Source organism: Cupriavidus sp. DL-D2, from assembly GCF_039710735.1.
In the GTDB taxonomy this organism is placed as follows: Bacteria; Pseudomonadota; Gammaproteobacteria; order Burkholderiales; family Burkholderiaceae; genus Cupriavidus.
Window position 1 is genome coordinate 1 of record NZ_JBDKXK010000048.1, and the last position, 52,315, is coordinate 52,315.

The following is a 52,315-nucleotide window of genomic DNA, read 5'->3' on the forward strand; positions in this document are numbered from 1 at the left end:
GAGGGTCAGCAGTGCAAGTTGCGACGAGGCCGGCAAGCAGAACCTCCTGCCCTCTCCCCCAGCCCCTCTCCCTGTGGGAGAGGGGAGCAAAACACGGGCAAATCAAAACTTGTGCCGAACCCCCAACGCCACACCGATCATGTTGCTCTGCCCATTGGCGAGCGCATAGCTATTGCCGAGCGACAGGCTGTTGGCATACACCGTAGCCAATGATTCAAGCATCAGCCCCGCGTTCTTCGCATAGGCTGTGGACAGGTAGAGATCCGTGCGCTTGGACAACGTGTAGTTGGCCACGAACGCCACCTGCCACGGGTTCGCTGCGTTTGCGCCATACAGGTTCTTGAGATCGTCGTAGTTGTATTCCAGTGTGAGCCCAATGGCTGGCGTGACCTGGTAGTTGGCGCCGATCCAGTAGAAGTCATCGCGCTGGATGATGGTGCCTGCTGCGTTCTTGTTCTGCCCCCATCGATATCCACCCATCACCTTGGCGACGTTGCTGAACGCATAGCTGGCGCCGATGGCGGCTTTTCGCATCGTGCCGCTGCTGGTGCCAATGGTGGGATTCCACTGGTCGTAGCCGGCGGTCACGCCGACCGGGCCAATGGAGTAGGCCACTGCCGCACCGTATGCGGTATCGCGGCGGAAGGCGCCCGGCACTTCGCCGTTGCCGCCGATCGGCGTGGGGATGCCCACGGACGCGGGCAAGGCCAGCCCCGTACCGAACGACCAGTGCGCCAGCGCGATAAGGGGCCCGAACTGTCCCGTGTATTTGATCGTGTTGTCCTCGCGGAAGTTGGCACCCGATTGCAGTACGACGGGTTCGTACTGCGTGGCGTATGCAGTGGGCGAGAAGTTGGCCAATGCCTCGAACATCGACGTGTACTGGCGCCCCAGGCTGATCTGGCCGATGCCAGCCTTGGACAAGCCCACGAATGCCTGGCGCCCGAACAGCCTGCCGCTTTGCTGCAGCGTGCCGTTGTCCGCGCTGATACCGCTCTCCAGCACAAATACGCCCTTGACTCCGCCGCCAAGATCCTCGGTGCCGCGCAGGCCCCAGCGTGAACCGGCCAGCCCGCCGGAATTCATGCGGTAGACATTGTTCGATGGACCAGGATTGAAACCGTTAGCCGCGATGGGCACGGCGCCCACATGGTTCGCGTATTCCACGTTCATGTCGATGACGCCATACAGCGTGACATTCGATTGCGCGTAGGCGGTGCTAACACATGCCAGCGCTATCGCAAGTGCCATGCGTGCACGACGCATGGCGTTGACCTTGGTGCTCATATGTCTCCTCGATTCTCGTTATGGGAACGAGCGAAGTATCGAGGAACGACGGTGGACGGTTTGACTATCGGGGACAGCGTTTTTGCTTCACGGGACAGTGCGGGAAAACCCGTTTGGGGTTTGTGAGGGGGCGCGCCGTGCCCGTGCGACGCACTCGCCAGCTATAGCGACGCCGCAGCCGGTTCTGCCGCTGCGCGGTCGATTACTTCCATTGCGCCGCACCCGGCCGGTGCGCGTGAATCAGGAGTCAGGTGTCGAGGGCAAAGGTCGACAACATGCCGGCATAGTGCTTCGGCAGCGGTCGCGCAAAGTCGCCGCGCTTGCTTGTGGAGAGTCGCAACGATATGAGCGACTCGGCCATCTTCACGGCGCAGGCCACGCCGTCGATGACGGGCGCGCCGATGGCGTCAGAGATGGATTCGCACAGGTCGGCCATCCCGGCGCAGCCCAGCACGATGCAGTCGCTGCGGTCCTCGTCCAGTGCCTGTCGGCAGGCATCGGTGATGATGCGGCGTGCATCGGAACCGGGTTTTTCGAGATCGAGCACGGGCAGGTCGCTCGCACGCACGTTGCGGCAGAAGCGTTCCATGCCGTAGCGCTCGGCCAGGTGCCACGCGATATTGCAGGTGCGCGGGAGGGTGGTCACCACGCTGAAGCCGGTGCCGATGAAGCTTGCCGTGTGCATGGCTGCTTCCGCTATCCCAATCACGGGGCCGCGGGCCAGTTCCCGCGCCGCGTACAGTCCCGGATCGCCGAAGCACGCGATGACGTAGCCATCCACGTCTTCCCGCTCACCACTCAGGATTTCGTCGAGGATGCCGGGCACGCTGAGTGCCTCGTCATAGTGGCTCTCGATCGACGCCGGCCCCATGCGCGGGCTGACCGCGATGATGCGCGTATTGGCCTGCGCAACCGTGCGGGCGCAGTGGCCTATTTTGTCGGTCATGCTCTGCGTGGTGTTCGGATTGATGATCTTGATTTTCATGGTGCGGGTCATGGACAGGATCAGCTCGCGCGGGCGGCATCATGCGCGAGGCCAGTGCACGGAGCAGCGCAGGCGCATGGTCAAAGCAATGCCCATGCCGATCCTTGCCCAATCCTTGTAATTTTTACCGGATGGCTTGCGGGTGCTGTCAATTCGGCACATCGCCAGCACGCTCCCGATGCCTGTGCGAAAATCCACCGCATGCCTACCGGCGGAGCCCGCATGCCTTACGACTCCCAGTCCCTGGTGACCGCATCGTCCGACGATTGCGCCCGGGAACCCATCCATATCCCCGGTGGTATCCAGCCACACGGATACCTGCTGAGCGTCGACGAGGCGGGCAGGGTCGTACAGGCGAGCCGCAACGTCGCGGTGCTGGCTGGTATCGACATCGAGGCCGTAGCGGGACGTGCGCTGGCCGAAGTGGTCGGTGCAGAAGCCGCGGGTCTCGCGCTGCGTGCGCTCGACAGTCTCGAGGCCGAAGGCATTCCCCTCTACGCAGGTTCCATTGACGATCCGCGCACCGGACGCGGCGACGCATCGTCACATCCACCGCTGGCCATCGTGGTGCATAGCCACCTGGGCGTGCGCATCGTGGAATTCGAACCGGCGCGCGGCCGGGCCGAAGTGTTTGCGTCGATGTACCCGCTGGTGCGCACCTTCATCAACAGCCTGCAGCATGCGGGCGATATCGAAGGGCTGGCCGCGCTGGCCGCGCGCGAAGTGCATCGCATCACGGGTTTTGGCCGCACCATGGTGTATTCGTTCGATGACGAAGGCCATGGCCATGTCATTGCCGAGTCGATGGAACCTGGCTACGCGAGCTATCTTGGCCAGCGCTTCCCTGCGTCGGACATTCCGGTGCAGGCACGCGCGCTATACGTGCGCAACCGCATTCGCCTGATTGCCGATGCCGATTACGTGGCCGCGCCGCTGGTGCCTGCGCTGCATCCCGCCACGGGCAAGCCGACCGATCTCACCTACGCCTCGTTGCGCAGTATCTCGCCGGTGCATGTGCAGTACATGAAGAACATGGGCACGTGGGCATCGATGTCGATGTCGATCGTGGTGCGCGGGCGGCTGTGGGGTTTGATCTCCTGTCATCACGACACGGCGCGGCTGCCGTCGTTCGAGGTACGCACGGCGTGCGAACACATTGCACAGGTGCTGTCGCTGCAGGTGGAGGCCAAGGAGGATCACGCCGAGGCGGACTACCGTCTGGCGCTGCGCCGCACGCAGACGAACCTGCTGGCATCGATGGCCAACACCGAGGATTTTGTCGAGTCCATCGGCAGCGATGCCCGCAGTCTGCTTGGGCTGGTGGGCGCCACCGGTGCCGTGGCCGTGTTTGAAGGTCGTATCGTGCGCGTGGGTGACGCGCCGCCCGACGCCGCCATCGAGGCGATGGTGACGTGGCTCGACGCGCAATCCGAAGAGGTCTTCGCCACCGACAATCTCGCCCAGGCGTGGCCGGAAGCCGCGGATCACGGGCTCGGGCCGGAGGCGGCCGGCGTGCTGGTGGTGTCCCTCTCGCGGCTGTTCCGCAACTACGTGATCTGGTTCCGTGCGGAGGTGGTGCGCACGATCCGCTGGGCGGGCGATCCGCGCGCGAAGCTCTCCACGCTGTCCACCACGTTGTCACCGCGCGAGAGCTTCGAGGTCTGGACCCAGATCGTGCGCGGCCGCTCGCAGCCGTGGCGCCAGGCGGAAATCGAGGTGGCGGGAGAATTCCGCGGCGCGTTGCTCGGCATCGTGCTGCGCCGCGCGGAAGAACTCGCGCAACTCGCGCTCGAACTGGGCCGCGTCAATCGCGAACTGGAGGGGTTCTCGTACACGGTCTCTCACGATCTGCGCGCACCGCTGCGCCATATCGTCGGCTTTGCGGATCTGCTGCGCGACATGGACTACAGCCGCCTGTCCGACCGCGGCAAGCATTTCATCGAGCGGATCATTGCGCAGGCGCGTTTCGGCGGCAAGCTCGTGGATGACCTGCTCGCGTTCTCGCAGATGGGCCGCGCGGCGCTGCGTCCGCAACGCCTGGATATGAAGGCGCTGGTCGAGCGCCTGGTAAGCGAGGAATCGAAGGATATCGGCACGCGCCGTCTGGAATGCCGCGTCGGCGATCTCGGCCATGTCATGGCGGACCCCGTGCTGATGGACGTGGTGTTGCGCAACCTGATCGCGAACGCGATAAAATTCACGGGCCTGCGCGGCGTGGATGCCGACGGTGCACCGGCGCAGGTCGAGATTGGCGTGGAGCCGGGCGAAGGCGAGCATGCGGGGCACGATGTGTTCTTCGTGCGCGACAACGGCGTGGGTTTCGATATGCGATACGCCGACAAGCTGTTTGGTGTGTTCCAGCGCCTGCACCGCGTGGAGGAGTTCCCGGGCACGGGCATCGGCCTGGCCAGCGTGCGCCGCATCGTGGAACGTCACGGCGGCACCACGTGGGCGCACGCCGAAGTGGACAAGGGCGCCACGATCCGGTTCTCGCTGCCGCGCGATTTCGTGCCCGAGGGCACGACGGGCGTGAACGAGACCGCCGCAGAGGCGGCATCGCGGCTGGCAGCGGTGTCGTCGGGCCAACCCTACAAGCCAGTGTTGAAAGATCTGAAAGATTTGAAAGGTACGGAGAATGAGTGTGCTGAGACCGATCCTGCTGGTCGAGGACAATCCTGACGATATCGAGCTGACGCTGATTGCGCTGGAGCGAAGCCGCCTGGCCAATCCGGTGGTATCGGTACGCGATGGCGCCGAGGCGCTAGACTTCCTGCGTCGCCAGGGGGCCTTCGCGAATCGCACGGAAGAGAACCCGGCCGTGATCCTGCTCGACAAGAAGCTGCCAAAGGTGGATGGCCACGAGGTCTTGCGCGAGGTACGCGCCGACGAGAGCCTGCGCCGCATCCCGGTGGTGATGCTGACGTCGTCACGCGAGGAACGCGATCTGCTCAAGAGCTACGACCTCGGCGTGAATGCCTATGTCGTGAAGCCAGTGGAGTTCGACGACTTCATGGCGGCCATCAATGACCTGGGCGTGTTCTGGGCCGTGCTGAACGAACCGCCACCGTATGGGTCGGGGGCGGGCAGCGCGGAGTGATGCAGGTGCAGGTCCGGCTATCGCGCTGCGTCGGCGCGGTGGCCTGCCTGAATGGCCGGCAGGCAGACACGGAAGGTGGCCCCCTTGCCCAGTCCGTCGCTGTGCGCGGTGACGGTGCCATTGTGCAGGACCACAAGATTCTTCACCATCCATAGCCCCAGGCCAAGGCCGGGCGCGCGCTGCGAACGCTCCTGATGCGCCTGTTCGAAACGCTCGAATATCCGTTCGAGCGCCTCCGGCGAAATCCCCAGTCCGTTGTCGCGCACCACCAGTTCGGCGCACTGGCCGTTGGTGGTCACACTCAGTTCCACACTGCCGCGTTCGGCAAATTTCAGCGCATTGGTCAACAGGTTGAGCACCACCTGCTTCAGGCGGCTCTCGTCGGCGCTGACCATGCAGGGCGTAGATGCCGACACGACAAGCGTGACGTTGCGCGACTCCGCATCGAGCCGCAGGTCTTCCGCAACCGTCGCCGCCAGCGCGGCCATGTCCAGTTGACGGAGTTCGACGGAGAGCTTGCCCGTGGCGATGGCACCGCTATCGAGCAGATCGTCCACCATGCGCGCCAGTTGGCGCGTATTGCGTTCGATGACCTGCGCCGCGCGATTCACGTGAGACGGATCGGTGCCGCGTTCGAGTAGCGTGGTCCACCAGAGAATGGCGTGCAGCGGCGAGCGCAACTCATGGCTGACCGCCGCCACAAAGTGGTCCATGGCCTGAGCGCCCCGTTCGCTGACTTCGCGCGCCCGCTGCTCTTCCTCGGCAATGGCGCGGTAGTGGAGTTCGGATGCCTTGCGCGCGGTGATGTCGATCGTGAAACCGATCATCGATTGCGGCGAGCCGTCTTCCAGATAGCGCGCCGCGCCGCGCGACATCAGCCAGCGCATCGTGCCGTCGCGCCAGACCACGCGATACTCCACCTCGAAATGCGCGCGTGCGGCGATGGCGCGGTCCATGGCGGCGCGCACGTCGCGACGGTCCGCTTCATGCATCAATTCGTCGAATACACGCGCCTCGTTGATCGTTTCCTGGGGCGACAGGCCCATGTTGGCCTTGCACTGGTCGGTGCAGGCCATGTAGCCGGTGGCGATGTCGAGTTCCCACGCGCCAACCTTGGCAAAGGCGAGCAACTCTTCGAGCCGTTCGCGATGCGTTTGCAGCGCGGCGTTGGCTTCATCGACGAGCAGCTTGCGCAACCGGGCCTGCGAACGCAGCTTGGCGTGCTCGCGGCGGCTCTGCTCGGACTGCACGATCTGGTCGGTGACATCGCTGATCTTGAGCACGACCACGGGCGCGGCGGTGCCCACGCCGGCCAGCCGCGTCGCACGCGCCTGCCAGTAGCGTTCGCCGTCGCCGTTGCCGGCAGGGTGGCCGTCGTAACGGATCAGCGGCGACATGCGAGACTCGCCGACAACCAGTTGGCCAAGCGTGGCCAGCAGCCAGTCGCGGCGCGCCGCCATCTGCGATGCCGAGAGCGTCGGGTTGATGACGAAGATCGACTTGCCCATGACTTCGTGGGCCGCGCGGCCGGACATCGTCAGGTAGGTGGCATTGGCGTGGATCACCTCGTCGTGACTGTTGAGCACGAGATAGGCGTCGGGCAGGGCATCGAACAGCGCAGCGCTGTCGAAGACCTGGTCGGCTGACCTTGCTGAGGCGGCGGTGTCTGACATGCGCTCTCCCGGTCCGCTATTTGACGCCGTGGCCGGACGCCATCGACGGGATGCGGGCGAGCAGGTCATCGAAAGCGCGTTGTGCGCCCTGACCGGCCAGTGCAATGTCATCGTCGGTGGTGACATGCGTGCGCAGCGCGTGCAGGAATTGTTGCCAGCGCGGGCCGGGCGATGCGCCGCCACCGAGATAGCGCAGCGGATGGGGTGCCAGGCGCTCGGCGAAATTCCGATAGATCACGGCGCCGCCAAGCTGCGAGCCTTCGATGACATAGCAGAGTCCCCAGCGGTAGGCCGGTTCGCTGCGCAGCGTGCCAACGTCGATGTTGTCCACCGTGGCGCCGCCCTGCGGGATCGCGGTATCCGCCAGGTCTTGCTCCAGCACATCCGCACGCGAGACTTGCGGCAGGCGGGCAGGGTCCTGCGGACCGTCGTCAAAACCCGCCAGCCAGGTCTCCAGCGGCGCCAGCCAGGCGCGCAGGATCAGCAGGTGGTCGCGATAGTCGACGAGCGTCGGCGCGGCGTGCGCCAGCGGCATCGCACGGTCCAGGACGGCGTGTTTTTCCGAGGTGGCGGCTCGCAGCGAGGCGAGCACATCGGAAGGGGGTGTCGAGTGTTCAGTCACGTAGGTGATGATCCCGCAAACCACATGGCGCCAGCTCGGCGATCAGGGTCTGGCGAGGCGGCGTATCAAGCCCACATGGTACAGGAACTGCCATCCGCTGCGGTCAGGTGCGCCAGCCGCCGATACCGGGACGATGACTCAAACATGACATTGCTGCCATCTGCGGGAATCCATCTGATCTGAATCATAGAATGGGCCCGTCGCGCCTAGTGCGCAGCTGTAGAAGGAGTGCTTGATGAAGTGTCCGACCTGTTCCGATGCCACGCTGGTGATGTCAGACCGACAAGGCGTGGAAATCGACTACTGCCCGCAGTGCCGTGGCGTGTGGCTCGACCGTGGCGAACTGGACAAGATTCTCGAACGGTCGGTCAGCGCGGCTCCAGCGCCGCAACCCACTGCGTCACGCCAGTCAGCGCCGCAGCCTTCGTATGAGGGGGATCGTGGCCGCTACGGTCACGACAAGGATTACCGCCATGACCGGCACGATCGGCATGACAAATACGACAAACGCAAGAAGTCGTGGCTGTACGAGATCTTCGACTGATCGGTGATCAATGAAATAGGGGCGCCGATGGTTGGCGCCCCTTTTGTTTGCTCCCATCGACTATAGAGGTCAGACATCCTATAAATGTATGCTCGATGGAACAGGTAACCCCTCCGTCGCCTGCCGTCTTTATGCGGCAGCCTTGACGGCCTGGCGAGCGATCAGCTTCCACTGTCCGCCCTGCTTCTGCCAGACCTGCAACACCTTGAGCAGCACGGTGCCCGGTTTGCCGCTATCCAGCGTTTCGCCGGCCAGCGTGTGGCGGATGACCGCCACGTCGCCCGAGACATTCACGGTCTGGTCGGTGATGTTGATGCTGACGAAATCGGATTTCTTGTCGAGCAGATCGCCGATGAAGCTGGCACGCGTGTCGATGCGACCACCGGAGTGGCCGTAGCTCAGCGAATCGCCGACCAGTCCGGACAGCACCGCCTGGTCGGGATCGACCATGGCAGCGCGCAGCTTTTCGGCGGCTGTCGTGACGGACTGCGAATCATTGGATTGGGCCAGGACTGGGGTGGCCAGGACGGCCAGCAGGGCAGCGGCGCCCAGCGCCGCGCGGATCTTGCGCATGATGTCTCCCGAATTCTTGTTGGATGCTCGGTATGCGGATGCTTTGAGAGGGCAACTCGTCCTTGCGGACAGGTTGTAAGTCATCGTATCACGTCGAGGCAAAATCGCAACGTAGGGTTAGCGCCGGGTGACATTGGGGGAAACGCGCGGATCAGCCTTCCTTGCCATCGATGCGTGGACGCATCAGGAACGGGGTGTACTTGATGAGGAAGCTCACCAGCGACAGCGCCCATAGCGCACCGGCAACGGCGATCACCTCGGGCTTGGCTTCCGGCATGGCGAGGGGGCCGGCAACGCGGACCACGGCTGCCAGCACCATGCAGAGGTAGGCGAGGTGTTCCATATGGCCCGATTGCATCTGGCGTCCCGTATGGCCGAGCGCCGTGCGCGTGACCATGGCAATGATCGCGCAGCCGATCACGCCGACAGTCAGCGCGTGCAGGGCCGTGGAGCGGTCGAGCCAGCCCAATGCAGCCGCCGCAATGAGCAGGAAGCCAACGGGCAGAAAGGCATAGGCCAGATGCAGGATGAAGAGGATCGGCTTCCTGACCGTACCCAGCGGATTCCAGCCGTACAGTCGAATGCCATGCGCGATGGCTGCGCCTGCGGCGAGCACCGCAGTCAGCGGCCCCGGCGCCTGAAACGCTGCCGACATCGTGGCAAGCAGCGTGAGACCGATTACCGATCGTTCAACCATCGTCCAGCGGCGGATGCGTGCGCCGGGAATCGCATTGCCAGTGAACATCGGAATGATGCGGCCACCGATCACTGTCACGAAGATGACCACCAGCCCCGTTGCCGCTTCGGTGGCGTGCAGCGCCCAATCGGGACGACCCGCCAGCGCCGCAACATGGAACCCGATGTTGAGCGCGCCCATGATGCCGAGTGCGATGGCAAGCCCGTAGTTGCGTTGGCTCTTTGCCCGCCGCAGGATGCGATAGAAGCTCGCGCTGCACAGTGGCAGGAAGGCGATGTCCACAGCAATCGCGGCCCACGCCGGACCTGTCCACATCAGCACGCGTGCGGCCAGCCATACCGTTGCGAGGATGCCGAGCCATGTGCCCTGCGGCGTCTGTAATCCCGTCCAGTTCTTGCCCGCCGTGAAGAGGAATCCCACCACAACGGCGGCGGCGAATCCGAACACCATTTCATGGGCGTGCCAGAGCATCGCGCCGAGCCACGGTTGCGTGGCGGGTTGCCACCAGCCCAGGTACATCGCCACCCATGCCAAAACGGAAAGTGCGCCAAACGCGGCGGCCAGCAGATAGAACGGTCGGAAGCCAAGGGCCAGTACGGGCAGGCCGCGATAGCTGTTCGAGGGGGTAGGCGGGGAGATCTGCAGCAGGACGGACATGATTGGCGGGGCAAGTCGGAGGGGGTGGGACGCACTCGATTCTAGAAAAGATGCATATGGAATGCAATTTAAAAAAAGGATCATGGCGTGAGGCATGCGCAACATGCCCATACATTTCTGAACATTTCATGACACTTTGTCACCCTGACCCCTCGGGAGAGGGGACTAAAGGAGAGGCGGTATGCCGTTAGCCTGCGGACATACATCTAGAGCATGGCGTCAAGAACGCCAGCCAGCGCCGGTCTGAGATGTTGTCGGCGCACGGCGCGCCAGTATCAAAGAGGAACGGGATCTCTCCAGCGATACCTGCTCCGCGATACACATCGTGGCGCGATCGTCATTGGCCATTGCCGTCGGCCATTCAATCGGGAAACAGAGGGGAAAACCGTGAAATTCCGAGATCTGTCTATCAAGACCAGACTGCTGGCGGGGTTTGGCACGCTTGCGCTCGTAGTACTCGCAGTGTCTGGGTTGTCGCTGAAGGCGCTGGGCGAATCCATCGACGGCTTCGACAACTACATCCATGGCCTGAACGCGCGTGGCGAGGTAGCGTCTCAACTGCGCGCCGCCGTGGACCAGCGCGCAATTGCCGCGCGCAACCTTGTATTGGTGACCACGCCTGCCGACCTCGATCTGGAAAAGACCGAGGTCCTCAAGGCGCATGAGGATGTGCAGCAGCGCCTGGGCAAACTCAAGCAGATGATCCAGGCCAATGGCGTCAGCGAAGGCGCGCGCAATCTCGTGGCCGAGATGGATCGCATCGAGGGCAAGTATGGCAAGGTGGCCACGGATATCGTGGGGCTGGCTCTCGACAAGAAGACCGAGGCGGCCATCGCCAAGATGAATGCAGAATGCCGCCCGCTGCTGGCCGCGCTGATCAAGGCGACGCAGGACTACGCCGAATTTACGCGCGATCGTCAGAAGGACATGGTCGCGAAGATCAACGATGAGTACACCCGCCAGCGACTGATGCTGATCCTGGCGGCAGTGGCTGCCGTGGCGTTCGCCATCATCGGCGGCTTGCTGCTGACGCGTGCGATCACGGCGCCGATCCAGCGTGCGGTGGAAGTGGCGCGCACCGTGGCACGTGGCGAACTGGGCTCGCAGATTGTCGTCGATTCGAAAGATGAGACCGGCCGCCTGCTCGCTGCGCTGCGCGACATGAACGACCGGCTGACGGAGACGGTGGGCCGCGTGCGTGCGAGCAGTTCGAACATCGAGGTGGCGACGGGCGAAATTGCCAACGGCAACATGGATCTGTCGAGCCGCACGGAGCAACAGGCGGCATCGCTGGAAGAAACCGCCGCCAGCATGGAGCAGTTGACCGCCACCGTGCGCCACAACACCGAGAACGCACGCCAGGCCAGCGAGCTGGCACGCAACGCTGCGGAAGTGGCACAGCAGGGCAGTGGCACCGTGGGCCGCGTGGTGGACACGATGGAAGGCATCAGCGCCAGTTCGGCCCGCATTGCGGACATCACCGGCATCATCGAGAGCATCGCGTTCCAGACCAATATCCTGGCGCTCAACGCAGCAGTGGAAGCGGCGCGTGCAGGCGAGCAGGGACGTGGCTTTGCTGTCGTGGCAAGCGAGGTGCGCAGCCTGGCGCAGCGGTCATCGAACGCAGCCAAGGAAATCAAGGAGCTGATCGAGGCATCGGTGGCACAGGTGCAGGCCGGCTCCACACTGGCCGGCGAAGCGGGTCAGACCATGGCCGAAGTGACCGACGCCGTGGCCCGCGTGACGAACATCGTCAACGAAATCGCTGCGGCATCCGCCGAACAGAACCGAGGCATCGAACAGGTGAACCAGGCCATCGTCCAGATCGATCAGGTCACGCAGCAGAATGCGTCGCTGGTGCACGAGGCTGCGACGGCATCGAAATCACTGGAGGAACAGGGGCGGTTGCTGACAGAGGCGGTGGCGTTCTTCAAGGTGCCTTCGGGCGGCGTGGTGCGGAGTGCGCCGGGGCAGTTGGTTGTCAGGGGCAATGTGGCGTACGCATAAGTCGCGTTATCTCCCGCGTTTGGTTTGCTCCCCTCTCCCGCTTTGCGGGAGAGGGGAGCGCATAACAACGGTTCGCGGTCGTGTTGAGATCTACATCCCCACTCGCAACTCCGGTGGCAGCGTCCTCAACCCCGCGTGAAAGAACCCCTTCTCGCTTGCACGTAGTGATCCGATCTGCTGCTTGAGTCGTTCCACCGCTTCATACGCATTCACCGACGCACCCTGCTCGTGCGTGAGATACCACGCCGATTCCATCAACAGGTTCGACAGTTGCAGCGCGTTGTAACGCACGCGCCCCGTATCGTGCTCCTCCAGCGCGAACGCGGCCACTGATGACCAACGGACAAAACCCTTGGCTGGTGCGAACGGCGCATGGAACGGACGCAATGCATCGATGGCGGCAGTCACCGTGAGCGGTTGCTGCGCACGGAATGCCGCAAGCGAAGACGAGGCATCGGCTTCCAGATGGCCGCGTGCCACCCGTAACAGGAAGATGGTGTTCCAGGCCGATCCACCGCCTACGCCGAATCGATCGCAGATCCATTCCGACAATCCAAGCCAGCGCATGGCCTGACGTTGCACGTCGCCAGCGACCATCGCGCGCGATGCATCCACGAGACGGAACTGCCAGAACAACCATAGCGACCAGCCGATGTTCGCGGCGGCGTGCTGCACGGCGTCTACCGAATCCGCTTCGTATGCCGCCTGCAGTGCGCCGGAGAAGCCTTCCATCGCCAGGCGCGCCGCTTGTTGTTTCTGCTGCGGAGTGCCCACGCCATCCGGACGCAGCGCCAGGCTCTTCTGCACGAGTGCTTCGAGGTTGAGCGTTTCGAATCGCACGCGCGGGTTGTAGCGCACCACGGGTCGCAGTTCCGCGTCGCCTGACAGGCGTGCGAGTTCGTGTTGTGCAGCGTCGAGATCTGCGCGCGCATAGTGCTCCCACGCTCGCACCACGTGTGCCATGGCCGCGAAGGTCGGCAGCGCGGCATTGACGCCGCCTGCCACCACAATGCGCTGGAAGCGGCGCAACGCTGCGCGGCTGCGGTCCAGTCGGTCACTGCGCCGCCAGGCCAGGCTTTCCTTGAGCAAGGAGAGCGCCAACTGAAAATCATCGGCAGCGGTGCGCTGCGCTGCGCGGAACGATTCGGCCACGCCGTGATCGAGCGTGCCGGCGAAGCCGTCCTGCGCGCCGCGCATCGCCTGCGTCAGATGGCGCCAGAAGGCCATGTCGCGCATCGCATACTGCAGGCCGTCCTCGGCGGGAATCGACGGGGCATTGCCGGCTTCCGGGGTTTGTCCCAGCCAACGCGCCACACCCGCTGGTCCCAACGGTTTGCCTTCGACCGTGAAACGCAGGCGCCGCGCGGTGGCAGCACTCATCCAGAACGGTCCACGGCTGCGATGCGAAATGGGCAACGCGGAGATGCCGAGCGTGCGATCGCTGCCCCATCCCACTGGAATCCTCCAGCGCGAAAAATCCGCGAAGGCGCGCGAGACGATCATGCGCACGTCGGCGGCTTCCGCAAAGCGTGTGCGGACGACATTGGCGTTGAGCGCTTCCTGATCGCGCGATGCGGCGAGCCAGATGCGCGCGAGCATCCAGACGGACTGGTAACGCGCGGGCTGGTCATCCACACGATAGGGCGCAGAGAGTTCGACGAAGATCGATGTCGGGGGCATGCCGCATGTTACGCGTGTTACAGCATGCGCGGTTGGCGCGAACGAGGTCATTGCCTATGCTCCGCATCACGATCCGGGCCTGGATTGCCATGCGTCAGCCTGACGCCAACCCATCAATGAAAAACCAGAAAGGGGTCTGCACATGCCTATGCGACACAGCATCGCCCGGTTGTTCCTCACCACGACATTGCTGCTGGCCGGCGCCGCGCGCGCCGCAGCGCCAGCCGCAAGCACGCTCGATGCCAAGCCGTTGTTCGATGCCGCTGGCGCCGATGGCACGATGGTGATCTACGATGTGCGCCAGCAGCGCACCATGACCTACAACCCGAAGCGCGCTGCCACCCAGTATTCGCCTGCATCGACGTTCAAGATCTTCAATTCGCTGATCGGCCTGGAGACCGGCGCGGTAGCGGACGTGGATCACGACAAGCTGCCATGGGACGGCAAGGTGTGGATGCACCACGGCAAGCCCATCCTGCCGGCGGTTTGCAATGGCGACGTGGCGCTGCGCGTGGCGCTGCCCAACTCATGCGTGCCGGCGTATCAGGCGCTGGCGCGGCGCGTGGGCACCGTGCAGTATCGCAAGTACCTGACGGCCGCGCACTTCGGCAATGCCGATGTGGAAGGGCCCGTGGACCGTTTCTGGCTCAACGGGCACCTGAAGATCAGCGCGAACCAGCAGGTCGATTTCCTGCGCAACGTGGCGGCGCACAAGGTGCCGTTGATCTCCGAGCGCAGCTTCGATGCACTCGACGACATCCTCACTATCGAGAAGACGGCCGACTACACGCTGCGTGCGAAGACGGGTTGGGATGCCTCCGGCACGGCAGGGGCGGACGTGGGCTGGTGGGTGGGCTGGGTCACGCGTGGCGAGAATACCTGGGTGTTCGCGCTGAACCTCGACATGTCGAAGCCTGAAGCCGGCGCGCGCAGGCAGGAGATCGCGCGCGCGATGCTCAGGCAGGTGGGTGCGTTGCCCTGATCGTTCGATCCGGGCAACGCCACATCGACGCTAGTTCGGCGCAAGCTGGTCGAGTACCGAGCCTGCCGTGCGCAGGCCGATATCCACCAGGTGCTGCATGTAGAGACCCATCTGCGGCATACACAGCATCAGCACCAGCATGCCGCCGAGCAGCGTCACCGGGAAGCCCACCGCAAAGATCGAGAGCTGCGGCGATGCGCGGTTCAGGATACCCATCGCAAGGTTCAGTGTCAGCAGCGCGGCAATCATCGGCAGCGACAACAGCGTGCCGGTGGCAAACACCATCGAACCGGCGCGCGCCAGCACACCCCATCCGTGGCCGGAGAGCGGCACACCGGCGATGGGCACACCCTGGAAGCTATCGACGAGTGCGGCCAGCATCATCAGGTGTCCGTCGAGTGCCAGGAACATCAGCGTGGCCACGATGTTGAGAAAGCGCGACAGCACCATCGTCTGTCCGCCCGCAGAGCGGTCGTAGAACGCCGCGAACGACAGGCCCATCTGCAGGCCGATCACTTCACCGGCCACTTGCACGGCGGCAAACACCAGCCGCATCGAGAAGCCCATGGCGATGCCGATGGCCACCTCGTTGAGGATGACGAGCAGGCCCTCGTACGAGTACACCGGTGCGGTGGGAATGGCGCCGATGGTCGGCGAGATGATGGTAGACAGCGCGGCAGCCAGCAGGATCTTGGCGCGGCGCGGAATGGTGGATTCGCTGAAGATCGGCGCCGTGGCGATCAGCGCGAGCAATCGGAACATCGGCCACAGGAATGTGGCGATCCATCCGTAGAGCTGATCGGTGGAGACATCCAGCACGGCGTGAAAAATGTAAGAGCGTCGATCAGTGCGCGAGGGCAGGAATGCCCTGGAACACTTCGCGCATGTAGTCGACGAACGTGTTGATCATCCACGGCCCCACCAGCACCATCGTGACGAACAGTGCGACGAGCTTCGGGATGAACGTCAGCGTCATTTCGTTGATTTGCGTGGCGGCCTGGAACAGGCTCACCACGAGACCGGCAGCCAGCGCCACGAGCAGCAGCGGCGCCGACAGCATCAGGGTCATCTTCATCGCCTGCGTGGCGATGGTCATCACCATTTCCGGTGTCATGTCGGGCTCCGCTCAGTTCATGAAGCTCTGCGCCAGGGAACCCAGCAGCAGTTGCCACCCATCGACCAGCACGAACAGCATCAGCTTGAACGGCAGCGAAATGGTGGCGGGTGGCACCATCATCATGCCCATCGCCATCAGCACGCTGGCCACGACAAGGTCGATGATGAGGAACGGGATAAAGATCGTGAAGCCGATCTGGAACGCGGTCTTCAGTTCGCTGGTGACGAAGGCGGGCACCAGTACCGAGAACGGCACGTCGTCCGGACCCTGCATTTCCGGGATTTTCGCCATCTGCGCGAACAGTGCGAGATCCTTCTCGCGGGTCTGCTTGAGCATGAACGCACGCACCGGCACGGCAGCGCGCGAGGCCGCGGTTTCCAGGCTGATGCGGTTTTCGGAGAGCGGCTTGTACGCGTCGGTGTAGACCTTGTCGAACACCGGCGACATCACGAAAAAGGTCAAGAACAGCGACAGGCCGACGATAACCTGATTAGGCGGAGAAGATGCCGTGCCCATCGCATTGCGCAGCAAACCGAGCACGATGATGATGCGCGTGAACCCCGTCATCATCAGCATGGCCGCCGGCAGGAACGACAGCGAGGTCAGCAGGACCAGCGTCTGGATCGAGAGCGACCAGGTCTGGCCGCCACCGGGTGCCGGCTTGCTCGTCATGCCGGGCAACGACTGGGCCAGCGCGGACTCTGGCGCCAGCCACAGCATCATCGGCAACAGCGCCAGCAGGGTGGTTCCCGCCATACGCCATGACTGCGACGGGTGCGACGGACGCACGAAGGGCTTCGGTTGCCGCTCGACAGCGGCGCCACGCAGCGTGTTCATTTCTTGAGGTTTTCCTGCATGGCGCGCATCAGCCGTTCACCAAAGCCGCCTTGCATGGGCTGTGCGGGATGGGGAACGGAGGAAGATGGCGCGCCGGAATCGGGCTGGGCCGGCAACGTATGAAGCGGGCGGATCTCGTTGGGCGAGACACCGAGCACGAGCCAGGTGTCGCCCACTTCCACGGTCACGATCTTCTGGCGCGCGCCCAGCATCAGGCTGTTCACGACCTTGATCGATGCATTGCCACCGCCGTGGCGGACAAGGCCGACGCGACGCGCCAGCCAGGCCATGCCAAGGATCAGGGCAATGACGGCAAACAATCCAAGCCCGGCCTGGACGAGACTGCCGCCACTGCTGATGGCCGGGGCACTGCTTGCCGCGAGATAGCTGCTGGCTGCAGCACCGCTGGCGGGGGGAGCCGCCTGTGCGGTACTGAGCACGGTGTCAGCGGCCTGCGCGCCGGTCACGGCAACGCCCATGAGGACGATGCCTGCGGCAATACCAGAGGCAATGCGCGCGGTGGCTGCTAACCGGCGCGAGGCGGCTGTCATTTGTTGAGCTTCCGGATACGTTCGGACGGCGTGATGATGTCCGTCAGGCGGATGCCGAACTTGTCGTTCACCACCACCACTTCGCCCTGGGCGATGAGGTAGCCATTCACGAGCACGTCCATCGGCTCGCCGGCCAGGCCGTCGAGCTCCACCACCGAACCCTGTGCCAGTTGCAGCAGGTTCTTGATGGGCACCTTGGTGCGTCCCAGTTCCACGGTCAGCTGCACCGGGATATCGAGGATCATCCCGATGTCGTTGTGGAAGCCGCTCGTGGCTTCCTGCGCCAGCGGCGGGAAGACGGTCGAGGCGGCCGGCGTGGCGCCTGCCATCGGCTGTGCGGCCGGCGCCATGGCCGGAGCTGCCGGGGTAGCCACCGCGGCGGCGGGGGCGGCAGCAGGCGTTGCCTGCTCGGCGCTGGTCTGCTCCGCGAGGGCGCTGGCCCAGTCGTCCATCGGATCGACCGGCTTGTCCTGAGTGCCGTCAGTCATGATCGGTTTCCTTGTTGGAATCGCTGTCTTGGTAGTTGATCATTCGTTCCACGCGCAGTGCGTACTGGCCGTTCATCGTGCCGAAGCCGCATTGCATGACGGGCACGCCGTCGACCTTGCCGAAAATCTTGTCGGGCAGTTCGATCGGCAGCACGTCGCCTTCGCGCATGGCCAGCACCTCGGCCACGGTGCTGCGGATGTGTGCGAACTCGGCCACCAGATCCACTTCGGCGGCACGCAACTGGTTGGAAAGCTGGCCGAGCCAGCGCTTGTCCACCTCGACTTCGTCCTGCAGCGGATTCATCAGTAGATCGCGCAGCGGTTCGATCATCGAGAAGGGAATGCAGATATGCAGTTGTCCGCCCACGGCGCCCAGTTCGATATGGAACGCGGTGGTGACCACGGCGTCGTTCGGACCAGCCACGTTGGCGAACTTGGTGTGCATCTCCGAGCGGACATAGTCGAACTCGATGGGATGCACGGTGCCCCATGCCTGGCTGTAGCTGTTCAGCGTCAGGTCCAGCATGCGGCGGATGATGCGTTGCTCGGTCTGCGTGAAGTCGCGGCCTTCCACACGGGTGTGGAAGCGGCCATCGCCACCGAACAGGTTGTCGACCACCAGGAACACGAGGTTCGGGTCGTACACGAACAGCGCGGTACCCCGCAGCGGCTTCATGTGGACCAGGTTCAGGTTGGTCGGCACGGGCAGGTTGCGCACGAAATCGCCGTACTTCTCGATCCTTACCGTGCCCACCGAGATGTCGGCGCCACGGCGGATGAAGTTGAACAGCGCGGTGCGCAGCGCGCGGGCAAAGCGCTCGTTGATGATTTCGAGCGTATGCAGGCGGCCACGGACGATACGTTCCTGGTTGGCCAGGTTGTACGGCCGTACACCGCCTTCTTCGACGGCTGGCGCCGCCGCCGCGGGCGCATCGGTTTCACCCGAAACGCCCTTCAGTAGTTCGTCTACCTCGTCCTGCGAGAGGAACTTGTCGTAGGCCATCTAGTGTCCTGCCCCGTGAACGGCTGTGAGAATGAAACGATCCATGCCCGGCTTCAGGCGTCGCGCATGACGCGACGGCGGGAGAGAGGGACGGCGGACGGTTTCATAAGGTTTTGGCTCTGGGTTCGCGGTGCAGGATGCGGCTTACTGCACCACGAACGATGTAAACAAGACGTCCAGGATCTTCTGGGGCGGCAGGCTCGGTGCGAACGGCTGGCTGATGGCAGCCTGCACGTCCTGGGCGAGCTTGCGCTTGCCTTCCACGGTGGCCAGGTCAGCCGGCTGGCGTGCCGACAGCAGCAGCAGGATGCGGCTGCGTGCTTCGGGCTGGTACTGCGCCAGGCGAGCCTGCGTTTCCGCGTCCGCCACTTTCAGCGACAGTCCGGTGTGCAGGAAGCGGTCGCCATCGTCGCTCTTCAGGTTGACGGTGAACGCATCCAGCGGCACGAAGATCGGCGGCGGAAGCACCGGCGCAGCCGGGGCCGCAGCCGGACGATTGTTGCTGAGGACACTGCCCAGGAAAAAGCCGCCAGCGGCCAGCGCCACTACCAGCACGCCGCCGCCGATCAGCATCAGCCGGCCGCGCTTGCTGGAAGTGCCGCCGTTCTGGGAGGGGGAAAGCGTGTTCGCCATGAGATGCCTGTGTCGGAATGCCTGCCATTCTTCCCGAATCGCAGACAAGCAAAGGGCCGATAAAAAGGGGGAAACCCATTCAGCTTGGCCGTTTGAGCTGAACGGGCATCGGACGCAGAGGCGCGACGGCGCGCCATTTGCGCCTGCAAGATGGTTAACGATTACCGCGCGCGGAACTTAAGACGTGCGTGAAGCCGCTGCCGCGAAGTCGACTTAAAAGTAATTCACTGGGCACTTTCATCGGCACGGGGAGGCATCGCGGGGGTGTCGCGACGAGCGTGCTGCGTGCAGGCGTTGCGCGGAGGGCATCCCGCCAGCCCTTGCCGCGCCGTGCATCGTCTCTTTTAACTCTTATATAAGATATAAGACGTTTGATTCGGCGCCCACTTGGAAGTACAATCACGCGCAACTGGCGGACTCGCGCCGCTGGTCCACAAGAGACATAGCAGTACTGTTACAACCCCAATTAACAGCAGGTTCCCATGCTTGATACCTATCGCGCCCATGTCGCCGAACGCGCCGCGCTCGGCATTCCTCCTCTGCCGCTGACCGCCAAGCAGACTGCCGAGCTGATCGAACTGATCAAGAACCCGCCGGCGGGCGAGGAGCAGGCCCTGGTGGACCTGATCACGTACCGTGTGCCGGCTGGCGTGGATGACGCCGCCAAGGTCAAGGCTTCGTACCTGGCCGCCGTGGCCCTGGGTTCGGAAAAGACCCCCCTGATCTCGCGCGCCCGCGCCACCGAGCTGCTCGGCACGATGCTGGGCGGCTACAACATCTCCCCGCTGATCGAACTGCTGGACGACGCCGAAGTGGGCGCCGTTGCCGGCGAAGCGCTCAAGAAGACGCTGCTGATGTTCGATGCCTTCCATGACGTGAAGGAAAAGGCGGACAAGGGCAACGCCAATGCCAAGTCCGTGCTGCAAAGCTGGGCCGACGCCGAGTGGTTCACGAGCCGTCCGGCGCTGCCGGAATCGCTGACGATCACCGTTTTCAAGGTGCCGGGCGAAACCAACACCGACGATCTGTCGCCCGCTCCCGATGCCACCACGCGCCCGGACATTCCGATGCACGCGCTGGCCATGCTGAAGAACAAGCGCGAAGGCGCCGCCTTCCAGCCGGAAGAAGACGGCAAGCGCGGCCCAATCAAGTTCATCGAATCGCTGGCCGAGAAGGGCAACCTGGTGGCCTACGTCGGTGACGTGGTCGGTACGGGTTCCAGCCGCAAGTCGGCCACCAACTCAGTGCTGTGGTTCACGGGCGAAGACATTCCGTTCGTGCCGAACAAGCGCTTCGGTGGCGTGTGCCTGGGCAGCAAGATTGCTCCGATCTTCTACAACACGATGGAAGACGCCGGCGCACTGCCGATCGAACTCGACGTGTCGCAGATGGAAATGGGTGACGTGGTCGAACTGCGCCCTTACGAAGGCAAGGCACTGAAGGACGGCAAGGTCATCGCCGAATTCAAGGTCAAGTCCGACGTGCTGTTCGACGAAGTGCGCGCTGGTGGCCGTATTCCGCTGATCGTAGGCCGTGGCCTGACCGCCAAGGCACGCGAATCGCTGGGCCTGGCCCCGTCGACGCTGTTCCGCCTGCCGCAAAACCCGGCCGATACCGGCCGCGGCTTCACGCTGGCCCAGAAGATGGTTGGCCGCGCCTGCGGTCTGCCGGAAGGCACCGGCATCCGTCCGGGTACGTACTGCGAACCGAAGATGACTTCGGTGGGCTCGCAGGACACCACCGGCCCGATGACGCGCGACGAGCTGAAGGACCTGGCCTGCCTGGGCTTCTCGGCCGATCTGGTGATGCAGTCGTTCTGCCACACCGCCGCGTATCCGAAGCCGGTTGACGTGAAGACGCACCACACGCTGCCGCAATTCATCAGCACCCGTGGCGGTATCTCGCTGCGCCCGGGCGATGGCGTGATCCACTCGTGGCTGAACCGCATGCTGCTGCCCGACACCGTCGGCACCGGCGGCGATTCGCACACGCGTTTCCCGATCGGCATCAGCTTCCCCGCAGGTTCGGGTCTGGTCGCTTTCGCTGCCGCTACCGGCGTGATGCCGCTGGACATGCCGGAATCGGTGCTGGTCCGCTTCAAGGGCAAGATGCAGCCCGGCGTGACGCTGCGCGATCTGGTCAATGCCATTCCGCTGTACGCGATCAAGCAGGACATGCTGACCGTGGCCAAGCAAGGCAAGAAGAACATCTTCTCGGGCCGCATCCTCGAAATCGAAGGCCTGCCTGACCTGAAGGTGGAACAGGCTTTCGAGCTGTCGGACGCTTCGGCAGAACGTTCGGCCGCCGGTTGCACGGTGCGCCTGAACAAGGAACCGATCATCGAATACATCAACAGCAACATCACGCTGCTGAAGTGGATGATCGCCGAAGGCTACCAGGACCCGCGCAGCCTGCAGCGCCGTATCCAGGCCATGGAAGCATGGCTGGCCGATCCGAACCTGCTGCAACCGGATGCCGACGCCGAGTACGCTGCCGTGATCGAAATCGATCTGGCCGACGTGCATGAGCCGATCGTGGCCTGCCCGAACGATCCGGACGACGTGAAGACGCTGTCGGACGTGGCTGGTGCCGTAATCGACGAAGTGTTCATCGGTTCGTGCATGACCAACATCGGCCACTTCCGCGCCGCATCGAAGCTGCTGGAAGGCAAGCGCGACATCCCCGTGAAGCTGTGGGTCGCCCCGCCGACCAAGATGGACCAGAAGCAACTGACCGAGGAAGGCCACTACGGCGTGTTCGGCACCGCCGGTGCACGTACCGAAATGCCGGGCTGCTCGCTGTGCATGGGTAACCAGGCACAAGTGCGCGAAGGCGCCACGGTGATGTCCACGTCCACGCGTAACTTCCCGAACCGTCTGGGCAAGAACACGAACGTGTACCTGGGCTCCGCCGAACTGGCCGCCATCTGCTCGCGCCTGGGTCGTATCCCGACCAAGGAAGAGTACATGGCCGACATGGGCGTGCTGACCGCCAACGGCGACAAGATCTACAAGTACATGAACTTCGACCAGATCGAAGACTTCAAGGAAGTCGCAGATACGGTGTCGTTCTGAGCGATTGGATCGAGGGCTGAGGTTTTAGCCTCGGTCTGAAAGATGAAAAACCCCGCAGGCGCGTGAGCGTCTGTGGGGTTTTTTGTTGGATTTTTGCGCGAGAGTGTGTGCTTAGCCCAAATCCTCAGCTTCGCTGGCCTTGGCAGTAAGGTGTCCGAACTGCATTGTCAAGCGGCACCAACTGGCTCTTTCCCTCACCGCTGACGATTTGCGACATCGATACGGAACCCAGTCCTTTGCTCAACAGCATTTCGTAATCCTTGCCGGGTTCGAGTGTCAGCGTCCATTGGGCATAGCGGGGAATATTGCCGTTACCCACGATTTCCATGAGACGTATGGCGACGGGTTTGCCGGCCCTTACGCGTGCTTCCGTGTAAGAGATGGACGAATACGCTTCGCCGCCGGGCATGCCAATGCGGTCGAGTCTCTGCTCGACAATCCACCGGATGGCCTGCGTGTTGTAGCTCAGGTCGGCTATGCGGCCGGTCGTAGCATCGGTCGAGTAGAAGCATGGGGTAGCAAAGGCTTCCCTGATATACACCAAGCCGGGTTCCGCCAACCGGAAGCGAACGCGCGCGGCATCCCCCCCGGGATCGGCTTTTGTTGTCGCTTCGATAATGTCGGCGCAACCAGCCAATAAGGCGGACATTGTGAAGACGGCGATTGTCGCCGGCATAGTGAACCAACTTTTGTCTGCCGTATTCATTTGGCACTCCTCAGCGAGACATCCACCTTGCCGGAATACGAATACGGAAGGCCGTACTCCGTGCCGTTCTCCGAGGAGAATGTTGTGCGTTCGGCGTATGGACTTCCCGAGTAGACGATGACGTACCGCGCACTGTTGGGAACCGTATAGGTCGCGATTTTCGACATCGACCAGGCAAGGATGCCTCGGCGTGTGCGCAACGGTGCTTCGCGCGGGCCAGGCAGCGGGTTGCGCGCGGCATCGAGAAACAAGGCATTCGCCCTGACAATGGTCATCGTCGTCAGCGCGGGACCGCCACTGACGAACGCGCGCAGTTCAAGCAGAGCACCGTCGGACTGCTGGGGCAATGTGTATGCCGCGAAGACGCCGTTCCCTTCCGGGAACGGAAACACGGGCGAAGTCTCGGCATCAAAGGAAACGGACGTAGTGTCCTCGAATTTCAGGTCGCCGGTCTGCATCGCCTGAAACGACTTGCAGCAGATTCGTGAGGATGCGGGGATCTGCGGGATAAGCGGAGGCCTTGCGCAACTGGCAAGAAGAAGCGTCAGGGCGAGAAGGGCGTAGCGTGTTGGGAACTGCATGGCGGCGTCGTGACGTGGGTCCAATGAGGGTTCTCTGAGGTACGTCATCGTTAACGGACTTGCGGCTGTCAGTTTGATCCCTTCCTTTGCAGGGGGCAGCCCTCAGGGAATCCGGTCGCCATACCGAATGGCATTCAGCTTGCCATGCTGGAATACGAGTGTGGTGACGAACTGCCCGGACCCCGGGGCGTATGTCCATTCATCGACGGTGACGCACGCAGCCGAAGCGCTGTCGACAAGGCCGTTCGCTTCCGGCGTAACTACCAGCGGCTTGCAGGACGAATGCTGGGCGATAGGTGCTCCGCATTTGATCCGGATGTCAGCCTTGCCATCGCCGATGCTGGCGAGATTTCCACCGCATCTGAGGGTTCCGGAGAAAGCCGAGCTGGAAGCGGCCAGTAGCGAGAGTGGAAGAAGGATCTTGAGCGCGCGTTTCATCGTGTCGGATATCAGAGAGCTGCACAGGGTAGGAGCACCTGCTGACTTATAGGCGAGCGTGTGCGTATCAGATATCGCCAAAAAGCGAAATCGCGCGTCTCTTCCGACTGCGGCAAGGGATTTCTGCGGGCAGGTCGAGAGATCCAGAGTACTACCGCATTGCTCCCGGCACGCCCGCCTCCCCCTCCAACCACCCCAAAAACATCCCCACCAGTTCATCCCCTTCCTTCTCGTCCGGCACATACGCGCAATAGCTGCGCGAAGGCAGACGCGGTTCCGCGAAGGGGGTGACAAGTCGTCCTGCGGCGAGGTCGTCGGAGACGAGTGCCGTGGGGCCCATGGCGATGCCGATGCCGTCGATGGCGGCCTGCAGTGTCAGGTAGAAGTGGTCGAAGGTCAGTGCGGCGGCTGGGCGGAGGGTGGGGATGCGTGCGCGGGCCAGCCAGTCGGGCCAGAGACGGGGAAGGCTCGATGTGTGCAGTAGCGTGTGTTGGCGCAAGTCGTCGGGAGACTGCAGCGGTATGCGCTGCAGCAGGGACGGGCTGCAGACCGGTACGCGCTCTTCGGTCAGGAAAGCGTGGGTCGAGTAGCCGTAGAACGTGTCGGGGCCGCCGCGGATGATGACGTCGGGCGTGTCGTCGAGTGCGTCGAGTGGGCCGTTCGAGGTTTCCACGTTGACTTCGACATCGGGATGCGCCGCGCGGAATTTTGCGAGTCTGGGTACGAGCCAGCGCAGGGTAAATGTTGCGGAGGCGTTGACCAGTAGTGTGCGCGAGGTGGTTTCGATGATCCCGAATCTTGCCGTGGCTTGTGCGAGTTGCTCGAACAACGGCCCGATTGTCGCGAGGTATGCATTGGCGGCGGGAGTCAGTGTCACGCGACGATTGTGTCGTTCGAACAGCGCTTCACCGAGCCATGTTTCGAGCAGGCGAACCTGCTGGCTGATGGCACCGTGAGTCACGTGCAGTTCTGCAGCGGCTTCCTTGAAGCTGCCGAGCCGGCCGGCGGCCTCAAAGGCGCGCAGGGCATTGAGCGGGGGCAATTGCCGTTTCATACGCAAAGAGTGCGAGAGATTTTCTAACGCGATTCGGCAATTTATCTGGTTTGTAGGCCCTGAACAAGATAGATATCCTGTCTTCCTCGCCTCCACCCGTTTCTTCCCATGCTCAGCTACACCGCCGGATTCGTGCTGCTTGCCGCCGTGCTTCACGCCAGTTGGAACGCGATGCTGCACGGCAATCGCGACCGCTTTCTGTCGATGACGTGGATGAGCATGGCTATGGCGGTGTTCGCCACAGTCGTCGTCGCGAACAATCCGCTGCCGGCCAGCGCCTCGTGGCCTTACCTCATCGCATCGGGGCTGGTGCACATCCTCTACAACGTGAGTCTTGTGCTGTCGTATCGGCGCAATGATCTGGCGCTGGCCTATCCGATTGCGCGTGGCTCATCGCCGCTGCTGGTCACGCTGGGCGCGGCACTCTTCGCGCAGGAAGCGATCAGCCCGTTGCGCTTGCTCGGCATCGCGATGATCTCGGGCGGCATCATCGCGATTGCGGTGCAAGGGCGTGAGGTGTCGCGCAGCGGGGCGCTGACCGCGCTGGCAACTGGCGCAACGATTGCGCTCTATACCGTGATCGATGGCATCGGTGTGCGCTTGTCCGGAGGTCAGCCGCTCAGCTATATCTCGTGGATGTTCATGTTCTACTGGCTGATGCCCGTGCTGTTCGTGGCACGGCGCGGGAATGCTGCGTTGTGGACGCCGATGTTCCAGCAGTCGCTTGCAGTGGGTAGTTCCATCGTGGGTGGCCTGGTGTCGGTGGCCGCCTATGGCATCGTGATCTGGGCGCTGCAGTCGGGCGCGATGGGTGCGGTGTCTGCGTTGCGGGAGACCAGCGTGGTCTTCGCCGTGCTGATCGGACGCGTGTTCCTGCGGGAATCGGTCAGCAAGACGCGCTGGCTCGCCTGCATCGCCGTTGCGGCGGGTGCGGCCTGTCTCGGTCTGTAAGCGTCGAACAGGACATCACGCTCAAGACTTGCATTTCGCTTGCTCGATAACGAACGCGGCCACATCGTCGCTCACCGTCGAAAGCCAGCGCAACGGTGAGGCGAATACACCAATCAGCAGCGTGTGCGAAAGGTGTCCATATTCGCGATACGTCACGGGGACGCCTGCGGCGCGCAGCTTCTCCGCCATCTGCGCGGAATTGCGCTGGGGGTTCACCAGTTTGTCGCCGCTATAGGCGCCGAGAAATGCGGGCGGCGAGGCGCTGGATGCATAGTCAATCGGTTGCGATCCGGCGGGGTAGTTCGGATGATGGAACACGGGCCGCGCTTCGGGATTGACGATCGGCAGGAAGTCGTAAGGACCAGCCAATCCGATCCAGCCGCGCAATGTCGATGAGTCCGATCCTGCGTCGCGTAGCCAGCGTGCATCGAGTGCAAGCATCGCGGCGTTGTAGCCGCCTGCGCTGTGGCCCATGACGAAAACGCGTTGCGGGTCGCCTTGATAGCGGGCCACATGCTGAAGTGTCCATGCCACGGCTCGAGCGTTGTCGCGCAGGAAGTCGGGGTACGTGACTTCCGGGTAGAGGCGATAGTCCGGAACGATCGTCAGGATGCCGTGTCGCGCGAGGTTGGCCGCGACGAAACGATAGTCGGCGCGCTCGCCGCTATTCCAGGTGCCGCCGTAGAAGAACACCACCACGGGCGCAGTGGTGCCGCAAGCGGGTTGCTTCGGCACGTACACATCGAGACGTGCGCGCGGGCTATCGCCATATGGCACATCGGCATGGCGCGTGTAGGCGGCGTCGGAGGTGAGCGCATTGAGCGCATCCATCGTGCTGCATGCACCGAGCGCCAGCAAGGGCACGAGTTGCAAGACTCGCCATCCGCTTCGCAGCAATGTCATCGCGTGGATCGCATTCATCATGCTCATCGGGGGAGTGGCGTGGCAAAGCGTCGCTGCAACCATGCGACGGGCGGGCCGATCAGCGACAGATGGCGCCACAATGCTGCGGCGTCCCAGTAGTCCTGATGATCGCTGACGCGGCCGTCGTCCCCGAAGCGGAGATGCGAGCTGCCGGGCACCGAGAATCGTCGGCCCTGTATCGCACCCGTAAAGGTCCATGTGGCAAATCCTTCGCGGTCTCCCATCAACTTCCTGTCGATGAGGAAGCGCGGATCGACGATGGCTTCGAACATATGCTCGAACACCGCGCGGATGGCGGCATGGCCGCGTACTTCGTTGAAGGGATCGCAGAAGCGCGCATCCGGTGCGTAGAAGCGGTCGAGTGCATCGAGCGATTCCGGTGTGAGCGTGGCGTACCAGTCCAGCAGGGCCGACAAGGTGCCGGGATGAACGGTGGCAGTGGTCATGGTAGGCGCATTGGTTTTATCAGGTGGCTTTCATCAGGCGTTTCAGCAATGTGAGGCGCAGGCCGTAGGGCAGCATGCTGGCCAGCCGCATCGCACGCGTGAACATAGTGGGAAAGGCAATTTCGAAGCGACCGCGCGCCAGTCCGGAGAGTATCGCGCTGGCCGCCTCTTCCGCGCTTTGCAGCGATGGCATCGGAAAGTCATTGCGTGCCGTGAGACGTGTTTTGACGAATCCCGGATTGACCAGATAGACGCCAAGCCCGCGTGGATGCAGTTCTGCATAAAGCAGCTCGGCGAGGTTGATCAGCGCCGCTTTGGTGGGTCCGTAGACGGTGGCGTTGGGCAGCCCCATATAGCCGGCCACACTGGCAAGCAGCACCAGTCCGCCGGTGCCGCGCGACAGCATCGATGGCAGCACAGTGGACATTCCATAGTAGACGCTGCCGAGATTGGTCTCGATGGTGCGGTGCGCTTCGTCGGCGGTGACATCCCAGGGCCGTAGCGGGCGATATTCCGCCGCACAGAAGATCACCACGTCCACGTCCTGCCACATCGCGCGCAACGTGGTGTGCGTCGCGATCCAGTCTTGCGGGTGGCTCGCATCCATCGGCATGGCGACGCCACGCGGATAGCCGTCGATCACCGTCGCCAACGTCTCCGCGCGCCGTGCCGAAACCGCGACGTTCGCACCCTTCACCAGCAGCGCCTGTGCGAGTGCCGCACCGATGCCGCTGGAGGCGCCCACCAGCCAGACGCGCTGGCCGGTCCAGTCGGTCAGGCGAGGGTTCAGGTTCAGGCCGAAGGTGGGCATGATCGTTTCCGAACGTCAGGGAGCGGGCCGGCGGAAGAACACCGTCACCTCGCCCACTTCGAATCCGAACTTCTTCACACGCGCACGATTGATCATCGTGCGTTCGTCCACCAGCACCATCCAGTCGTCGAACTGCACGTCATAGGTCTTGCCATCCACGGGCAATTGCAGCGTGTACTTCCACTGCAGCACGTTGCCGCTCGCGTGGCCCGTGGCCTCGCCTACGACGTCCGGCGCGGTGCCTCGCCAACTGCCATCGGCGGCACGCGTCAGCGTCCAGGTGCGATGCTGCGTGGTGCCGTCGCTGTAGCGGAAGTCCTCTTCCAGCACGAAGCGGCCATCCTGTTCGCGGCCTTCCAGATCGACGTGGAAGCGTTTGACGATCTCGCCGCTGCGTTTCTGGAACATGCCCCATGCCTCGGTCTTGCCACGGAAGAACGTTGGCACATCGAGCGGGGGGCGTTGATCCGCGTAGTGCGAGACGTCCGGCGCAGAGCAGGCCGCGCACAGCATCACGATACCGATTGCCATCCAGCGACGAAGATATGTCATGACGACACCTCCGGTGAGGCGCGGCGGCAGGCTGTCAGGCTCGCCATCGCACATAACTTCAGGAGGCAAGGCACGCCGGCATACATCCACGCCAGCGCGAGTCCGCCTGAGCCGGTGGCGAGTGCGCCGGGTTGATAGCCGAGTGCGGCGAGTATGGGCAAGGTGAGGCCCGCAATCGCCAGGCAGAGTTTGCCGAGCAAGGTCCACACGCCGTAGTAGGCCGCAGGGCCTTCGTTGGGCGGAATTCGTTCGGCCAGCAGCACAGGAGGCAATGCGAGGTCGGCGCCGAGGCTGAGTCCGGACACCGCGCAGATGATGAGGAATGGCAACGTGTCACCGGGACCGAGCAGTCCGGCCCAGACGAACGCCAGCACAGCGGGCAGCATCGCGATGCGCCATGTCTGGATGGCACCGAGGCGTCCAGCAATCCATACCCAGCCCGGTAGCCCAACCGCGCCTGCGAGGAAATAGAGCGTCAGGCTCGGTGCCACCGCGCGCGGCTCGCCCAGCCGATCCTCGATGAAGAAGACGGCGAGCGTGGCGGCGATGGCAATCGACAGGCCGTTCAGGAAATACGGCAGCAGCAGCGCACGGAATGCGTGATTCGCCATCAAAGTGCGCCATGGCATCGGCGTCGGGCAGGACACGCCGCGCCATGTGGGGCTGAAACGGATGAGCATCCATAGCGCGCATATCAGCAGCATGGCGAACAACATCGCGAATATCGTCATGGCCGTGCGGGGTACAGCGTCTGGCGCAGACAGCAGCCACGCGGGCAGGGCACTGGCAAGCAGCACGCCGACGAGCCCCGCACCTTCGCGCCAAGCCGCCGCGCGCGTGAGCGTGGGCTTGTTGTCGGAGAGTCGCGCACCCCATGCCAGGTAGGCGACGTTGAGCAGGCTGTGTCCGATGTAGACCATCACGAGCGATCCTGCCAGCCAGAGAGCGAGCCACATATCACCGGAGACCGGCGGCAACCACAACGCCGCGAACGCTACGCCAAGCAGTATGGCGCCCAGCCACATGGCGGGCAGCAGACGTCCGCGCGGCACGAGTTTGTCGATCCATCGGCCGAGCAACGGGTCCTGCGCGGTATCGATCAGCCGTGCGGCAAACATGATCACGCCCGCCAGCGAGAGCGACAGGCCCAGTCGCGTGGTGTAGTACGCGGGAGCCTGCACGTAGATCGGCAATGCGGCCATCGCCAGCGGCAGGCCGAGCGCACCGTAGGCAGCCAATGGAAAGTTGCCGGGCGCGTTCATTCGGCTTGCCCCAGCAATTTCAATCGCAAGGCCGGCGCACGGGTAGCCGGATCGAGCCAGATGGCGAAGAAGGCGCGGGCGAGCGCCGCGTCATCGATCTGCCCCGTTGCGCGATCGTTGGCGAAGAAGCGCACACCTTCGCCGGGCAGGTAGACGCCGGTCAGGCTGTCACCGGCACGGACATCCACGAAGACTTTCTGTAATGCTTCGCGCCAGCGTTCGAGCGTGGCGGCGGTGACATTCGGACGATGGATGCGTCGAATTTCCTCGATGCTGGTATCCACCAGCCGCTGTGCAGTGAAGGCGCGTGCGTACGTGACCTGCAGCGCAAACGGTGCGTCGATGTTCGGCGGCAGATGCGGGGACCACAGTTGCGCGGTATAGAGACGCAGGCCGAACCAGCGATACTCGCCCTCGCCGCTGAGCTGTGCCTGCGGCAAGGCCGTGCGCCAGCCTTCCGCTGCTGCGCAGCCAAGCGAGACGATCATCAAGATCATCGCCAGGGCTGGAGCGAGCGGCGCGCGTCGCATGCTAGACCTCGCGCGTGAGCAGGAACTGCATCACGTCCGTACGGTCTTCGTCGAAGCTGGCCTCGCAGTAGCACAGGTACAGATGCCACAGCCGCACGAATGCTTCATCAAAGCCTTGCGCCATCACCTCTTCGCGACGTGACATGAACTGCTGGCGCCAGCGTCGCAGTGTCTCGGCATAGTCATGGCCGAACGCGAGCACAATGCTGACCGCCAACCCGGATCGGCCCGCCGCGCGCGAAAAATGTCCGGGGCTGGGCAACATGCCTCCGGGAAAGATGAATTCGCGGATGAAGTCGCTGCTGGCGCGGTAGGCGTCGATACGATGCTCGGCCATGGTGATCGACTGCACCAGTATCTGACCGCCCGGACGCAGGCGCGCGTACAGCGTGTCGAAATAGGTGCGCCAGTAGGCTTCGCCCACCGCTTCGAACATCTCGATGGACACGATGGCGTCGTAGCTGCCATCGAGATCGCGATAGTCGCACAGTGCCAGCGAGACACGATCTTCCATGCCGGCTTGCCTGACACGTTCCTGCGCCCGTGCGAGTTGCGCAGGCGATATCGTGATGCCATGGACGTTCACGCCGCGTCGCGCCGCATGCAATGCGAATCCGCCCCAGCCGCAGCCAACTTCCAGTACGCGCATGCCGGGCTGCAATTTCAATGTGTCGAAGATGTGCGCGTACTTGGCTTCCTGCGCATCGTGCAAGGGTTGATCGACATCGCCCGCGAACCATGCGGCGGAGTATGACCAGGTGTCGTCGAGCCACAGCGCATAGAAATCATTGCCGAGGTCATAGTGCGCGTGGATGTTCCGGCGGCTGCCATCGCGCGTGTTCTTGCGCAGCAGATGCCGCAACTGATACCAGCGGCGCGACAGCCATGTGCCGGCGATGGTGCGCGGCAGCGCGGACTCGTTGCGAAGGGCGAGACGCAATAGCGCGGTGACATCGGGGCTGTCTACCCACTGATCGCGCCACGCCTCGGCAAAGCCGATATCGCCTGCGCGCAGTATCCGCTCGCAGGCGCGCCAGTCGCGCAGTGTCAGCCGTGCGCCCGGCGACGCGTGGGGATCTCCGAAGATCCTTTCCGCGCCGTCCGGCAGCGTCAGCACGAGATGGCCCACCTTCACGCGCGCCAGTGTGGCCAGGAACACGCGGCCCGCCACGGGAATCTCTGCCGATGCCGAACGGGACCACGGGGACAAGGTACGAAGGCTGAACGCGGAGCGGATCATGGGCGAATATCGTCGAGAGGCGATTCCGTAGCGGGAGAAGGCGATACATCGGCGGGCGGCCGCTTGCCGTGGAAGGGCACGCCACGCATCCAGAGTCGCAATGCCTGCCAGTGGATGCGCAGCGTCACCGACAGCGTGAGCCACGGCTGGCGCAGCAAGGCGTGCAGCATCGTTGTGCCTGTCAGGGGCTGCTTGTGTCCACTGATTGCAGTGCGAAGCAGCATGCCGGCATCGTCGAGATAGTCGATGCCGACGAAAGACGTGGTGCCCGACTCCCGCACGTGCATTGCGTAATGGCCGCGCACATCGTTGAAGGGTGATACATGCAGCAGCTTGCGCGTGGCCAGTACCGTGCGGTCATGGATGGGTCCGAGGTCGGGTGCGGTCACCAGATAGGTGTGGCGCCCGCCAAACGTGTTGTTGACTTCCGCTACCAGGGCGCGCAGGTTGCCGTCGCGGTCATGGCAGAACCAGAAGCTCACTGGATTGAAGGCGTAGCCGAACAGGCGTGGGAACGTTTGCAGCCAGATCTCGCCATCGTCGGGAAGATCTGCCGCGCGCAGTCGCGCACGCATCCACGTGGACAGGTCGCTGCCGTCGCGCGCGCCGTAGTCCTGTGTGCGCAGGCTGACGATGCCTGCACGGTCGATGCCAAACCACCAGCGGTTGAGTTGAGCGAGTGCATCGACGTTCAGCCGCAGGCAGAACACGGGATACACAAAGCGGTTCCGCACCGGCCGCAGGCGATCATGCATGACGCGACACTGCAGTAGCCAGGCGTTGGGATTCATAGCCGGGCCCAGGTTGGCAATGCACCGAAATCGCGCACCACGCGCAGCGCGGACTTCAGGCCATCTTCATGGAAGCCATAACCCGTCCATGCCCCGGCATACCACGTGCGGCGGCTTCCCTGCAGCGCGGGCAGTGCCTGCTGCGCAGCAATGGCGCGCAGGTCGAACAGTGGATGCTGATACGTGAAGCGACGCAGCTCGGTGCCGGGCGCAGGTTCGCGGAACGCGTTGAGCGTGACCACGACCGGTGTGCGGAATGGCAGCGGCTGAAGCTGATTGACCAGATAGCTTACACATACCGCACGCGACATATCGGCGCGCTGCCCACCGAGATAGTTCCACGCCGACCATACGCGGGGGCGGCGCGGCAGCAACGTGGGATCGGTGTGGAGGATGGCGACGTTCGGCCCGTAGCGTACCGCGCCCAGCAGATCTCGTTCGGCATCGCTGGCATCCGCCAGCATGTGCAGCGTGTCAGGCGCATGGGTTGCCATGACGATAGCATCGAAACGCTCCGTGCCATCGTCGGTCATGACATTGACGCCGTCGTCATCGCGCCGCACGGCACGCACTGCAGTGCGCAGGCGCACATCGTCGAGTTGTGCAGCAATGCGGCGGACATACTCGCGTCCGCCACCGGACACCGTGCGCCATTGCGGACGATTGGTGATCTGCAGCAGCGCGTGATTGATGCAGAAGCGCAGGAACGTGGCGGCGGGAAAGCGCAAGACATCGGCGGTGGCACACGACCAGATCGCGGCGGCCATCGGCAGCAGGTAGTGCTGGCGGAAAGGCTGGCCATAGTTGCCGATGGTGAGCAGTTCCCCGAGCGAGCAACCACTGTGATCCGCATGCACAAGGTTGCGCGGCGCGGCGCCGTTGAAGCGCACGATATCGCGCAGCATGCCGAGGAACGTTGGCGAGAACGCATTGCGACGCTGCGCGAACACCGTGTTGAGACTGGTGCCGGCCCATTCCACGCGCCCGTGGTCCATCGAGACCGAGAACGACATATCGCTGGGACGCGACGCCACGCCCAGTTCGTCGAACATCGCAATCAGGTTGGGATAGGTGCGGTCGTTGAACACCAGAAAGCCGGTATCGACCGGACTGGTCTGTCCATCCAGCGTGACGTCGACGGTATTGGTGTGGCCGCCGAGATAGTCGCCCGACTCGAACAACGTGACGCGGTGCCGACGGGCAAGCAGCCACGCACTGGCCAGCCCCGAAACGCCGGCGCCGATCACGGCGATGCGAAGTCCAATTGAGGTGCCGAAAGATGCATTCACGACCCGTGCTCCCGGTGATTTCTTGCTTTGGCAGTGCGTTTTTCGCAGCCGGTGCTAAGATGGACGCTACCGTTTCGGAAATAAGACTACTGCATAGTAGCGAGATTTACTAATGAGTATTTTCGGCAGGCTCAGTTTCAAGGACCAGGCATTCCAGTTGCGTGAGGACGCGATCCTCGACGCGGCGACGCGCATTCTCGCGGGAAAGGGGTTCGACCTGATGACCATGGACGACGTGGCCGGCGAGGTCGGTATTTCCAAGCCCAGTCTCTACAAGCATTTCAAATCGAAGGACGAACTGGTGGGGGCGGCAATGATCCGCCTGATCGACGGCGCGCTGGCATTCCTCGATGCGCTGCCCGATGACCTCACCGCGATGGGACGCCTGCGCGCGCTGCTGGAGTGGGCGCTGACTGTGCGGCTCCAGGGCGGGTTGCCCTTTCTCCCATCGACCAGCCCCGCCGTGCGCGACATGCTGCTGCGCAATCTGCCCTATGTGGCGCGGGTGCTCAAGTTGAACGGGCGATTAAAAGGGATGGTTGTCGAGGCCAAGAAAGCCGGCGACCTGAACAGTGACCTGCCGGACGACGTGATCCTGTTCAGCTACTACGCGCGCACCTGCGACCCGGCGGTGGAGTATCTGCGCGTCTACGGCAAGCTCGACGATGCCATCATCGTCAGTCGCATGCTCGATGTGTGTTTTCAGGGGATAGGGGCAGAGAGGGCCTGAGCCGTTCCATCCGCCGGGCAGGCCACATTGCCGGCCAACGTCTCCAACGCGCGCGGCGTCGTGATACGCCAGGCCCGGCCGCGTCCTTCCAGATAGCCGAGCTTCTGCCAGTCGGCAAGCAACCGGTTCAACGTTTCTGCGCGTATCCCGAGCTTGGCAGCCAACTGGCGCTGGCTCAGCGGAAATTCGACGCGCATGCCGGTCTTGTTCGCCAGCTTCAGCAGGTAGGCGGCCAGACGCTGCGCGGCGCTGGTGCTGGCCAGCGTGTCCACATCGTCGATGCGTTGATGCAGGACATCGGCCGCCAGCGCGAGCATGCATAGCGCAAGCTGGGGATGGTCGAGACACGTTTGGTGGAGATTGTCTCGTCCGAAGCGGCACAACGTGCTGTCTTCTGCCGCACGCGCCTCGACCGGATACGTCCGATGCGGCATGAACATGACGATGGGCGCCAGCCACTGGCCCGGCAACGCGTGGTGGAGGATTCTGTCCTCGCCATCGATCCCGATGCGCAGCGTATCGATGCGGCCGCACATGACCAGATACCAGTAGTCCGCGCGCTGGCCCTGCCGGAATACGCAATCCCCTTTCTGCAGCGCCGTGATCGAAGCGTCCGCAAGCAGTGGCTCGATCGGTATCGTCTGGCTCCATAACGGATGGCTGGCGAGCATGACCTGCACCGCTTCCACGTTCATCCGCGCTGTCTTGATATTTCTCATTGGTGATTGACCCCGAGATCCGAATAATTCGCAAATGATAATCATTCGCGAAAACGTGGGCCTCTGACAAGAGGACCACCCTCGGGGAGGTCAATGTGTTACGTCATTTTGTAGCCTGCGGTGCAGGCAGTGTCCTGGCGCTGGGCTGGCCGTGCGTGAGCGCGGCGGCGGAGGATGGCAATGTTCATGAATTGCAGGGCGTGACCGTGAGCGCGACGCGCACGGCCGATTCCATCGAGGAAACGCCGCGCGCGGTGACGGTCATCTCCGGCGAGGAGATCCAGGATCGCGTAGGCAGCGGCGGCATCCAGGGAATGCTGGCCGATGTGCCCGGCCTCGCCTTTGCGCGCACGGGCGGACTCGGTGGGCAGTTGGTGATGCGCGGCTTCAACACCAACTCCGGCCGCTCGATCATGGCCATCGACGGCGACCGTTACCGGGGCCGCAGCACGCTCGAATACAACATGATCGATCCCAATTCGGTGGAGCGCATCGAGGTCATCCGGGGACCGGCGTCGTCGATCTATGGCTCCGACGCCATGGCAGGCGTGGTCAACATCGTGACGCGCCGTGCCAAGGTCGAACGGGATCAACCGTTTTCGCTGAAGCCGAAGATCCGCGCCGTGGAGTGGAACAGTGTCAACAACATGGTGGGCGGGCGTGCCGAACTGCTTGGCGGCGGCAAGGGCTTCGACGTCATGCTCGGCATCAATCATCGCGACGCGGGCGATTACTCCACCCCCATCGGCGATGCGCTGAACAGCGGGTTCAATGCGACGGGTGCGGATCTCGCGGTGGGCTTCTCACCAAGCGCCGATTCGCGCTGGGAGTTGTCCGGGCGCTACCAGCGCGTGGTCAGCAAGCGGGCGGGCGGCCTGGGCGCGGCGCCGGGCGAACCGTACCTGAGCGTGCGCGAAGACCCGATCATCGAACGCTATGTGCGGCTGGCCTATGAAGGACGCCGTGTCGCCACGTGGATCGACAGCCTCGACGCCAGCGTCTACGTGCGCGATTTCGATACCGATATCTATCAACGCAACAGCAGGTCGCCTGCGGTGACGGTGTACAACCACATCAAGGTCTACACGCCCACGGTATGGGGCGGCCACGTCACGGCAATGAAGCGGCTTGGCAGCCATTCGTTGAGTTTCGGCGGCGACTTCTTCAACGAGAGCTTCGACGGCCGCGTCAACAATGTGCAGCGCTACCGCAACAGCACGGGCGCATTGATCGGCAGCACCGGCTGGCGGCAGATGGAGCGCGGCGCGGACCAGACCAATGTGGGCCTGTTCATCCACGACAACTGGCACGTTGGCGAGAACTGGACGCTGTCCGGATCGCTGCGCGGCGACATCGTGGATGTGCGCATCGGCGACGCGATTCCCAACGAAGCTCCCGCGCTCACACGGGCATACGAAGGCAAGACTTCGCCGCGCCACTACGCGGTAACCGGTGGCATTGGTGCGATCTACCAGTTCGCGCCCGCATGGCAAGTGGTGGGCAATTTGAGCCGGGGCTTTCGCGCGCCATCGGGCATGAACCTGACGATTGCCAGCATCGCGGGCACGCAGCCCATGCTGCCATCGCCCGATCTTTCGCCCGAGACCAACCTGACCGCCGAGATGGGGTTGCGCTGGTATGGCCGTCGTAGCTGGTCTCGGTTGACCGCTTACCAGAGCAAGTACACGGACCTGATCACACCGCGTCGCGTGGGACCCAACTTGTTCCAGCGGCAGAACCTGGGCAAAGCCACGATCCGCGGTATCGAACTGGAAGGGCGCGCGCGCATCACGCAACAGTGGAGTGCGGGGCTCTCTGCCACCTATACGCATGCGCGGAACGATATCAATGGCGAGCCGCTGCCATACGTGGCGCCACTGACCGCCAATGCCTCGCTGCGCTACGACGGCAAGGGCTGGCATGGTGAAGGCGTGATCCGCGCCTTCCAGGCCAAGCGCAACATCGACCCGACGCAGGAGCGCCGCACACCCGGCTACACGATGGTCGACCTGCTCTTCGGCATGGATGTGGATCGCCTGCTCGGTAGCGAATGGCGCGACTGGAAGCTGCTGGCTGGTGTGGAGAACGTGTTCAACAAGGTGGGCCGCAATCCCACGGTGACGGAGAACCTGTCGTATCCGAACACGCTGGTGGGCAATCCGCTGGTGGAGCCGGGACGGTCCGTGGTGCTCAAGCTGGTGGGGACGTATTGATGCGCTCGCTCGGATGCTTGTTCGTATCGCCGGCGTTGCTGCTGGGTGCGATGTCGAACACCCACGCGGGCAGCGTCGTGGACCAGATGGGCCGCACCGTATCGATTCCGGAACGTGTCGAGCGCGTGGCCGTCATTCCGATTCCGATTGCCTCGATGGTCATGGCGGTGGATGGTAGCGCGGCGCGTCTCGCCGGCATGCACGGTGCCAGCCGCGCGGACTTCGAACTCGGCATGCTGGGACGCATGTTCCCCGAGGCGGCGCGCTTGCCCACGCAGGTGTCGGGTGAAGGCTTCGTGCCGAATGTGGAGGCACTCGCTGCCACACGTGCAGACTTGGTGATCCAGTGGGGGGATCGTGGCGACGATATCGTGCGTCCGATCCGCGGCCTCGGCCTGCCCGTGGTGACGTTGCGTTATGGCGATAGCAGTCTGGCCGCGGGTTGGCTGCGATTGGTAGGCGCAGCGCTGGGCAAGACCGGGCGCGGCGAAACCCTTGCACAGTGGTTCGAGGCGAGCCGAGCGGCCACTGGCAAGCGCGCGGCTTCCATCCCCGATGCGGAGCGGCCGCGCGTGGTCTACCTGCAGCGCGCGCGTTCGGGTTTGCGCGCGGCGGGCAAGGGCACGAGCATGGATGGCGATATCCGCCTGTCCGGTGGCATCAATGTCGCGGCCGGCGTGCCCGGCTTCGCGCAGATCGATGCCGAGCAGTTGCTGGCCTGGAATCCACAGATCGTGCTGCTGAACAATTTCGAGCCGGGACTCGCACCCGCCGATCTCTATCGCGATCCGCGTTTGCAAGGCTTGGCGGCGGTGCGTGATCGACGCATCTACAGCTATCCGCATGGAGGCTTCCGCTGGGACCCGCCGAGCCAGGAAACACCGCTGACACTGGACTGGTTGTCCAGCCTGTTCCATCCGCAACGTGCCGTGCCGGGTTTCAGGGTGCGCGTGAGCGAAGCCTATCGCATGCTTTACGGCTACACGTTGAGCGAACGCGACACCGATGACCTGCTCAAGCTCGACGCCAACGGCGGCAGCGCGCACTACCGCACGCTGTTCGGCAAGGAGACGAAGCCGTGACGTCTCGTTCCATATTTCGCCCTGTTTTTCGCTTCACACCTTCCACGCTGATCCTGGCCATCGCTCTGCCGGTCGTTGTTGTGCTGGCGATGGCCGCAGGCCGCTACGCCATTGCACCGGGCACCGTGCTGCGCATTCTTGCGGCGCCGCTACTGGGCGAGGGTGACTGGAGTCCGCTGCAGCAGAACGTGGTGCAGGGCGTGCGCCTGCCGCGCGTCTTGCTGGCTGCCGTGGTCGGCGCGGGGTTGGCGGGCGCGGGCGCGGCGCTGCAGGCGCTGTTTCGCAATCCACTGGCCGAGCCGCAATTGCTGGGCGTATCGTCCGGCGCAGCGTTTGGTGGCGTGCTCGCGTTGCTGTGGCTGGGCGATGGCTGGCCTGTTGTCACCGGTGCGCTGCTCTGGGGTTTGCTGTCGCTGCTCGCGGTGTACTGGCTCGCCGGTGCGCGCAAGGGCCAAGGCGGCGGCACGGTGTTGCTGGTACTGGCCGGCATCGTGGTCAATGCGGTGTTTGCGTCGGGTGTCTCGCTGATCAAGGTGATGGCCGATCCGCAGAACCAGCTACCGGCCATCGTCTTCTGGCTGATGGGCAGCCTGGCTGCCGCGGACTATCCCCGGCTTTGGCTCACATTGCCATGCATCGGCCTGAGCCTGTTGCTGTTGTATGGCATGCGCTTCCACCTGATGGCGCTGGCCGTGGGCGATGCCGATGCGCGCAGCCTCGGCGTTCCCGTGCGACGTGTGCGCGTGCTGGCGCTGCTGGCGGTAGGCGTCATCGCCGCATCCAGTGTGGCCGTGTGTGGCGTGGTGGGCTGGGTGGGGCTCGTGGTGCCGCATCTGGTGCGCATGAGTTGCGGCGGCGACCATCGGCACTTTCTGGTCAATACCGTGCTGGCGGGCGCTGCCTATCTCGTGATCGTCGATACGCTGGCGCGCACGCTCACGCAGATGGAGATTCCGCTGGGCGCGCTCACTGCGCTGTTCGGTGCGCCATTGTTCGCATTCCTGATTCGTCGGCTGGGAAGGAGTGCGCATGACTGAGATCGCCTTGCAGTGCAGTGGCATTGGTCATCGCTATGGCGCGCGCTCCGTGCTCAGTGATTTCTCGCTGCAGCTTCCGCGTGGCGCCTTGTGTGCGCTGATGGGCGCGAATGGCGCGGGCAAATCGACGCTTCTCAAGATTCTTGCGGGACATCTTGCACCGGCGGCGGGACAGGTACACCCGACGGGGCGCATGGGATTTGTGCCGCAGGAAGTGCATCCCGCCTTGCCCATCGGCGCGCTGGAAATGGTGCTGCTGGGCCGCGCCGGGGGCATCTCGATGCTGCGTGCACCGGGGCGCGCAGACTATGCCGCTGCCCGTGCCGCGCTGGAACGTGTCGAAGCCGGGCATCTGGCCGATCGCGCCTTTCTCTCGCTATCGGGTGGTGAACGCCAGTTGATCGTGCTGGCACGCGCGTTGGCAGCGGAGGCCGATGTGCTGCTGCTCGATGAACCCTGTGCTGCCATGGACTGGCACAACCAGTCACTGACATTGCGTTTGCTGGCGGAACTGGCTGCCACCGGCATCACCATCATGTTCAGTACGCATGCGCCACAGCACGCACTGGAATTCGCCAGCCATGCCGTGCTGCTGTTCGCCGATGGCCAGCATGCCTCGGGGGCACCCGACCGCATCATGGATGAAGCCGCGTTGTCGCGCTTGTATCGCGTGCCGGTACGCCGCGTGAGACTGGACGCGCTTCCCCGCGCCGGCACGGCAGTGCCGGTGTTTTCGCATTCCACAGTGGAGAAACTGGAGTCATCGTGACGCATAACGTCCTGCATATCCGCGCCGTCTCACACGAGATGCCTGCGTTCCTTGGGCTGTTGACATCGCGCGCCATGGCGTCGCGCTCTTTGCGCGAGCTATCCGCCGAGGATTTCCGCGAGCGCACGGCCATCCTGATCGAGGCACACATCGACCAGCGCGCCATGATGCACCATCGCGCCGCGCTGCGCGCCCATCTCGATGCCGGGGGCACCGTGGTGTTCAACGGCCATCTGGTCTATCCCATCTTCGACGAACTGGAGCCATTCCGCGTAGCGGCGGGCCGGGGCGTCAAGGACCTGATCGTCGAGCGCGTACATCCGCATCCTGTGTTTGACGGCGTGTCCTGCGACGACCTGAGCTTCCGGCGCGGGGTAGCGGGCTTCTATGGACGCGGCGCCAATCCCGCGCCGCCCGATGCCGTGGTGCTGCATCGCCTGCAGCGCGATGGGTCGCCGCTGGACTGGGTGTGGCAGCGCCCGCGTGGTGGACAAATCTTCATGGACGGCGGCAACAGTTGCTGGATGTACGCGGCGGATCAGACCAGCGCCGCGCGCATCGCACCGCAGCTTCTTGACTGGATCGAGGCCGGCGCACCGGCAGTGCTTGGCAAGGAAGAGGAGTAGGGCATGCGCATCGCATTCGTGGACGGTGGCACGTATTACCACCATGCAACGTTCAATGATCCGGCCTTCAGCGGGATCTTCGATGTCAACATCCATGCGCCGGATCTGGTGCGTGCCGATCTCTCGGAGGTGGACTGCCTGTACGTGGCCAGCCGGCAGAACCCTTTGGACCTGATCGCGGCGCGGCAGATGATCGCGGATTTTCTCGCAGCGGGAAAGCTGGTGGTGGCGCTTGGCGAAACCCGACCCGAACTGTGGCTGGACAATGTGGAGTGGCGTCCCGGCGAGACGAACTTCTGGTGGTGGCTAGAACCCGATGCGGACTCCGGCCTGCGTGTGGGCGATGAAACCCACGGCCTGTATGCCCGGCTGGTTCTGGCCGATGCCACATGGCACAGGCATGGCGACCTTGTCACACCATCGGGTGCGATATCGGTGGTGAATACCGTCGACGGAGGATCGATTCTCTATGACGATGCGGCCAGTGGACCGGGGCGTCGCATCATCTCGACGCTCGACCCCTGCTACCACCACGGCAGCTACTTCATGCCGGCCGCAACGCGCTTCCTGCATGGTTTTCTGCCGTGGCTCAAGGCGGGGGCGCCGGTCCGACGCTGACCGGTGGCCCCCGTTCGGCGTATCAGCGCAACGAGCGGAACGATTTCCTCAACTCGTCGCTGAGCACTTCGGGCTGTTCCCACGCTGCGAAGTGACCGCCTTTCTCCAGCCGGCCATAGTGCAGCAGATTGGGAAACGCCTGCTGCACCCAGCTCTTCGGTGCCTGGTACAGCTCGTCGGGGAAGGCGCTCACTGCCACCGGGATCTTGATGCCCTTCGGCGCAAAGAACGCGAACTTGTTCTCCCAGTACAGTCGCGCCGAAGACACGCCGGTGTTGGTCAGCCAGTACAGCGTGACGTTGTCCAGCACATCGTCGCGCGTCAGTCCTTCCCGCTGGCCGTCGAACACGCGTGCGATCAGTTCATAGCTGCGCGCATCGTGATCGAGCATCCACGCGGCCAGCCCGACCGGCGAATCGTCGATGGCATACAGCGTCTGCGGCCGGTTCGTCATCTCCTGTGCATAGGCCAGCCCGTGCTTGTAGAAGAAATCGAGTTGCCCATACGCGCGCTTCTCGTCAGCGGTCAGGCTGGCAGGGGCGGGTGCACCGGCCTGCAACGATTTCTCGATCTGCGGCGGCACCGCGCCGGGCATCGTCGTATGGATGCCGATCAGTTCCGGCGGCGCCTGGACCGCCATCTGCTCGGTCACGGCATCGCCCCAGTCACCGCCCTGTGCCACATAACGGGTATAGCCCAGGCGCTTCATCAGGATGTTCCAGGTCCGCGCGATGCGGGCCGGGTCCCAGCCCAGTTCCTCCGGTTTGCCGGAGAAGCCGTAGCCCGGCAAGGAGGGGATGACCACGTCGAAGGAATCCGCCGCGTTGCCTCCATGCGCAGTGGGATTCGTCAGTGGATCGATCAACTTCAACTGTTCCACGATCGAACCGGGCCAGCCGTGCGTGATGACGACCGGCAACGCATTCTTGTTGCCCGAGCGCACGTGGATGAAATGGATGTCGACGCCATCGATCTTCGTCACGAACTGCGGATACTGGTTGAGGCGTGTTTCGAACTTGCGCCAGTCATAGTCGGTGGACCAGTACTGCGCGAGCTTCTGCATCGTCTGCAGTTGCACACCCTGCGTACCGTCCTTTACGAGTTCGCGGCTGGGCCACTTGGTGGCGGCGATGCGCTGGCGCAGGTCGGCCAGCTCCTTGTCCGATGCGTGATAGGCGAAAGGACGAATCGACGTGTCCTCGCCACGCAGGCGCTCGGTGGCCGTGGTGCCAGTCTTGTCGACAGGTGCCGGGGTAGCTTGCGCCATCGCTGACAGCGACGCGAGGGAAAGCATCAGTGCGCACGCGGCCGCGCTGAACGCGGTGCGCTGTGCGGAGCGATCAAGACCGGGCCTGGAGATGGGATGTGCCATGTTCGGAGTCCTTTTTTGCGTGGAGCCTGGCGATGCGCCGACTCGGTAGCGGGACGATAGTGAGCGCATGTGTCCAACATGTTCCGCGTGCAGGGGGTGTTTGTATCGCTCTGTAGTGATGGACCCGAAAGCCGCGAGAAGCCGCCGCAAAACCGCTTGTTCCGCCGTGTATCAATTGAAGTTCCGGCACACCTGTTTATCGCCTTGCCGGGCGCTTCTATATTCGTGCGCACGGATCGGTCGATGACCGATTGGCCGGCAACGATGGAGAACGCAGCGATGAACACGACGACAAGACGACTTGGCCTCTCGATTGGCCTGATGGCAGCGATGCTTGGTGCTGGCACCACGAGCGCTGCGGGACTCTCTCCGAAGGCCAATGGATCGATCCTGCAGGAGGACATCAAGTGGTCCAGCTTCCCGGCTTTCCCCCGGCGTGCGCAGCTTGCGGTGCTCGTGGGGGACCCGGCGGCTGCGGGGCCATACGTGGTGCGTGTGAGTGTGCCGGGTGGGGTGAAGCTGCTCCCGCACGTGCACCCCGAGGATCGGATCTATACCGTGATCTCCGGTGTGTTCTACATCGGCATTGGCGATGAATTCGATCCGCAGCGGCTGGTGGCCTATCCGCCGGGCAGCGTGGTCGTATTGCCGGGCGGCACCCCCCATTTCCACTGGGCACGGTCGGGCGCTTACGTCACGCAGGTCAGCGGTAACGGACCGCTCGGCATCGAATACGTGCATGCCGACGACGATCCGCGCAGCAAGTGAACGTCGACCAGTGAGCTTCAGTCGGCGAACTTCTCGACGAGGAAATCTACCAGTGCCCGCACGCGGCTCGACATGTGTCGCGCGTGGGGATACAGCAGCATGAAGGGCCGTGACGTGCCGCCGTGCTGTTGCAGGATTTCCACGAGCGCGCCGCTGCGCAGGTCTTCCTCCAATACAAAGCGGTAGGTCTGGAACAGCCCTGCACCAGCGCGAGCGAGCGTGGCGCCGCCCAGCACGTCTTCGGAGGCTGCGTACGCGCCTGTGGTCACGATGTCCACGTCTTCGCCATCCAGCCGGAAGGTCCACGGAATGCGCCGGCCGCTGCTGGGCCGCTCGAACTGGATGCATTCGTGCGCCTGCAGATCATCCAGGGATTGCGGCGTGCCGTAGCGCTTCAGATAACCTGGCGTGGCCACCAGCACCAGTTCCGCATCTTCCAGCTTGCGCGCGATCAGCGCGGAATCGTCGGGCGCGCGGCCTCGTACGGCCAGGTCATAGGTGTCATCGGCAAAGTCCACGTTCCGGTTGCTGATGTGGACGTCGATTTCCACTTCGGGATAGCGCTCGCGGAATGCGGGAAGAACGGGCAGCACGCGATAGTGGGCATAAGGCGTGGGCAAGCTGATCCGCAGGCGCCCGGCTGGGGTTGCATGCTGGCCACTGATCTGGCGCTCGGCCTCTACCAGTTGCGCAAGGGCTGTCCGGCTTTGCTCGAAATACGCGCGGCCTTCTTCGGTCAGGCGGATCTGGCGCGTGGTACGCACGAACAGGCGCACGTTGAGCCGTTCCTCCAGGCGAGACACGCTGCGGCTCACCGCGGCAGGCGTCACGCCGGCGGCCACGGCTGCTGCGGTAAAGCTGCTGAGTTCTGCAGCCAGGCAGAACAGTTCGATGCTGCCAAGCTGCAGGTCGTCGAATTGGCGCTTCATGGTTTATTGACACCGTGTAATGACTGTTGTTGGCGGTGCGTCCTTCAATGTCCGGCACGAGGTCGCCAGAATTCGGAGGTCGAATTCCGGACATTGTAGTTAAACGCGTCACCGAACGCCTATGGCGCCGATGACCGTCTCCCACATGAGGTGAATGATGGAACTGATCTATATCGGCGATCCGATGTGCTCCTGGTGCTATGGATTTGGCAAGGAACTGACCACGCTGCAGCAGCGGCACCCCGAACTCCCGATGCGCATCGTCGTGGGCGGCATCCGTGCCGGCGCCACCGATGTTCTCGATGATGCGGGCAAGCGCTTCCGGCTGCAGCACTGGACGCGCGTGGAACAGGCCAGCGGCCTGCCGTTCAATCGCGATGCCTTGATGGCGCGCGAAGGCTTTGTCTACGACACCGAGCCCATCTGCCGGGCGGTGGTGACGGCGCGCAGGCTCGCGCCCGATGCGGACTTGCTCGCGGTGTTCCGCGCGCTCCAGCATGCGTTCTATGTGGATGGGCTGGATACCACGAATGGTCGCGTCCTGGCTGACGTGGCGACGAAAGCCCTGGTGCAACAGTCGCACAAGATCGATGCCGTGGCATTTCTCGACGAATGGAAGACGCAGGCTGCCATCGAGGAAACCGCCGTCGATTTCCGCACCGCCCGGCTCTGGGGTGTGGGCAGCTTCCCGACGCTGGCGCTCCGGGACGGCAAGAAGCTCTACCAGGTGGTGACTGGGTATGCGTCGGCGGATGCCGTGGACGTGGCGTTGCAGAATGCGCTCAAGCTCGTGCGCACTGCCGCCTGAAGCGAGACGCCGATAGAAAGCACAATACCCGCGCGCCTGAGCGCACGGGTATTGCAATGCCAACTGCGGTGATCTGCGTGAAGGTTACTTGCTGGACTTGGCACCGTCCGTGTACGGGTTGTACTTGTCGGACTTCGCGCCATCGGTGTACGGATCGGGCTTGCCGATCTTCGCGCCGTCGGTGTACGGGTCGGGCTTGCCCCTGGCACCGTCCGTGTACGGGTCAGCCTTTGCGGTCGGTGCAAGGTCGGTGCGCGTGGTGGACTTGGCACCGTCGGTGTACGGATCGAACTTGCCTGCCTTGGCACCATCGGTATAGGGATCGGCCTTGCCGGAGCGGGCGCCCTGGCTGTAAGGATCGTACTGCTTGGTCTGCGCCTGGGCCACGGGGGCCAGTGCCACGGCCGCCGCTGCAACAATCAGGCTGGATAGGATGGTCTTGCTCATGAAAGCCTCGCCAGATGGGGCGCGATTCAGGAAGCCGCCCGACTGCGCCCACATTGCTTTGTCGGGCGAGCGGCTTGAGGCAAGCCTTGACGGCTGTCTTTGCAGTATCCATTAAGGATAGTCCCTGTCGCGCCCGCCCGCTGGCTCAATGCGGCCGTTCTTTGCGTGACCTGGGCGTCTCGCGGACCTGAGCCGCTGGCACGTCCTTTACGCCGTTTTCAGGCGACTCGGTAGTTGCCGTCAAGACCGGAAGATTCAGCAAGTGACCCCAGGCATCCACCCAGGCACGTTGCGTGGCCGCGCCGAGTTCCATCATCGATGTGGCGTAGTGCAGCGGAATCGACAGGAACGGAATCTGGTTGGTCAATTGCCGGGCATAAAGGTCTTCGGGGTCTTGCGGCACAAAGAGCGATGCCCAGTCGAACTGCGCTTCCTCGCTCATGGATTTGGCAAAGTCGGTATTGAGCCCCACGAACTTGTACCAGCTATTGAGCACCGTGTTGTCGAAGGGAACGAAGGGGTTGAAAGGCGTGAGGGATGCGGCCAACGGTGCCGTGAACTGAGGCACTTGCGGAAACTGCGCAAACTGAGGGAACGCGAACGGGGCCATCGGCCAGCCAGGGAAGGCCGGGAAAGATTGCGTGGAATTGCTTGGCATGCGAGAAGCTCCGGTGAACCTACCAGTGAGTGAAAGGCTGCAAGCTTGGGGGCGTACGCGCGTCGAAAAATGCTTCACCGGGCGCATGGAAGAACTTCCATCAGGCGGCGTGGGAAGCACGCTGGCCCGGAGGCGGAGAACGACCTCCACATCGTCATCCAGGATGGACCCCGGGTCAACCTGAAGATTACCCGGTCAGCTTTTCGCGAATCACGATGCGCACTGCGTGGCAGCATCGGCAGGCACAATATCGGCCATCGGTGATGGGGAAGACATATGGAACTGCGGCAACTTCGCTATTTCGTGCACGTGGTGGAACTGGGCAGCATGGGGCAGGCGGCGCAGCGGCTGGGCGTGGTCACATCCGCGCTGAGCCAGCAGATCAGCCGGCTGGAAAGTGAGTTGTCCACGCGGCTGCTGCAGCGGACTTCCACGGGCGTAGTGCCCACCGATGCTGGCCTGGCCTTCTGGCGCCAGGCGCAACTGGCGCTGCGCCATGCCGACGATGCGGCGCAGGCAGCGCGTACCGCGCGGTTGTCGGGTCATGTCAGCGTGGGCATGGCGCCCACCACGCTGGCAGTGCTTGGGCCCTCGTTCATGGTGGCGATGCGCGAGCGCTATCCCGATATCCGGCTGCATCTCGTCGAGAGTCTCTCCGGCGGATTGGCATCGATGATCGGCGCGCGGCAGCTCGACCTGGCGGTGTTGTTCAGGCTCGAACCCGGCCAGCGCTGGAGCGCGGTGCCGTTGCTCGACGAACGCCTGTTTGTCATCGCGCGTCCGGACCAGCCCGGGTTGCCGGCGGCGCTGACAATGCGGCTCGATGCCATCGGCAATCTCCCTCTGATTCTGCCCAGCCGTGGACACGGCCTGCGCGCGGTGCTCGACGCCGCGTCGGCAGGCAACGCCGAGCCGCTCAATGTGGTTGCCGAGATCGATGGCCTGGCGGTGCTGATGGATGCCGTGCGCGCAGGACTGGGCGCCACGATACAGCCGGGTGCGGCTGTGGCGCGCCACATCGGCGATCCGCTTTCGATGATCGAAATCGAGGATGTGGGCGTGAGCCGCACGAACCTGCTGGTGAGTCCGTCCGACGACGAGCTGTCGCCAGCGGGCCTCGCGGCGCGCGGCGTGCTGGGGCAGGTGGCGCGCGAACTGGTGACCGCAGGGCGCTGGCCGGGCGCTAGTCTTCACGAAAACTGAAGACCGTCCGCCAGGAGGGTACTGGTTCACATGGCGCGGGTTTCGTAGAGTCCGGGAATTCTTATTCCAATGATCCCCAGGAGACTCGCATGACCCCATGCCAATCGAGGCGCCGCGCGCTGACAGCGCTCATGGCGCTGGCCGGTGCTTCCTTTTCCTTTTCTGTCCCGGCACTGGCTGCCGATGCCTGGCCGTCCAAGCCGATCACGCTCGTCGTGCCGTTCGCCTCGGGCGGCACCACGGACATCATCGGCCGCGCGGTAGGACAGCGGCTGGGTGAAGCGCTGGGCCAGCCCGTAGTGGTGGACAACCGTCCGGGCGCCGGTGGCACCATCGGCGGTGCACTTGTCGCGCGGGCCGCGCCGGATGGCTATACGTTCCTGCTGGCCACCGTGGCGCACACCATGGCACCGGGCATTTACAAGACGCTGCCGTACGATTTTCAGAAAGATCTCGAACCTATCGGCATGGTGGCGCTGACGCCCAACGTGCTGCTCGTGAATCCGTCGATTCCTGCGAAGACGGTGCCTGAGTTGATCGCCTACATCAAGGCCCATCCCGGTCAGGTCAACTATGGTTCGGCCGGCATCGGCAGCACCGAGCATTTGTCGGGTGAACTGTTCCGCGCGGCCACCGGCACCGATATCGCGCATGTACCGTACAAGGGCGGCGCGCCGATGATGACCGACCTGATCGCCGGCCAGATCCAGATGGCCATCGAGACCAGCCCATCGGCCAATCCGCACGTGAAAAGCGGCAAGGTCAAGGCACTGGCCGTGACCACGGCCAAACGATCTGCGGCCTATCCGGGCGTGCCGACCGTAGCCGAGAACGGTGTGCCAGGCTACGAGGTCACCACGTGGTACGCACTGATGGCACCGCGCAACACGCCCGAGGCGGTGCGCCAGCGCATGAGCGCGGAACTGGGCAAGGTGCTGAAGCAGGCCGATGTGCAGAAACGGTTCGACGAGCAGGGTGTGACCGCTGGCGACATGACACCGCCGCAGCTCGCCGGCTTTATCAAGACCGAAACGACGAAGTGGACCAAGGTGGCCAAGGACTCGGGCGCCAAGGCCGAGTAACCATCGCCAATCGCCGCGCGGCTGATCGCGCGAACTACAGCGCGCGGCGAATCTCCGCGAGTCCGAACGCGGCTAGTGCCAGCCCGGCCACACGGTCGATCCACTGGCGCAGCCGCGTGCCCAGCGCATGCCGCGCGCCGGTAACCATTGCCACCAACACGCACCACCATGCCACCGATCCACAGAACACGCCGAGCACGGTGGTCATCGCGATCGAGGTGGAGAACGGCCCGCGCGGCGCCAGCGTGGCGAACAGCGCCGCGAACATGATGATGGTCTGTGGATTCGTCAACGTCAGCAGGCAGGCACTGGCAAACGCGCGCAGCCCCGTGCCATTGCCACGCAACGACGCCACCTGATCGGTCGGCTTCTGAAAGAACGTGCGCAGGCCAAGGTAGAGCAGGAACAACCCGGCCGCCAGATGGAGCGGCTTGTCGTAGGCCAGCATGAACTGGGACACGCCCACCAGTCCCAGCGCCGCCACCAACCCGTACACCGCATCCCCGCAGGCAATGCCCAGCCCAATCGACAGCCCGGCGCGTGGGCCGTCAGTCAGCGTGCGGCGGATGCAGAGCATGCCCATCGGACCAACGGGTGCGGCAACGGCCAGGCCAACGCCGGCGGCGGTGAGAAAAAGGGCGGGCAGGGACATGATGGGTCTCCGGTTTTTTTTTGTTTGATGGGAGATTCTAGCGCTGCGGGACGAATCACTTTAATGGTTTTGTGATTCAACAGAAAGTGGCCGCGCAGTAGCCTCTTCGACTTCAATCGAAGGGGAGAAGAGCATGCTTATCGAATGCAGCGTGGAACTGCTGTGGTACCAGAGCGTATTGCTTGTCGGGTACCCCGGCATCCTGTTCCACAGTGAGAAATTTCGGAGTGTTCCGCTTTTTCTTCAATGCGTCGTGGCCTATCTTTTCGGCTTCGTGTTGGCCTTCGTCGGGAGTTCGATCTGGTGTCCGTACGGTTGGGGCTATCTGGTGGAAACGTCGGCGGTCTCGGCTTGTTTCCCTACGACGATGTACTGCGTTGCCGTGATGGTCGCGAAACTCTGGAAGCGATCGCGCTGGTCCTAGCACAACCGCTCGAACATTCAAGCCGCCAAGGGCGCCGTCCGCGCCAGCAACTGCGCCAGCTCTACCGCAGGCACCGGTCGTCCGAACAGCCAGCCCTGGCCGTAGTCCACGCCCTGTTCGCGCAGGAAGTCTGCCTGGGCGCTGTCCTCGATGCCTTCGGCCACGATCTGGAGTCCCAGTGACTGTGCCATGGCGATGATGTGCGGTGCCACGGTGCTGGAAGCGGCTTCCTGTCCGATGGTGTCGACGAACGACTTGTCGATCTTCAGTGCATCGACCTTGAAGCTCTGCAGGTAGGACAGGCTGGAGTAGCCCGTGCCGAAATCGTCGATATAGACCGGGTGGCCGGCATCGCGGAATGCCTGGATGGTGTCGCGCGCCACGTCGGGTTCGAGGAATCCGCGTTCCGTGGCTTCGATACGGATCTGGTCCGGTGCGATGCCGGTACCACGCAAGCGGTTGGCGAGCACGCCCAGGAAGCGGCGGCTCTTGAGGTCTTCCACGCCGACATTGATCGACACATAGAACGACGGGTGTCGGCGCAGCAATGTGCCGAGTTCGGCCAGCACGATATCGAGCACCTGATCGGTGATCTGCTGGATCAAGCCGGCGTTCTCCGCCATCGGGATAAACAGGTTGGGACGCACGAGCCGGCCCTGTCGGCGCCATCGCACGAGTGCCTCCACGCCAACGCAATGATTGGTTGCCAGCGATACGATGGGCTGATAGTGGACGGCCATTTCGTGCCGCCGCACGGCGCCGCGCAGTTCGCCTTCCAGGCTGAAGCGGCGCGTGGCACGGCGCCATACCAGGATGCCGAGCGGCACGCCCGCAGCCAATCCCACCAGCAGTCCGCCGGCGAGCAGCGCCTTCCAGTTGGCGAGCAGCGCGGCGCGCGGCACCAGCACCACCACGGCCAGCGGCATGGTGCGCGAGCGGCGCAGTACCAGCGAGGCGTCGTCATCGCGCTGGGTTTCGCCACCCGACCCATAGGCGTGGTCTGCATAGGCGCGCTGCAATCGGGCCAGGCTCGCGCCCTGGGAAACGGCGAAGATGCGGCCGGCATCGGTATTCACCACGGCCAGCATGCGTGCCTCGCGATCCACTACATCGACAAAATTCTGCGGATCGATGGCCACGTAGTTGCCGTTGCGTCCGATCAGCAGCGTGCGGCGGGGCGCGGCGAACGGGTTGGGCTGGTCGAACCAGAAATCGAGATTGTCGCGCGTGCGCCAGTCGGGCGGGGGAAGGGACAACTGATCGGCCTGGATCGGCCCCAGCAGTGCGGAACACAGGCGCTTGCCGCCGCGATAGATGCCGGCGTCCTGAATATGGCGATAGGTATAGGTGATGCGCCGCATCTCGACGAGCTGCGCTGGCGAGCACGGTTCGTCCCGCAGGGATTCGAGATCGAGCAGTGCATTCTGCGCCTGGGTCATGACCGCTTCGGCACGGCCGACCGCGGCGTCGGCAAAGACGCTTAACTGCTCGGATTCGCGGCGATTGGCTTCCAGTTGAGCCATGAATACGCCGATCCCCACCGGGAATAGTGTGGCGAGCATGGCAAGCACGATCGTCACCACCAGGAACCAGCTGCGCTGCATCAGGAGCCCTCAGGAGACTGCGCCGCACGCGGCGCCCATGACGATCATGGCGCCGTCCTAACCCGATGTGTTGAGGCCAGTCAGGCTGGCTCTACCTGTACGCTCCGTGGAGCATAGCTAACAAATGCTGATCATGTCTGCGATTTGTCGCATTTTCTGGTATTTCCGGACGACACGCCTCCGGCAATGCGCGCAAGCATCGCCCACAGGGTAAGTCGATTGTTTTACGCCCGATATCGCCTCGGCGAAGAGTTCGGTGGGGTGGCGAACGGAGGGGATCGAACGAAGCGTATCGGAAAACCCGCGCCGGTCGATATGCGCTCCCCTCTCCCGCGCGCGGGAGAGGGGTCGGGGGTGAGGGCGGGGCGCTGCTTTGTCGAGACGTAGTTCGAGCTTGAAGCGCTGGCCCTCACCCCCAGCCCCTCTCCCGCCTTGCGGGAGAGGGGAGTGTAGTGGTCAAGTAATCTTGGACACTTTTTCAGGCAGACCTAC

Annotated in this window: 53 protein-coding genes; 19 read left to right on the top strand and 34 right to left on the bottom strand. The window is 63.7% G+C overall.

Translation table 11 applies throughout. From position 1 onward, the window contains the following. Window positions 1-102: 102 nt before the first annotated feature. Window positions 103-1,266, bottom strand: coding sequence for a porin (locus ABDB81_RS21560; protein WP_346813571.1), 1,164 nt, complete (start codon window positions 1,264-1,266; stop codon window positions 103-105). A gap of 268 nt (window positions 1,267-1,534) precedes the next feature. Continuing rightward, a complete protein-coding gene (locus ABDB81_RS21565; RefSeq protein WP_346813517.1) occupies window positions 1,535-2,272 on the bottom strand; it encodes an aspartate/glutamate racemase family protein in 738 nt (245 codons plus the stop codon). A 222-nt stretch (window positions 2,273-2,494) separates the two neighbouring features. On the opposite strand from ABDB81_RS21565, the gene ABDB81_RS21570 reads away from it, so the two are divergent. Together ABDB81_RS21570 and ABDB81_RS21575 are read left to right on the top strand one after the other, a co-directional pair. Then, window positions 2,495-4,951, top strand: a complete 2,457-nt coding sequence (locus tag ABDB81_RS21570) for an ATP-binding protein (protein WP_346813519.1) — start codon at window positions 2,495-2,497, stop codon at window positions 4,949-4,951. Further along, the gene (locus ABDB81_RS21575) at window positions 4,914-5,369 is read left to right on the top strand and encodes a response regulator (RefSeq protein WP_137927911.1); all 456 of its coding nucleotides are present in this window, start codon (window positions 4,914-4,916) and stop codon (window positions 5,367-5,369) included. The genes ABDB81_RS21570 and ABDB81_RS21575 overlap by 38 nt, the downstream gene beginning before the upstream one ends. 17 nt (window positions 5,370-5,386) lie before the next feature. Here the strand turns inward: ABDB81_RS21575 and ABDB81_RS21580 are convergent, their stop codons facing one another. Then, complete coding sequence (locus tag ABDB81_RS21580; protein WP_346813523.1) at window positions 5,387-7,042, bottom strand: ATP-binding protein; 1,656 nt, start codon at window positions 7,040-7,042, stop codon at window positions 5,387-5,389. A gap of 16 nt (window positions 7,043-7,058) precedes the next feature. Then, complete coding sequence (locus tag ABDB81_RS21585) at window positions 7,059-7,664, bottom strand: biliverdin-producing heme oxygenase (RefSeq protein WP_249359709.1); 606 nt, start codon at window positions 7,662-7,664, stop codon at window positions 7,059-7,061. 235 nt (window positions 7,665-7,899) lie between these two features. Here ABDB81_RS21585 and ABDB81_RS21590 point away from each other — a divergent pair, with 235 nt between their 5' ends. Beyond that, the gene (locus ABDB81_RS21590) at window positions 7,900-8,208 is read left to right on the top strand and encodes a zf-TFIIB domain-containing protein (protein WP_160474202.1); all 309 of its coding nucleotides are present in this window, start codon (window positions 7,900-7,902) and stop codon (window positions 8,206-8,208) included. Between the two features lie 129 nt (window positions 8,209-8,337). Here ABDB81_RS21590 and ABDB81_RS21595 read toward each other — a convergent pair whose 3' ends face one another. Beyond that, window positions 8,338-8,781: a nuclear transport factor 2 family protein gene (locus ABDB81_RS21595; RefSeq protein ID WP_137927908.1), complete on the bottom strand. Its 444-nt coding sequence runs from the start codon at window positions 8,779-8,781 to the stop codon at window positions 8,338-8,340. A gap of 151 nt (window positions 8,782-8,932) precedes the next feature. Beyond that, window positions 8,933-10,135, bottom strand: a complete 1,203-nt coding sequence (locus ABDB81_RS21600; protein WP_346813529.1) for an NnrS family protein — start codon at window positions 10,133-10,135, stop codon at window positions 8,933-8,935. 387 nt (window positions 10,136-10,522) lie between these two features. Here ABDB81_RS21600 and ABDB81_RS21605 point away from each other — a divergent pair, with 387 nt between their 5' ends. Beyond that, window positions 10,523-12,142: a methyl-accepting chemotaxis protein gene (locus ABDB81_RS21605; RefSeq protein ID WP_346813530.1), complete on the top strand. Its 1,620-nt coding sequence runs from the start codon at window positions 10,523-10,525 to the stop codon at window positions 12,140-12,142. A gap of 90 nt (window positions 12,143-12,232) precedes the next feature. Here ABDB81_RS21605 and ABDB81_RS21610 read toward each other — a convergent pair whose 3' ends face one another. Next, window positions 12,233-13,822, bottom strand: a complete 1,590-nt coding sequence (locus ABDB81_RS21610) for a hypothetical protein (protein WP_346813532.1) — start codon at window positions 13,820-13,822, stop codon at window positions 12,233-12,235. A 148-nt stretch (window positions 13,823-13,970) separates the two neighbouring features. Here ABDB81_RS21610 and ABDB81_RS21615 point away from each other — a divergent pair, with 148 nt between their 5' ends. After that, entirely contained in the window at window positions 13,971-14,804 is an 834-nt protein-coding gene (locus ABDB81_RS21615) for a class D beta-lactamase (RefSeq protein WP_160474730.1), read from the top strand. 30 nt (window positions 14,805-14,834) lie between these two features. On the opposite strand, the gene fliR is transcribed toward ABDB81_RS21615, so the two are convergent. The 7 genes from fliR to fliL form a co-directional block, all read right to left on the bottom strand. Beyond that, complete coding sequence (fliR, locus tag ABDB81_RS21620; RefSeq protein ID WP_137927904.1) at window positions 14,835-15,623, bottom strand: flagellar biosynthetic protein FliR; 789 nt, start codon at window positions 15,621-15,623, stop codon at window positions 14,835-14,837. Window positions 15,624-15,648: 25 nt separating this feature from the next. Continuing rightward, window positions 15,649-15,918, bottom strand: coding sequence for a flagellar biosynthesis protein FliQ (fliQ, locus tag ABDB81_RS21625; RefSeq protein WP_061958832.1), 270 nt, complete (start codon window positions 15,916-15,918; stop codon window positions 15,649-15,651). 12 nt (window positions 15,919-15,930) lie between these two features. Continuing rightward, window positions 15,931-16,644: a flagellar type III secretion system pore protein FliP gene (gene fliP / locus ABDB81_RS21630; RefSeq protein WP_237380822.1), complete on the bottom strand. Its 714-nt coding sequence runs from the start codon at window positions 16,642-16,644 to the stop codon at window positions 15,931-15,933. Between the two features lie 110 nt (window positions 16,645-16,754). Then, window positions 16,755-17,309 (bottom strand): flagellar biosynthetic protein FliO, encoded by a 555-nt coding sequence (gene fliO / locus ABDB81_RS21635; protein WP_346813534.1) that lies wholly within the window; start codon window positions 17,307-17,309, stop codon window positions 16,755-16,757. Beyond that, window positions 17,306-17,797 carry a flagellar motor switch protein FliN gene (gene fliN / locus ABDB81_RS21640; protein WP_137927903.1) on the bottom strand — a complete coding sequence of 164 codons (492 nt, stop codon included), beginning with the start codon at window positions 17,795-17,797 and terminating at the stop codon, window positions 17,306-17,308. The genes fliO and fliN overlap by 4 nt, the downstream gene beginning before the upstream one ends. Continuing rightward, window positions 17,790-18,800, bottom strand: a complete 1,011-nt coding sequence (gene fliM, locus ABDB81_RS21645; protein ID WP_137927902.1) for a flagellar motor switch protein FliM — start codon at window positions 18,798-18,800, stop codon at window positions 17,790-17,792. The genes fliN and fliM overlap by 8 nt, the downstream gene beginning before the upstream one ends. A gap of 144 nt (window positions 18,801-18,944) precedes the next feature. After that, window positions 18,945-19,433: a flagellar basal body-associated protein FliL gene (gene fliL / locus ABDB81_RS21650; protein ID WP_137927901.1), complete on the bottom strand. Its 489-nt coding sequence runs from the start codon at window positions 19,431-19,433 to the stop codon at window positions 18,945-18,947. 482 nt (window positions 19,434-19,915) lie between these two features. Here fliL and acnB point away from each other — a divergent pair, with 482 nt between their 5' ends. Then, window positions 19,916-22,507 (top strand): bifunctional aconitate hydratase 2/2-methylisocitrate dehydratase, encoded by a 2,592-nt coding sequence (gene acnB / locus ABDB81_RS21655; protein ID WP_137927900.1) that lies wholly within the window; start codon window positions 19,916-19,918, stop codon window positions 22,505-22,507. Between the two features lie 124 nt (window positions 22,508-22,631). Here the strand turns inward: acnB and ABDB81_RS21660 are convergent, their stop codons facing one another. From ABDB81_RS21660 to gcvA, 4 genes are all read right to left on the bottom strand, one after another. Then, a complete protein-coding gene (locus tag ABDB81_RS21660) occupies window positions 22,632-23,213 on the bottom strand; it encodes a hypothetical protein (RefSeq protein WP_137927899.1) in 582 nt (193 codons plus the stop codon). Next, the gene (locus tag ABDB81_RS21665) at window positions 23,210-23,794 is read right to left on the bottom strand and encodes a hypothetical protein (RefSeq protein ID WP_137927898.1); all 585 of its coding nucleotides are present in this window, start codon (window positions 23,792-23,794) and stop codon (window positions 23,210-23,212) included. The genes ABDB81_RS21660 and ABDB81_RS21665 overlap by 4 nt, the downstream gene beginning before the upstream one ends. A gap of 102 nt (window positions 23,795-23,896) precedes the next feature. Further along, window positions 23,897-24,232 (bottom strand): DUF2845 domain-containing protein, encoded by a 336-nt coding sequence (locus ABDB81_RS21670; protein WP_346813537.1) that lies wholly within the window; start codon window positions 24,230-24,232, stop codon window positions 23,897-23,899. Between the two features lie 151 nt (window positions 24,233-24,383). After that, entirely contained in the window at window positions 24,384-25,286 is a 903-nt protein-coding gene (gene gcvA, locus ABDB81_RS21675; protein ID WP_346813539.1) for a transcriptional regulator GcvA, read from the bottom strand. A 108-nt stretch (window positions 25,287-25,394) separates the two neighbouring features. Here gcvA and ABDB81_RS21680 point away from each other — a divergent pair, with 108 nt between their 5' ends. Continuing rightward, window positions 25,395-26,237, top strand: coding sequence for a DMT family transporter (locus tag ABDB81_RS21680; RefSeq protein ID WP_346813541.1), 843 nt, complete (start codon window positions 25,395-25,397; stop codon window positions 26,235-26,237). A gap of 21 nt (window positions 26,238-26,258) precedes the next feature. On the opposite strand, the gene ABDB81_RS21685 is transcribed toward ABDB81_RS21680, so the two are convergent. The 9 genes from ABDB81_RS21685 to ABDB81_RS21725 are packed head-to-tail and all read right to left on the bottom strand — an operon-like array spanning window position 26,259 to window position 34,082. Beyond that, window positions 26,259-27,167 (bottom strand): alpha/beta hydrolase, encoded by a 909-nt coding sequence (locus ABDB81_RS21685; protein ID WP_346813543.1) that lies wholly within the window; start codon window positions 27,165-27,167, stop codon window positions 26,259-26,261. Then, window positions 27,164-27,607, bottom strand: coding sequence for a nuclear transport factor 2 family protein (locus tag ABDB81_RS21690; protein WP_346813545.1), 444 nt, complete (start codon window positions 27,605-27,607; stop codon window positions 27,164-27,166). Before ABDB81_RS21690 ends, ABDB81_RS21685 begins: the two co-directional genes overlap by 4 nt. 19 nt (window positions 27,608-27,626) lie before the next feature. Then, complete coding sequence (locus ABDB81_RS21695; RefSeq protein ID WP_346813547.1) at window positions 27,627-28,418, bottom strand: SDR family NAD(P)-dependent oxidoreductase; 792 nt, start codon at window positions 28,416-28,418, stop codon at window positions 27,627-27,629. A 15-nt stretch (window positions 28,419-28,433) separates the two neighbouring features. Continuing rightward, on the bottom strand, window positions 28,434-28,970 hold the full coding sequence (locus tag ABDB81_RS21700) for a DUF3833 domain-containing protein (RefSeq protein ID WP_137927363.1): 537 nt from the start codon (window positions 28,968-28,970) through the stop codon (window positions 28,434-28,436). After that, complete coding sequence (locus ABDB81_RS21705; protein WP_346813549.1) at window positions 28,967-30,232, bottom strand: MFS transporter; 1,266 nt, start codon at window positions 30,230-30,232, stop codon at window positions 28,967-28,969. Before ABDB81_RS21705 ends, ABDB81_RS21700 begins: the two co-directional genes overlap by 4 nt. After that, complete coding sequence (locus ABDB81_RS21710) at window positions 30,229-30,762, bottom strand: chalcone isomerase family protein (RefSeq protein WP_160474185.1); 534 nt, start codon at window positions 30,760-30,762, stop codon at window positions 30,229-30,231. Before ABDB81_RS21710 ends, ABDB81_RS21705 begins: the two co-directional genes overlap by 4 nt. A gap of 1 nt (window position 30,763) precedes the next feature. After that, entirely contained in the window at window positions 30,764-32,002 is a 1,239-nt protein-coding gene (locus ABDB81_RS21715) for a cyclopropane-fatty-acyl-phospholipid synthase family protein (RefSeq protein WP_346813551.1), read from the bottom strand. Then, window positions 31,999-32,793, bottom strand: coding sequence for a DUF1365 domain-containing protein (locus ABDB81_RS21720; RefSeq protein WP_346813553.1), 795 nt, complete (start codon window positions 32,791-32,793; stop codon window positions 31,999-32,001). Before ABDB81_RS21720 ends, ABDB81_RS21715 begins: the two co-directional genes overlap by 4 nt. Further along, window positions 32,790-34,082, bottom strand: a complete 1,293-nt coding sequence (locus tag ABDB81_RS21725; protein WP_137927368.1) for an FAD-dependent oxidoreductase — start codon at window positions 34,080-34,082, stop codon at window positions 32,790-32,792. Before ABDB81_RS21725 ends, ABDB81_RS21720 begins: the two co-directional genes overlap by 4 nt. A 112-nt stretch (window positions 34,083-34,194) precedes the next feature. On the opposite strand from ABDB81_RS21725, the gene ABDB81_RS21730 reads away from it, so the two are divergent. Then, window positions 34,195-34,812, top strand: a complete 618-nt coding sequence (locus tag ABDB81_RS21730) for a helix-turn-helix domain-containing protein (protein ID WP_346813555.1) — start codon at window positions 34,195-34,197, stop codon at window positions 34,810-34,812. Here ABDB81_RS21730 and ABDB81_RS21735 read toward each other — a convergent pair. Beyond that, window positions 34,785-35,531 (bottom strand): Crp/Fnr family transcriptional regulator, encoded by a 747-nt coding sequence (locus ABDB81_RS21735; RefSeq protein ID WP_160474181.1) that lies wholly within the window; start codon window positions 35,529-35,531, stop codon window positions 34,785-34,787. The two genes, ABDB81_RS21730 and ABDB81_RS21735, sit on opposite strands and share 28 nt — an antisense overlap. Window positions 35,532-35,626: 95 nt before the next feature. Here ABDB81_RS21735 and ABDB81_RS21740 point away from each other — a divergent pair, with 95 nt between their 5' ends. Genes ABDB81_RS21740 through ABDB81_RS21765 form a run of 6 tightly spaced genes read left to right on the top strand, consistent with a single transcriptional unit; the run spans window position 35,627 to window position 41,876 of the window. Continuing rightward, window positions 35,627-37,744, top strand: coding sequence for a TonB-dependent receptor (locus ABDB81_RS21740; protein ID WP_346813558.1), 2,118 nt, complete (start codon window positions 35,627-35,629; stop codon window positions 37,742-37,744). Then, complete coding sequence (locus ABDB81_RS21745; protein ID WP_346813560.1) at window positions 37,744-38,826, top strand: ABC transporter substrate-binding protein; 1,083 nt, start codon at window positions 37,744-37,746, stop codon at window positions 38,824-38,826. Before ABDB81_RS21740 ends, ABDB81_RS21745 begins: the two co-directional genes overlap by 1 nt. Next, window positions 38,823-39,863, top strand: coding sequence for an iron ABC transporter permease (locus ABDB81_RS21750; RefSeq protein WP_346813562.1), 1,041 nt, complete (start codon window positions 38,823-38,825; stop codon window positions 39,861-39,863). The genes ABDB81_RS21745 and ABDB81_RS21750 overlap by 4 nt, the downstream gene beginning before the upstream one ends. After that, a complete protein-coding gene (locus ABDB81_RS21755) occupies window positions 39,856-40,632 on the top strand; it encodes an ABC transporter ATP-binding protein (protein ID WP_137927373.1) in 777 nt (258 codons plus the stop codon). Before ABDB81_RS21750 ends, ABDB81_RS21755 begins: the two co-directional genes overlap by 8 nt. After that, window positions 40,629-41,258 carry a hypothetical protein gene (locus ABDB81_RS21760; RefSeq protein WP_346813563.1) on the top strand — a complete coding sequence of 210 codons (630 nt, stop codon included), beginning with the start codon at window positions 40,629-40,631 and terminating at the stop codon, window positions 41,256-41,258. The genes ABDB81_RS21755 and ABDB81_RS21760 overlap by 4 nt, the downstream gene beginning before the upstream one ends. A 3-nt stretch (window positions 41,259-41,261) precedes the next feature. After that, entirely contained in the window at window positions 41,262-41,876 is a 615-nt protein-coding gene (locus tag ABDB81_RS21765; protein WP_346813564.1) for a hypothetical protein, read from the top strand. A gap of 22 nt (window positions 41,877-41,898) precedes the next feature. Here the strand turns inward: ABDB81_RS21765 and ABDB81_RS21770 are convergent, their stop codons facing one another. Then, on the bottom strand, window positions 41,899-43,248 hold the full coding sequence (locus ABDB81_RS21770) for an epoxide hydrolase family protein (protein WP_346813565.1): 1,350 nt from the start codon (window positions 43,246-43,248) through the stop codon (window positions 41,899-41,901). Between the two features lie 243 nt (window positions 43,249-43,491). Here ABDB81_RS21770 and ABDB81_RS21775 point away from each other — a divergent pair, with 243 nt between their 5' ends. Then, on the top strand, window positions 43,492-44,016 hold the full coding sequence (locus tag ABDB81_RS21775) for a cupin domain-containing protein (RefSeq protein WP_346813566.1): 525 nt from the start codon (window positions 43,492-43,494) through the stop codon (window positions 44,014-44,016). 17 nt (window positions 44,017-44,033) lie between these two features. On the opposite strand, the gene ABDB81_RS21780 is transcribed toward ABDB81_RS21775, so the two are convergent. Beyond that, on the bottom strand, window positions 44,034-44,945 hold the full coding sequence (locus ABDB81_RS21780; RefSeq protein ID WP_137927376.1) for a LysR family transcriptional regulator: 912 nt from the start codon (window positions 44,943-44,945) through the stop codon (window positions 44,034-44,036). Between the two features lie 154 nt (window positions 44,946-45,099). Here ABDB81_RS21780 and ABDB81_RS21785 point away from each other — a divergent pair, with 154 nt between their 5' ends. Continuing rightward, complete coding sequence (locus ABDB81_RS21785; protein ID WP_346813567.1) at window positions 45,100-45,753, top strand: DsbA family protein; 654 nt, start codon at window positions 45,100-45,102, stop codon at window positions 45,751-45,753. A gap of 84 nt (window positions 45,754-45,837) precedes the next feature. On the opposite strand, the gene ABDB81_RS21790 is transcribed toward ABDB81_RS21785, so the two are convergent. Beyond that, window positions 45,838-46,200 carry a hypothetical protein gene (locus tag ABDB81_RS21790; RefSeq protein WP_137927377.1) on the bottom strand — a complete coding sequence of 121 codons (363 nt, stop codon included), beginning with the start codon at window positions 46,198-46,200 and terminating at the stop codon, window positions 45,838-45,840. A 145-nt stretch (window positions 46,201-46,345) separates the two neighbouring features. Continuing rightward, window positions 46,346-46,858 carry a hypothetical protein gene (locus tag ABDB81_RS21795; RefSeq protein WP_346813568.1) on the bottom strand — a complete coding sequence of 171 codons (513 nt, stop codon included), beginning with the start codon at window positions 46,856-46,858 and terminating at the stop codon, window positions 46,346-46,348. Between the two features lie 276 nt (window positions 46,859-47,134). On the opposite strand from ABDB81_RS21795, the gene ABDB81_RS21800 reads away from it, so the two are divergent. Both ABDB81_RS21800 and ABDB81_RS21805 read left to right on the top strand, forming a co-directional pair. Then, complete coding sequence (locus tag ABDB81_RS21800; protein WP_160474172.1) at window positions 47,135-48,061, top strand: LysR substrate-binding domain-containing protein; 927 nt, start codon at window positions 47,135-47,137, stop codon at window positions 48,059-48,061. A gap of 89 nt (window positions 48,062-48,150) precedes the next feature. Next, on the top strand, window positions 48,151-49,143 hold the full coding sequence (locus ABDB81_RS21805; RefSeq protein ID WP_160474171.1) for a tripartite tricarboxylate transporter substrate binding protein: 993 nt from the start codon (window positions 48,151-48,153) through the stop codon (window positions 49,141-49,143). A gap of 34 nt (window positions 49,144-49,177) precedes the next feature. Here ABDB81_RS21805 and ABDB81_RS21810 read toward each other — a convergent pair whose 3' ends face one another. Further along, window positions 49,178-49,795, bottom strand: coding sequence for a LysE family translocator (locus ABDB81_RS21810; RefSeq protein WP_346813569.1), 618 nt, complete (start codon window positions 49,793-49,795; stop codon window positions 49,178-49,180). A gap of 133 nt (window positions 49,796-49,928) precedes the next feature. Between ABDB81_RS21810 and ABDB81_RS21815 the strand changes: the two genes are divergently transcribed. Next, window positions 49,929-50,219: a hypothetical protein gene (locus ABDB81_RS21815; protein WP_346813570.1), complete on the top strand. Its 291-nt coding sequence runs from the start codon at window positions 49,929-49,931 to the stop codon at window positions 50,217-50,219. Window positions 50,220-50,236: 17 nt separating this feature from the next. On the opposite strand, the gene ABDB81_RS21820 is transcribed toward ABDB81_RS21815, so the two are convergent. Beyond that, the gene (locus tag ABDB81_RS21820) at window positions 50,237-51,823 is read right to left on the bottom strand and encodes an EAL domain-containing protein (protein WP_137927381.1); all 1,587 of its coding nucleotides are present in this window, start codon (window positions 51,821-51,823) and stop codon (window positions 50,237-50,239) included. Between the last annotated feature and the right edge of the window lie 492 nt (window positions 51,824-52,315).

Bases quoted from the DNA above. Each gene is read 5' to 3' on its own strand.
- ABDB81_RS21745 (WP_346813560.1), top strand. From the start codon at position 37,744: ATGCGCTCGCTCGGATGCTTGTTCGTATCGCCGGCGTTGCTGCTGGGT.
- ABDB81_RS21790 (WP_137927377.1), bottom strand. From the start codon at position 46,200: ATGAGCAAGACCATCCTATCCAGCCTGATTGTTGCAGCGGCGGCCGTG.
- ABDB81_RS21595 (WP_137927908.1), bottom strand. From the start codon at position 8,781: ATGCGCAAGATCCGCGCGGCGCTGGGCGCCGCTGCCCTGCTGGCCGTC.
- ABDB81_RS21695 (WP_346813547.1), bottom strand. From the start codon at position 28,418: ATGCCCACCTTCGGCCTGAACCTGAACCCTCGCCTGACCGACTGGACC.
- acnB (WP_137927900.1), top strand. From the start codon at position 19,916: ATGCTTGATACCTATCGCGCCCATGTCGCCGAACGCGCCGCGCTCGGC.
- ABDB81_RS21600 (WP_346813529.1), bottom strand. From the start codon at position 10,135: ATGTCCGTCCTGCTGCAGATCTCCCCGCCTACCCCCTCGAACAGCTAT.
- ABDB81_RS21785 (WP_346813567.1), top strand. From the start codon at position 45,100: ATGATGGAACTGATCTATATCGGCGATCCGATGTGCTCCTGGTGCTAT.
- ABDB81_RS21610 (WP_346813532.1), bottom strand. From the start codon at position 13,822: ATGCCCCCGACATCGATCTTCGTCGAACTCTCTGCGCCCTATCGTGTG.
- ABDB81_RS21570 (WP_346813519.1), top strand. From the start codon at position 2,495: ATGCCTTACGACTCCCAGTCCCTGGTGACCGCATCGTCCGACGATTGC.
- ABDB81_RS21795 (WP_346813568.1), bottom strand. From the start codon at position 46,858: ATGCCAAGCAATTCCACGCAATCTTTCCCGGCCTTCCCTGGCTGGCCG.
- ABDB81_RS21590 (WP_160474202.1), top strand. From the start codon at position 7,900: ATGAAGTGTCCGACCTGTTCCGATGCCACGCTGGTGATGTCAGACCGA.
- ABDB81_RS21820 (WP_137927381.1), bottom strand. From the start codon at position 51,823: ATGCAGCGCAGCTGGTTCCTGGTGGTGACGATCGTGCTTGCCATGCTC.
- ABDB81_RS21715 (WP_346813551.1), bottom strand. From the start codon at position 32,002: ATGATCCGCTCCGCGTTCAGCCTTCGTACCTTGTCCCCGTGGTCCCGT.
- ABDB81_RS21685 (WP_346813543.1), bottom strand. From the start codon at position 27,167: ATGAGCATGATGAATGCGATCCACGCGATGACATTGCTGCGAAGCGGA.
- ABDB81_RS21690 (WP_346813545.1), bottom strand. From the start codon at position 27,607: ATGACCACTGCCACCGTTCATCCCGGCACCTTGTCGGCCCTGCTGGAC.
- ABDB81_RS21665 (WP_137927898.1), bottom strand. From the start codon at position 23,794: ATGCAGTTCCCAACACGCTACGCCCTTCTCGCCCTGACGCTTCTTCTT.
- ABDB81_RS21755 (WP_137927373.1), top strand. From the start codon at position 39,856: ATGACTGAGATCGCCTTGCAGTGCAGTGGCATTGGTCATCGCTATGGC.
- ABDB81_RS21800 (WP_160474172.1), top strand. From the start codon at position 47,135: ATGGAACTGCGGCAACTTCGCTATTTCGTGCACGTGGTGGAACTGGGC.
- ABDB81_RS21670 (WP_346813537.1), bottom strand. From the start codon at position 24,232: ATGAAACGCGCGCTCAAGATCCTTCTTCCACTCTCGCTACTGGCCGCT.
- fliQ (WP_061958832.1), bottom strand. From the start codon at position 15,918: ATGACACCGGAAATGGTGATGACCATCGCCACGCAGGCGATGAAGATG.
- ABDB81_RS21735 (WP_160474181.1), bottom strand. From the start codon at position 35,531: ATGAGAAATATCAAGACAGCGCGGATGAACGTGGAAGCGGTGCAGGTC.
- ABDB81_RS21560 (WP_346813571.1), bottom strand. From the start codon at position 1,266: ATGCGTCGTGCACGCATGGCACTTGCGATAGCGCTGGCATGTGTTAGC.
- fliP (WP_237380822.1), bottom strand. From the start codon at position 16,644: ATGATGCTGTGGCTGGCGCCAGAGTCCGCGCTGGCCCAGTCGTTGCCC.
- fliM (WP_137927902.1), bottom strand. From the start codon at position 18,800: ATGGCCTACGACAAGTTCCTCTCGCAGGACGAGGTAGACGAACTACTG.
- ABDB81_RS21710 (WP_160474185.1), bottom strand. From the start codon at position 30,762: ATGCGACGCGCGCCGCTCGCTCCAGCCCTGGCGATGATCTTGATGATC.
- ABDB81_RS21705 (WP_346813549.1), bottom strand. From the start codon at position 30,232: ATGAACGCGCCCGGCAACTTTCCATTGGCTGCCTACGGTGCGCTCGGC.
- fliL (WP_137927901.1), bottom strand. From the start codon at position 19,433: ATGGCGAACACGCTTTCCCCCTCCCAGAACGGCGGCACTTCCAGCAAG.
- ABDB81_RS21815 (WP_346813570.1), top strand. From the start codon at position 49,929: ATGCTTATCGAATGCAGCGTGGAACTGCTGTGGTACCAGAGCGTATTG.
- ABDB81_RS21780 (WP_137927376.1), bottom strand. From the start codon at position 44,945: ATGAAGCGCCAATTCGACGACCTGCAGCTTGGCAGCATCGAACTGTTC.
- fliN (WP_137927903.1), bottom strand. From the start codon at position 17,797: ATGACTGACGGCACTCAGGACAAGCCGGTCGATCCGATGGACGACTGG.
- ABDB81_RS21765 (WP_346813564.1), top strand. From the start codon at position 41,262: ATGCGCATCGCATTCGTGGACGGTGGCACGTATTACCACCATGCAACG.
- ABDB81_RS21565 (WP_346813517.1), bottom strand. From the start codon at position 2,272: ATGAAAATCAAGATCATCAATCCGAACACCACGCAGAGCATGACCGAC.
- ABDB81_RS21810 (WP_346813569.1), bottom strand. From the start codon at position 49,795: ATGTCCCTGCCCGCCCTTTTTCTCACCGCCGCCGGCGTTGGCCTGGCC.
- ABDB81_RS21700 (WP_137927363.1), bottom strand. From the start codon at position 28,970: ATGACATATCTTCGTCGCTGGATGGCAATCGGTATCGTGATGCTGTGC.
- ABDB81_RS21680 (WP_346813541.1), top strand. From the start codon at position 25,395: ATGCTCAGCTACACCGCCGGATTCGTGCTGCTTGCCGCCGTGCTTCAC.
- ABDB81_RS21805 (WP_160474171.1), top strand. From the start codon at position 48,151: ATGACCCCATGCCAATCGAGGCGCCGCGCGCTGACAGCGCTCATGGCG.
- ABDB81_RS21770 (WP_346813565.1), bottom strand. From the start codon at position 43,248: ATGGCACATCCCATCTCCAGGCCCGGTCTTGATCGCTCCGCACAGCGC.
- ABDB81_RS21730 (WP_346813555.1), top strand. From the start codon at position 34,195: ATGAGTATTTTCGGCAGGCTCAGTTTCAAGGACCAGGCATTCCAGTTG.
- fliO (WP_346813534.1), bottom strand. From the start codon at position 17,309: ATGACAGCCGCCTCGCGCCGGTTAGCAGCCACCGCGCGCATTGCCTCT.
- ABDB81_RS21580 (WP_346813523.1), bottom strand. From the start codon at position 7,042: ATGTCAGACACCGCCGCCTCAGCAAGGTCAGCCGACCAGGTCTTCGAC.
- ABDB81_RS21775 (WP_346813566.1), top strand. From the start codon at position 43,492: ATGACCGATTGGCCGGCAACGATGGAGAACGCAGCGATGAACACGACG.
- ABDB81_RS21615 (WP_160474730.1), top strand. From the start codon at position 13,971: ATGCGACACAGCATCGCCCGGTTGTTCCTCACCACGACATTGCTGCTG.
- gcvA (WP_346813539.1), bottom strand. From the start codon at position 25,286: ATGAAACGGCAATTGCCCCCGCTCAATGCCCTGCGCGCCTTTGAGGCC.
- ABDB81_RS21660 (WP_137927899.1), bottom strand. From the start codon at position 23,213: ATGAATACGGCAGACAAAAGTTGGTTCACTATGCCGGCGACAATCGCC.
- ABDB81_RS21720 (WP_346813553.1), bottom strand. From the start codon at position 32,793: ATGAATCCCAACGCCTGGCTACTGCAGTGTCGCGTCATGCATGATCGC.